The organism is Kitasatospora sp. NPDC048545 (assembly GCF_040651155.1).
Lineage (GTDB): Bacteria > Actinomycetota > Actinomycetes > Streptomycetales > Streptomycetaceae > Kitasatospora.
This window is the reverse complement of sequence record NZ_JBEZIQ010000013.1, coordinates 1-57,320: the sequence shown is the minus strand read 5'-3', so window position 1 is coordinate 57,320 and position 57,320 is coordinate 1. Positions and strand designations below refer to the sequence as shown.

At 74.0% G+C, this 57,320-nt stretch carries 47 protein-coding genes and 1 riboswitch (1 of these 48 running past the window's edge); of the genes, 24 read left to right on the top strand and 23 right to left on the bottom strand.

The features are described 5' to 3' along the window. A protein-coding gene (locus AB0D10_RS15040; protein WP_360255780.1) for a TauD/TfdA family dioxygenase crosses the window boundary here: on the bottom strand, positions 1-1,032 show its 5' portion. 564 nt of this gene lie to the left of the window's left edge; the window shows 1,032 of its 1,596 coding nt (coding positions 1-1,032); its start codon is at positions 1,030-1,032; its stop codon lies beyond the left edge, outside the window. A gap of 335 nt (positions 1,033-1,367) precedes the next feature. On the opposite strand from AB0D10_RS15040, the gene AB0D10_RS15035 reads away from it, so the two are divergent. After that, positions 1,368-3,011 (top strand): APC family permease, encoded by a 1,644-nt coding sequence (locus tag AB0D10_RS15035; protein ID WP_360255778.1) that lies wholly within the window; start codon positions 1,368-1,370, stop codon positions 3,009-3,011. A gap of 59 nt (positions 3,012-3,070) precedes the next feature. Here the strand turns inward: AB0D10_RS15035 and AB0D10_RS15030 are convergent, their stop codons facing one another. Then, positions 3,071-4,156 (bottom strand): aminotransferase class V-fold PLP-dependent enzyme, encoded by a 1,086-nt coding sequence (locus AB0D10_RS15030; protein ID WP_360255776.1) that lies wholly within the window; start codon positions 4,154-4,156, stop codon positions 3,071-3,073. A 112-nt stretch (positions 4,157-4,268) separates the two neighbouring features. Between AB0D10_RS15030 and AB0D10_RS15025 the strand changes: the two genes are divergently transcribed. The 7 genes from AB0D10_RS15025 (at position 4,269) to AB0D10_RS14995 (ending at position 10,742) form a co-directional block, all read left to right on the top strand. Then, positions 4,269-5,360 (top strand): amidohydrolase family protein, encoded by a 1,092-nt coding sequence (locus AB0D10_RS15025; RefSeq protein ID WP_360255774.1) that lies wholly within the window; start codon positions 4,269-4,271, stop codon positions 5,358-5,360. A gap of 103 nt (positions 5,361-5,463) precedes the next feature. Continuing rightward, positions 5,464-6,141 carry a uracil-DNA glycosylase gene (locus AB0D10_RS15020; RefSeq protein WP_360255771.1) on the top strand — a complete coding sequence of 226 codons (678 nt, stop codon included), beginning with the start codon at positions 5,464-5,466 and terminating at the stop codon, positions 6,139-6,141. Between the two features lie 159 nt (positions 6,142-6,300). After that, positions 6,301-7,290, top strand: a complete 990-nt coding sequence (locus tag AB0D10_RS15015) for an SCO1860 family LAETG-anchored protein (protein WP_360255769.1) — start codon at positions 6,301-6,303, stop codon at positions 7,288-7,290. A gap of 226 nt (positions 7,291-7,516) precedes the next feature. Next, a complete protein-coding gene (gene glnII / locus AB0D10_RS15010; protein WP_360255767.1) occupies positions 7,517-8,539 on the top strand; it encodes a glutamine synthetase GlnII in 1,023 nt (340 codons plus the stop codon). A gap of 255 nt (positions 8,540-8,794) precedes the next feature. Beyond that, entirely contained in the window at positions 8,795-9,373 is a 579-nt protein-coding gene (locus tag AB0D10_RS15005; protein ID WP_360255765.1) for a hypothetical protein, read from the top strand. Then, positions 9,370-9,906 (top strand): hypothetical protein, encoded by a 537-nt coding sequence (locus AB0D10_RS15000; protein ID WP_360256010.1) that lies wholly within the window; start codon positions 9,370-9,372, stop codon positions 9,904-9,906. The genes AB0D10_RS15005 and AB0D10_RS15000 overlap by 4 nt, the downstream gene beginning before the upstream one ends. Next, positions 9,903-10,742, top strand: a complete 840-nt coding sequence (locus tag AB0D10_RS14995; RefSeq protein WP_360255763.1) for an MOSC N-terminal beta barrel domain-containing protein — start codon at positions 9,903-9,905, stop codon at positions 10,740-10,742. Before AB0D10_RS15000 ends, AB0D10_RS14995 begins: the two co-directional genes overlap by 4 nt. Here the strand turns inward: AB0D10_RS14995 and cobC are convergent. Further along, entirely contained in the window at positions 10,729-11,775 is a 1,047-nt protein-coding gene (gene cobC, locus AB0D10_RS14990; protein WP_360255761.1) for an Rv2231c family pyridoxal phosphate-dependent protein CobC, read from the bottom strand. The two genes, AB0D10_RS14995 and cobC, sit on opposite strands and share 14 nt — an antisense overlap. Continuing rightward, positions 11,772-13,118, bottom strand: a complete 1,347-nt coding sequence (locus AB0D10_RS14985; protein ID WP_360255759.1) for a cobalamin biosynthesis protein — start codon at positions 13,116-13,118, stop codon at positions 11,772-11,774. The genes cobC and AB0D10_RS14985 overlap by 4 nt, the downstream gene beginning before the upstream one ends. 319 nt (positions 13,119-13,437) lie before the next feature. Here AB0D10_RS14985 and AB0D10_RS14980 point away from each other — a divergent pair, with 319 nt between their 5' ends. Genes AB0D10_RS14980 through AB0D10_RS14965 form a run of 4 tightly spaced genes read left to right on the top strand, consistent with a single transcriptional unit; the run spans position 13,438 to position 17,827 of the window. Further along, a complete protein-coding gene (locus AB0D10_RS14980; protein WP_360255756.1) occupies positions 13,438-14,412 on the top strand; it encodes an alkaline phosphatase family protein in 975 nt (324 codons plus the stop codon). A 5-nt stretch (positions 14,413-14,417) separates the two neighbouring features. After that, positions 14,418-15,785: an MFS transporter gene (locus tag AB0D10_RS14975; protein ID WP_360255753.1), complete on the top strand. Its 1,368-nt coding sequence runs from the start codon at positions 14,418-14,420 to the stop codon at positions 15,783-15,785. 2 nt (positions 15,786-15,787) lie between these two features. After that, positions 15,788-16,813, top strand: coding sequence for a TolB-like translocation protein (locus AB0D10_RS14970; protein ID WP_360256008.1), 1,026 nt, complete (start codon positions 15,788-15,790; stop codon positions 16,811-16,813). Positions 16,814-16,864: 51 nt separating this feature from the next. Then, positions 16,865-17,827: a hypothetical protein gene (locus AB0D10_RS14965; protein ID WP_360255751.1), complete on the top strand. Its 963-nt coding sequence runs from the start codon at positions 16,865-16,867 to the stop codon at positions 17,825-17,827. Positions 17,828-17,851: 24 nt separating this feature from the next. On the opposite strand, the gene AB0D10_RS14960 is transcribed toward AB0D10_RS14965, so the two are convergent. The 3 genes from AB0D10_RS14960 to AB0D10_RS14950 form a co-directional block, all read right to left on the bottom strand. Next, entirely contained in the window at positions 17,852-18,811 is a 960-nt protein-coding gene (locus AB0D10_RS14960) for a hypothetical protein (RefSeq protein WP_360255749.1), read from the bottom strand. A gap of 23 nt (positions 18,812-18,834) precedes the next feature. Continuing rightward, entirely contained in the window at positions 18,835-19,647 is an 813-nt protein-coding gene (locus AB0D10_RS14955; RefSeq protein WP_360255747.1) for a serine hydrolase, read from the bottom strand. Positions 19,648-19,778: 131 nt separating this feature from the next. Beyond that, positions 19,779-20,711, bottom strand: a complete 933-nt coding sequence (locus AB0D10_RS14950; RefSeq protein ID WP_360255745.1) for an EamA family transporter — start codon at positions 20,709-20,711, stop codon at positions 19,779-19,781. A gap of 136 nt (positions 20,712-20,847) precedes the next feature. Here AB0D10_RS14950 and AB0D10_RS14945 point away from each other — a divergent pair, with 136 nt between their 5' ends. After that, the gene (locus AB0D10_RS14945) at positions 20,848-21,360 is read left to right on the top strand and encodes a MarR family transcriptional regulator (protein WP_360255743.1); all 513 of its coding nucleotides are present in this window, start codon (positions 20,848-20,850) and stop codon (positions 21,358-21,360) included. Between the two features lie 146 nt (positions 21,361-21,506). After that, positions 21,507-22,019 (top strand): hypothetical protein, encoded by a 513-nt coding sequence (locus AB0D10_RS14940; protein WP_360255741.1) that lies wholly within the window; start codon positions 21,507-21,509, stop codon positions 22,017-22,019. Between the two features lie 217 nt (positions 22,020-22,236). On the opposite strand, the gene cpt is transcribed toward AB0D10_RS14940, so the two are convergent. From cpt to AB0D10_RS14910, 6 genes are read right to left on the bottom strand one after another with little or no spacing between them, the layout of a single operon-like run. Continuing rightward, complete coding sequence (gene cpt / locus AB0D10_RS14935) at positions 22,237-22,779, bottom strand: chloramphenicol phosphotransferase CPT (RefSeq protein ID WP_360255738.1); 543 nt, start codon at positions 22,777-22,779, stop codon at positions 22,237-22,239. A gap of 9 nt (positions 22,780-22,788) precedes the next feature. Then, on the bottom strand, positions 22,789-24,159 hold the full coding sequence (locus tag AB0D10_RS14930; protein WP_360255736.1) for a cobyrinate a,c-diamide synthase: 1,371 nt from the start codon (positions 24,157-24,159) through the stop codon (positions 22,789-22,791). Between the two features lie 4 nt (positions 24,160-24,163). Beyond that, positions 24,164-24,769 (bottom strand): cob(I)yrinic acid a,c-diamide adenosyltransferase, encoded by a 606-nt coding sequence (gene cobO, locus AB0D10_RS14925; protein ID WP_360255733.1) that lies wholly within the window; start codon positions 24,767-24,769, stop codon positions 24,164-24,166. Positions 24,770-24,772: 3 nt separating this feature from the next. Continuing rightward, on the bottom strand, positions 24,773-26,893 hold the full coding sequence (locus AB0D10_RS14920; RefSeq protein ID WP_360255731.1) for a putative cobaltochelatase: 2,121 nt from the start codon (positions 26,891-26,893) through the stop codon (positions 24,773-24,775). 46 nt (positions 26,894-26,939) lie between these two features. Beyond that, positions 26,940-28,454: a cobyric acid synthase gene (locus tag AB0D10_RS14915; protein WP_360255729.1), complete on the bottom strand. Its 1,515-nt coding sequence runs from the start codon at positions 28,452-28,454 to the stop codon at positions 26,940-26,942. Continuing rightward, on the bottom strand, positions 28,451-29,464 hold the full coding sequence (locus tag AB0D10_RS14910; RefSeq protein WP_360255727.1) for a cobalamin biosynthesis protein: 1,014 nt from the start codon (positions 29,462-29,464) through the stop codon (positions 28,451-28,453). Before AB0D10_RS14910 ends, AB0D10_RS14915 begins: the two co-directional genes overlap by 4 nt. 212 nt (positions 29,465-29,676) lie before the next feature. Beyond that, positions 29,677-29,811: riboswitch (cobalamin riboswitch) on the bottom strand. 195 nt (positions 29,812-30,006) lie between these two features. On the opposite strand from AB0D10_RS14910, the gene AB0D10_RS14905 reads away from it, so the two are divergent. The 3 genes from AB0D10_RS14905 (at position 30,007) to AB0D10_RS14895 (ending at position 33,910) form a co-directional block, all read left to right on the top strand. Beyond that, positions 30,007-30,690, top strand: a complete 684-nt coding sequence (locus tag AB0D10_RS14905) for an XRE family transcriptional regulator (RefSeq protein ID WP_360255724.1) — start codon at positions 30,007-30,009, stop codon at positions 30,688-30,690. Positions 30,691-30,882: 192 nt separating this feature from the next. After that, positions 30,883-31,995: a prolyl oligopeptidase family serine peptidase gene (locus AB0D10_RS14900; RefSeq protein ID WP_360255723.1), complete on the top strand. Its 1,113-nt coding sequence runs from the start codon at positions 30,883-30,885 to the stop codon at positions 31,993-31,995. Between the two features lie 589 nt (positions 31,996-32,584). Next, complete coding sequence (locus AB0D10_RS14895) at positions 32,585-33,910, top strand: hypothetical protein (RefSeq protein WP_360255721.1); 1,326 nt, start codon at positions 32,585-32,587, stop codon at positions 33,908-33,910. Positions 33,911-34,028: 118 nt separating this feature from the next. Here AB0D10_RS14895 and AB0D10_RS14890 read toward each other — a convergent pair whose 3' ends face one another. From AB0D10_RS14890 to AB0D10_RS14850, 9 genes are all read right to left on the bottom strand, one after another. Then, the gene (locus AB0D10_RS14890; RefSeq protein WP_360256005.1) at positions 34,029-34,853 is read right to left on the bottom strand and encodes a CDP-alcohol phosphatidyltransferase family protein; all 825 of its coding nucleotides are present in this window, start codon (positions 34,851-34,853) and stop codon (positions 34,029-34,031) included. A 40-nt stretch (positions 34,854-34,893) separates the two neighbouring features. Beyond that, complete coding sequence (locus AB0D10_RS14885; RefSeq protein ID WP_360255719.1) at positions 34,894-35,586, bottom strand: phosphatidylserine decarboxylase; 693 nt, start codon at positions 35,584-35,586, stop codon at positions 34,894-34,896. Between the two features lie 489 nt (positions 35,587-36,075). Further along, positions 36,076-37,278, bottom strand: a complete 1,203-nt coding sequence (locus AB0D10_RS14880) for an acyl-CoA dehydrogenase family protein (RefSeq protein ID WP_360255716.1) — start codon at positions 37,276-37,278, stop codon at positions 36,076-36,078. A 146-nt stretch (positions 37,279-37,424) separates the two neighbouring features. Continuing rightward, entirely contained in the window at positions 37,425-37,928 is a 504-nt protein-coding gene (locus AB0D10_RS14875) for a MaoC family dehydratase (RefSeq protein ID WP_360255714.1), read from the bottom strand. Positions 37,929-37,939: 11 nt separating this feature from the next. Next, positions 37,940-38,902: a CoA ester lyase gene (locus AB0D10_RS14870; RefSeq protein ID WP_360255712.1), complete on the bottom strand. Its 963-nt coding sequence runs from the start codon at positions 38,900-38,902 to the stop codon at positions 37,940-37,942. Between the two features lie 43 nt (positions 38,903-38,945). After that, positions 38,946-40,976 carry a protein meaA gene (locus AB0D10_RS14865; protein WP_360255710.1) on the bottom strand — a complete coding sequence of 677 codons (2,031 nt, stop codon included), beginning with the start codon at positions 40,974-40,976 and terminating at the stop codon, positions 38,946-38,948. 10 nt (positions 40,977-40,986) lie between these two features. Next, positions 40,987-42,324 (bottom strand): crotonyl-CoA carboxylase/reductase, encoded by a 1,338-nt coding sequence (gene ccrA, locus AB0D10_RS14860; protein WP_360255708.1) that lies wholly within the window; start codon positions 42,322-42,324, stop codon positions 40,987-40,989. 379 nt (positions 42,325-42,703) lie between these two features. Beyond that, the gene (locus AB0D10_RS14855; RefSeq protein ID WP_360255706.1) at positions 42,704-43,624 is read right to left on the bottom strand and encodes a TetR family transcriptional regulator; all 921 of its coding nucleotides are present in this window, start codon (positions 43,622-43,624) and stop codon (positions 42,704-42,706) included. A gap of 242 nt (positions 43,625-43,866) precedes the next feature. Continuing rightward, entirely contained in the window at positions 43,867-45,642 is a 1,776-nt protein-coding gene (locus AB0D10_RS14850; protein ID WP_360255704.1) for a 3-hydroxybutyryl-CoA dehydrogenase, read from the bottom strand. Between the two features lie 545 nt (positions 45,643-46,187). Here AB0D10_RS14850 and AB0D10_RS14845 point away from each other — a divergent pair. The 5 genes from AB0D10_RS14845 to AB0D10_RS14825 all read left to right on the top strand — a co-directional run bounded on the left by AB0D10_RS14845 (position 46,188) and on the right by AB0D10_RS14825 (position 53,847). Then, positions 46,188-48,899: an MXAN_6230/SCO0854 family RING domain-containing protein gene (locus tag AB0D10_RS14845; protein WP_360255702.1), complete on the top strand. Its 2,712-nt coding sequence runs from the start codon at positions 46,188-46,190 to the stop codon at positions 48,897-48,899. A 76-nt stretch (positions 48,900-48,975) separates the two neighbouring features. Further along, positions 48,976-50,430: a glutamine synthetase family protein gene (locus AB0D10_RS14840; RefSeq protein WP_360255700.1), complete on the top strand. Its 1,455-nt coding sequence runs from the start codon at positions 48,976-48,978 to the stop codon at positions 50,428-50,430. 3 nt (positions 50,431-50,433) lie between these two features. After that, positions 50,434-51,552 carry an amidohydrolase family protein gene (locus AB0D10_RS14835; RefSeq protein ID WP_360255698.1) on the top strand — a complete coding sequence of 373 codons (1,119 nt, stop codon included), beginning with the start codon at positions 50,434-50,436 and terminating at the stop codon, positions 51,550-51,552. Positions 51,553-51,833: 281 nt separating this feature from the next. Beyond that, positions 51,834-53,324 (top strand): S8 family serine peptidase, encoded by a 1,491-nt coding sequence (locus AB0D10_RS14830; RefSeq protein WP_360255696.1) that lies wholly within the window; start codon positions 51,834-51,836, stop codon positions 53,322-53,324. 157 nt (positions 53,325-53,481) lie between these two features. Next, on the top strand, positions 53,482-53,847 hold the full coding sequence (locus tag AB0D10_RS14825; protein WP_360255693.1) for a hypothetical protein: 366 nt from the start codon (positions 53,482-53,484) through the stop codon (positions 53,845-53,847). 74 nt (positions 53,848-53,921) lie between these two features. On the opposite strand, the gene AB0D10_RS14820 is transcribed toward AB0D10_RS14825, so the two are convergent. Further along, on the bottom strand, positions 53,922-54,821 hold the full coding sequence (locus AB0D10_RS14820) for a HipA family kinase (RefSeq protein ID WP_360255690.1): 900 nt from the start codon (positions 54,819-54,821) through the stop codon (positions 53,922-53,924). A gap of 91 nt (positions 54,822-54,912) precedes the next feature. On the opposite strand from AB0D10_RS14820, the gene AB0D10_RS14815 reads away from it, so the two are divergent. Both AB0D10_RS14815 and AB0D10_RS14810 read left to right on the top strand, forming a co-directional pair. Then, complete coding sequence (locus AB0D10_RS14815; RefSeq protein ID WP_360255688.1) at positions 54,913-55,353, top strand: SRPBCC family protein; 441 nt, start codon at positions 54,913-54,915, stop codon at positions 55,351-55,353. A 250-nt stretch (positions 55,354-55,603) separates the two neighbouring features. Continuing rightward, positions 55,604-56,758, top strand: a complete 1,155-nt coding sequence (locus tag AB0D10_RS14810) for a glycosyltransferase (protein WP_360255686.1) — start codon at positions 55,604-55,606, stop codon at positions 56,756-56,758. The last annotated feature ends 562 nt before the right edge of the window (positions 56,759-57,320 follow it).

Genomic DNA, 57,320 nt, shown 5'->3' with positions numbered 1-57,320 from the left:
GTGCAGCACGGCGAGGGTGCTCGCCAGCGAGTCCAGGTCGGCGTAGCAGCCCTGGAGGTGCCGGTGGCCGTCCTGCCGGAAGGCCGTACGGGCGTGCAGGAGGCGGGTGTTGTCGAAGACCAGGCAGTCACCGGGGCCCAGGCGGAAGGTGAGCTGCAGCTCGGGACGCAGGGTGATCGCGGCGAACCGGCGGTAGGCGGCGTAGAAGGCGCCCACCTGCGCGTCGCTCCCGCGCAGGGTGCCGATCGAGCGGTTGTTGAACCGCACCTCCCGGATCCGGCCGAGCGGGTCGACGTCGATCAGCGGACGGTCGGCGCGCAGCTCGGTGCGGCGGTCGCGGAAGACGAAGGGCACGGGCGTGCGGGTCAGCGTCTCGAAGTCCCCCGGCGACTCCTCGCGCAGGAGCGCCGCGGCCCCGAAGCCGTCCACCAGCCCGGAGTCCCCGCCGGTCGCCGAGTTCTCCAGGCAGTGCAGCAGCTGCAGCGTCGGCACCGGGTCGCGGTACGGGTTGTCGGTGTGCGGCGAGATCGCGGCGCTGGTGAAGGCGAGGTTGTTCGGGTCCGGCTCGACCCGGACGTCGAACAGCTCTCCGTAGTTGGTGACCCGCACGTACCCGAAGCTCTCGGCCACCCGCAGCACCTGCCGCTCCAGGGTCGGCACCCCGCGCAGCACCGCGAACCCGCTGCGGTGGACGGCGGCGAGGACCGCGGCCTGCTCGGCGGGGTCCTTCAGGTACTCCTCCCACTCCGCCTCCGGGATCCCCCGGGCGAAGTCCGCGGCCGCCCAGAGCCGCTTGCCCTGCTCGGTGCGGCCGTCGCCCTGGTCGGCCTCGTCGAGCCACGCCAGCGGGTAGCGGGAGCGGTGCCCGTCCGACCAGAGCACCTCCAGGCGCCCGTCCGACTCGGTGCTCGCCGCGATCGCCAGGTCCTCCGGCAGGTCGTTGATCCGGAACAGCTTCTGCCCGTTGCGCGGATCCCGGCACTCGGCGCACGGGCAGTTGTCGCGCAGCCAGTGCGGCGGTAGCTCGGTCATGGGGTCTCCTCCTGGGCAGGATTTTGGGGCAAGTTGTATAGCCAACTTTGTCCGACTGCTGGAGCCTGCCTGCCGGTGGTGAGTTCCCGGTGCCCGGCAGGTGAACGCTGCGGGAACGATCCCGGGAGACGTCGGCCGGAAGCGGCCCGGGTGCCGGGTGGACCGACCGGCCGCGTGCCGGTGGACGGTCGACTCCCGGGAGCCGCCGCGCCGACGGCGGCCGCTTCCGCCGTCTGGCTGACAGGGGCGGGTCGGAGCGCGTTTTGGTGCGGGGGAGTTCGGGGTGCTGCGGCACTGTCGGGGTTGATTTCCCCTGATGTGAGAGGCGGCCGGGCATGGCTCATTCCGATACGAACACGGGGCCGGTTGCCTCGGGGCACACCGGGCTCAAGCGCGAGGTCGGGGTCGCCGGGCTGCTGTGGGCCTCGGTCGGCGCGATCATCGGCTCCGGGTGGCTGTTCGGTGCGCAGAAGGCGGCGGTGGCGGCGGGGCCCGCGGCGTTGGTGTCGTGGGGGGTCGGTGCGGTGGCGATCATCCTGCTGGCGCTGGTGCACGCCGAGCTGGGCGGGCTGTTCCCGGTGGCGGGCGGGACGGCGCGGTACCCGCACTACGCCTTCGGCGGGTTCGCGGGGATGTCCTTCGGCTGGTTCACCTGGCTGCAGGCGGCGACCATCGCGCCGATCGAGGTGCAGGCGATGATCAACTACGCCCAGCACTGGTCCTGGGCGGACGGCCTGCTGAACAAGAACCTGACGCTCACCGCCGCCGGCTTCGTGGTCGCGGCCGCGCTGATGGGCGTCTTCGTCGCGATCAACTTCCTCGGCGTCCGGCTCCTCGCGCACACCAACAGCGTGGCCACCGTCTGGAAGGTCGCCGTCCCGATCCTGACCATCTTCGCCCTCGGGTTCACCGACTTCCACAGCTCCAACTTCACCGAACACGGCTTCGCGCCGGACGGCGCCAAGGGCGTGCTCGCCGCGATCAGCACCAGCGGCGTGATCTTCGCGCTGCTCGGCTTCGAGCAGGCCATCCAGTGGGCCGGCGAGAGCCGCAACCCGCGCCGGGACATCCCCCGGGCCGTCCTGGGGTCGGTGGTGATCGGCACGGTCATCTACGTCATGCTCCAGGTGGTGTTCATCGGAGCCCTGCCGCCGGAGACCTTCGCCGGCGGCTGGAGCACGCTCACCTACCCGGGCATCAGCGGGCCGTTCGCCGGCCTCGCCACCCTGATCGGCCTGGGCTGGCTGGCCACCATCCTCTTCATCGACGCGATCATCTCGCCGGCCGGCACCGGGCTGGTCTACATGACCTCCAGCTCGCGGGTGACGTACGGCCTGAGCCGCAACGGCTACGCGCCGCAGGCCCTGCAGTTCACCGACAAGCGCTCGGTGCCCTGGCTCGGACTGATCATCGCGTGGGTCGCCGGCGTGATCTGCTTCCTGCCCTTCCCGAGCTGGCAGCGGCTGGTCGGCTTCATCACCTCGGCCGTGGTGCTGATGTACGCGGGCGCCCCGCTGGCCTTCGGCGTCCTGCGCAAGCGGCTGCCGGGGATGGAGCGCTCGTACCACCTGCCCGCTGGCACGGTCATCTCCCCGATCGCCTTCGTGGTGGCGAGCCTGGTCATCTACTGGTCCGGCTGGGACACCCTCTGGCGGCTGGGCCTGGCGATCTTGATCGGGTACGTGCTGCTCGGCGGCTACTCCGCCTACGCCGTCTCGAAGGGGGTGCCGAACGCGCCTCGGATGGACTTCAAGGCCGGGCAGTGGCTGCCGGTCTACCTGGTCGGCATGGGCCTCACCTCCTGGCAGGGCACCTTCGGCGAGGGCGCGAAGGGGAACCTGCCGCTGTGGTGGGACATCGCCGTCGTGGTGGTGTTCTCCCTGGTGATCTACTACTGGGCGCTGGCGGTCGCGCTGCCGGCGGAGGAGATCGAGCGGAACATCCGCGGCGTCGAGGTGATCGACGCCGGCGGGCACTGAGCGGGACGTACAGGAGCGGCCCCCGGGGAGTGTCCCCCGGGGGCCGCTTCGTTGCGTGCTCAGGCCCGGACGGCCGTGTCCCAGGCGGCCTCGGCGGCGGCCAGGGCCGGCCCGGCGTCGGCGCCCGTGGCCGCCGCGAGGCCGGTGAGGCAGGCGCGGACGGTGTCCGGCGCGGCCGCGGGGCCGTAGTGGTTGACCCGGAGCATGGTGGCGGCCAGGGCGCCGCCGCCCGGCTGGACGGGCAGGGCCGGGTCGAGGCGGGCGGCGAGGGCGGTGGCGTCGACGCCGTCCGGGGTGCGCAGGGTGGTGGCGACCGGCGCCGCGTGGGCGTCCTCGGTGACGAAGGGGGTCAGGGTGCCGAGCGCGCGGACGCCGGCCCGGGTGGCGGCCGCGGCGGCGCGGTGGCGGGCGATGACGGCGGGCAGGCCGTCGGCGGCGATCCGGTCCAGGCAGGCGCCGAGCGCGAGCATCTCCAACTGGGCCGGGGCGTGCGGGAGCACGGCGCGGCCGGCGTCGGTCCAGCGCTCCTTCCAGTCGAGCAGCGACAGGTAGGAGCGGCGCGGGGCGGCCGGGTTGGCGGCGATCCGCTCCCAGGCGCGCTCGGAGACCGAGACGGCGGAGACGCCGGCCGGGCCGCCCATCGCCTTCTGGCCGCCGATGACGCACAGGTCGATGCCCCACTCGTCGGTGAGCAGCGGTTCGGCGGCGACGGAGGCGACCGCGTCGAGCATCAGCAGGGCGCCGTGCTCGCGGACCACGGCGCCGATCCCGGCGACCGGGTTGGTGTTGCCGGTGGCGGCCTCGGCGTGGACGAGCGAGACGAAGTCGACCGCGGGGGCGGCGTCGAGGGCGTCGGCCACCTGCTGCGCGCTCACCGCGCCGTCGAAGGGGACGGCGAGGTCGATGACGGTCGCGCCGCAGGAGCGCAGCCAGTTGCCGAAGGTCTGCCCGTAGGGGCCGGTGACGATGTTGAGCGCGGTCGAACCCGGGTGTGCGGCGCCGCGGATCGCGGCCTCCAGGGGGAGCAGCGCCTCGCCCTGGGTGACGATCACGTCGGCCTCGGTGTGCAGCAGCGCGGCCACCCGGTCCTCGATCGCCGCGAACTCGGCGGCGCTGAGCGGGGGGAGGTCGAGGAAGGGGCTCACGGTTCTGGGGCCTTTCGCACGCGGGACGGCGGGGGCGGGGTGGTGGGTGCCGGAACGAGTCTGCCGCATCCTCGTCCCTCCCACGGAACACGCCCGTCGGTAGAGTGCGGCCATGAGCGATGGCGCGGTGCTGCACGTGCGGGGTCGGGTGCTGGTCGGTCCGGAGGACGTCCGGGACGAACTCTGGGTGGTGGACGGCCGGGTGAGCTTCACCCGCCCGCCGTCGGCCGGGGACGTCCGCACGGTGACCGGCTGGGTGCTGCCCGGCCTGGTGGACGCGCACTGCCACGTCGGCCTGGACGCGCACGGCGCGGTGGACGCGCAGACCAGCGAGAAGCAGGCGGTCACCGACCGCGACGCCGGCACGCTGCTGATCCGCGACGCCGGTTCGGCCGCCGACACCCGCTGGATCGACGAGCGCGAGGACCTGCCCCGGATCATCCGCGCCGGCCGGCACATCGCCCGTACCCGCCGCTACATCCGCAACTACGCGCACGAGATCGAGCCGGGCGACCTGGCCGCGTACGTCCGGGCCGAGGCGCGGCGCGGCGACGGCTGGGTGAAGCTGGTCGGCGACTGGATCGACCGTGACCGCGGCGACCTCGCCGCCTGCTGGCCGGGCGAGGCGCTGGCCGAGGCGATCGCGGCGGCGCACGAGGAGGGCGCCCGGGTCACCGCGCACTGCTTCGCCGCCGAGTCGCTGCCCGACCTGCTGGCGGCCGGGATCGACTGCGTCGAGCACGCCACCGGGCTGACCGAGGAGCTGATCCCGGCCTTCGCCGAGCGCGGGGTGGCCATCGTGCCGACCCTCGTCAACATCGCCACCTTCCCGGACCTCGCGGCCGGCGGCGAGGGCAGGTTCCCGGCCTGGGCGGCGCACATGCGGCGGCTGCACGAGCGCCGCTACGACACCGTGGGCGCCGCGCACGACGCGGGCATCCCGGTGTTCGTCGGCACGGACGCGGGCGGCTCGCTCGCGCACGGGCTGGTCGCGGACGAGGTGGCGGAGCTGGTGCGGGCGGGGCTGAGTCCGGCCGAGGCGTTGTCGGCGGCGAGCTGGGGCGCGCGGCGGTGGCTGGGGCGGCCGGGCCTGGAGGAGGGCGCCCCGGCGGACTTCGTGGTCTACGCGCAGGACCCGCGCGCGGACGTCCGGGTGCTCGCGGACCCGCGGCTGGTGGTGCTGCGGGGGCGGCCGGTCGGCTGATCGGACGACCGATCCGGGGGTGATCGGGCGGCCCTGGCCGGGCCCCCGATCGCATGATCATCCGCTGAACGGCCTGTCGGCGTAGGCCGATAGGGTGGCGACCATGGCACCGCGTCCACTGAACGAGATCGTCGAGCCCGGCTGGGCCGCCGCCCTGGAACCCGTCACCGGACGGGTCGCCGCGATGGGCGACTTCCTGCGCACCGAACTGGCCGCAGGCCGTACCTACCTGCCCTCCGGCCCGAACGTGCTGCGGGCCTTCCAGCAGCCCCTCGCCGACGTGCGGGTGCTGATCGTCGGGCAGGACCCGTACCCGACCCCCGGCCATGCCGTCGGGCTCAGCTTCTCGGTGGCGCCGGAGGTCCGGCCGATCCCGGGGAGCCTGATCAACATCTACCGGGAGTACGGCAACGACCTCGGCCTGCCGCAGCCCTCCAACGGGGACCTCACCCCGTGGACGCGGCAGGGCGTGCTGTTGCTCAACCGTGCGCTGACCACCGCGCCGGGCAAGCCCGCCGCGCACCGGGGCAAGGGCTGGGAGGAGGTCACCGAGCAGGCGATCCGGGCGCTGGTGGCGCGCGGCGGGCCGCTGGTGGCGATCCTCTGGGGCCGCGACGCCCGTAACCTGCGGCCGCTGCTCGGGGACGTCCCGGCGATCGAGTCGGCGCACCCGAGCCCGATGTCGGCCGACCGCGGCTTCTTCGGCTCGCGGCCGTTCAGCCGGGCGAACGAGTTGCTGGTGCGGCAGGGGGCGCAGCCGGTGGACTGGCGGCTCCCGTAGGCCCTGTCCACCCCGGGGCCGTGGCCGCCTTAGCAGGTTCAGGTCAGCGCGGAACGTCAATCTCACTCCAACGAGTGAAATGACGTTCCGTGGTGCTCATGTGACGGATTGTTCGAGAAGACTGGCGGCTCATCGTTTCATCTGTGTGGGGGTATCGCCATGTCTTCTCGCCGAATCGTTTCCGCAGCCGCCGTCGTGCTGGTGAGCACCGCGCTCACCGCCGGGCCCGTTCAGGCGGCCCCGACGGCCCCGGCGGCCCCGACGACCCCGCCCTCGCCGGGCAAGGCGCGTGCCGTCACCGCCGAACTCGCCCTGGACGTCAAGCTGCTGAACAACGCCGTGGACGTCCCGGTGAACATCGCGCTGAACAAGGTGGAGTCGCCCGCGCAGCGGGAAGGCTCGGTGCTGACCGCCACCGTGGACGGCGTCGACCAGCAGGGCCCGGTCACCCTGGTCAAGGCGGACGTCGGCAAGTCCGTGACCCGCGTCGACGCCAAGGGCGCCACCGCCTCCGTCAAGCTGGTCAACGCCGACGTGCACGCCCCCGGCCTGCCCGCCACCGCGCTGCTCGGCCTGGAGGCGATGAGCGCCGAGGTGACCTGCCCGGTGGACGGGCCGCCCACCGCGAACGTGGTCGCACCCGCCAAGCTGACCGTGCTCGGCAAGCCGGTCACCGTCGACCTGTACGGGCCGACCGCGGTGGACGTGCCGCTGATCGGCCGCGTGTCCGTGGAGTTCTCCAAGAAGACCACCACCACGACCACCGCCGCCGCCTCGGCCCTGGAGGTGCAGGTGGAGGTGAACCCGCTGAACCTGAACGTCGCCAAGGTCACCGGCAAGGTCACCGTCGCCTCGGTGGGCTGCGAGAAGCCCTCCGCGCCCTCGGCCACCCCGGCCGCGACGGACACCCCGGGCGCCGCTCCCACCAGTGCGCCCGCCGCCCAGCCGGTGGCCGACACCACCACCTCGCGCGCCGCCGCCCCGCAGACCGCGGCGGACAAGCCCGGGCAGCCGGAGAAGCTCGCCAGCACCGGCGGCAGCAGTGCCACCGGGCCGCTGGCCGCCGGCGCCGCCGCCCTCGTCGCGGGCGGGGCGGCCGCGCTGTGGGCCACCCGGCGCCGCCGGGCCGCGCACGCCCGTCGGTCCTGAGGGGCCACCCGGCCGCCGGTGCCGGCGGGCCGCGCCCGCCGGCGTCGACCTGCGCGCACCGGTGGCACCGCGTGACGCGGGAGTGCCGACCCCGGCACTCCCGCACCGTGACCGTGCCAATGCGGACGGTTGGTTCACATGCGCGTTACATGAGAGGAACAACCGGGAAACGGCGGCTTGCGACGCTACGCGGGCACCCACCACCCAGCAACGCGAGGGACAAGCCGTGGCAATCAAGGCCGAGTACATCTGGATCGACGGCACCAAGCCGACCGCGAAGCTCCGTTCCAAGACTCGCGTCCTGCCCAACGCCGACAAGATCCCCACCTGGGGCTTCGACGGTTCCTCGACCAACCAGGCCGAGGGCCACGCCTCGGACCGCGTGCTGGAGCCGGTGAAGGTCACGCCGGACCCGATCCGCGGCGGTGACAACATCCTGGTCCTCTGCGAGGTCCTGGAGACGAACGGCACCCCCCACGAGTCCAACACCCGCTCCCTGCTGCGTGAGGTCGCCGAGAAGTACGCCGCCCAGGAGTCGATCTTCGGCATCGAGCAGGAGTACACCTTCTTCAAGGGCTCCCGCCCGCTCGGCTTCCCCGAGGGCGGCTTCCCGGCCCCGCAGGGCGGCTACTACTGCGGTGTCGGTGCCGAGGAGGTCTTCGGCCGCGAGATCGTCGAGCTGCACCTGGACCGCTGCATCGACGCCGGCCTGGCGATCTGCGGCATCAACGCCGAGGTCATGCCCGGCCAGTGGGAGTTCCAGATCGGCCCGGTCGACGCGCTGACCGTCTCGGACGACATGTGGATCGCCCGCTACCTGCTCTACCGCACCGCCGAGGAGTTCGGCATCGACGCCACCCTGGACGCCAAGCCGGCCCGGGGCGACTGGAACGGCGCGGGTGCCCACACCAACTTCTCCACCAAGGCGATGCGCGAGGGCTACGACGCCATCATCACCGCCTGCGAGTCGCTCGGCGCCTCCCAGGAGAAGGTGCTGGAGCACGTCAGCCAGTACGGCGACGACATCCAGTCCCGCCTGACCGGCAAGCACGAGACCGCCCCGTGGAACGTCTACAGCTACGGCGTCTCCAACCGCGGTGCCTCCGTCCGCATCCCGTGGCAGGTCGAGGTGGAGCAGAAGGGCTACATCGAGGACCGTCGCCCGAACGCCAACATCGACCCCTACGTCGTCACCCGCCTGCTGATCAACACCTGCTGCGAGGCCCTGGAGAAGGCCGGCCAGGTCTGATCCGATGCCCCGCGTGGTGTGTGCGCAACGCCCGCAGGCCCCTTCCCGTACCGGGGAGGGGCCTGCGGGCGTTCGGGTACCCGCCGGATCGCCCGGCCGCTGACAGCTGACCTGGGCCGGGGTCCGCGCGAATCCCCGGTCGCAGAACACGCTGTGGCCGGTGCGCCGGTCCACGACGTAGGCGTCGGTTGCGGGGGCCGATCGTGGCCCGCAATTCGCTGGTCAACCGCCCCCGCCGGAACGAGAATTCACGGCATGACCCAGCAGCCCCTGCTCCTCCTCGACGTGGACGGACCGCTCAACCCCTACGCAGCGCCGAAGCGGCGGCCGGACGGCTACGGCACCTACCGGCTGCTGCCCACCTGGTGGGTCGCGAAGCAGGAACGGCTGGCGGCGGCCCAGGCGAGGCTGGCGACGCGCGCCAAGCACGCGAAGCGCCCGGCGGGCCGGGTCAAACCGCTGCGGGTGTGGCTGAACCCGGCGCACGGGCCGGAGTTGCTGGCCCTGCCGTACGAGCTGGTGTGGGCCACCGGGTGGATGAGCGAGGCGAACACCCACATCGGTCCGAACATCGGGCTGCCCGAACTCCCGTACATCCGTTGGACGGAGATGTTCGGCACCGACCCCGAGGGGCTGCACTGGAAGACCCGCGACGTGGTCGCCTGGGCGGCCGGGCGCCCGTTCGTCTGGGTGGACGACGAGCTCGGCCCGCAGGACGCCGAGTGGATCGAGGCGAACCACCCCGGACTGGCGCTCACCCTGCACGTCAATCCCCGAACAGGCCTGCTGGCGGACGACTTCGCGACCCTGCGGGAATGGGCGGCCGCCGCGTGACCGGTCGGCCGCTGCTCCTCCTCGACGTGGACGGACCGCTCAATCCCTACGCCGCGCCCGGGGCGCGTTGCCCGGAGGGCTACCGGACCCACCGGCTGCTCCCCGAGTCGTGGGTGGCCCGCCAGGCGCCGCAGCCGCGCGAGCAGGTTGAGCCGCTGCGGGTGTGGCTGAACCCGGCGCACGGGCCGGGGTTGCTGGCGTTGCCGTACGAGCTGGTGTGGGCGACCACCTGGATGGACGAGGCGAACGCCTTGATAGGTCCGAACATCGGGCTGCCCGAACTCCCGTACATCCGTTGGACGGAGGTGTTCGGCACCGACCCCGAGGGGCTGCACTGGAAGACTCGGGACCTGGTCGCCTGGGCGGCCGGTCGGCCCTTCGTCTGGGTGGACGACGAGCTCGGCCCGCAGGACATCGAGTGGATCGAGGCGAACCACCCGGGCCCGGCCGTGGCGCTCTGGGTCGATCCCCGGTTCGGCCTGCGGGAACTGCACTTCGAGGCGCTCCGGGACTGGGCGGAGGAGGAGCGGTGAGCGCCCCCGGAGCCGGTGGCGGCGGATCCCCCGACGGCGGGGCCGGCGCGGGTACGGTCGAGCGGCTGCGGCGCTACCCGGTGAAGTCCCTGCTGGGGGAGGAGCTGGCCGAGGTCATGGTCACCGGTCGGGGACTGGCCGGTGACCGGTCGCGGGCACTGCTCGACCTGTCGACCGGGCGGGTGGCCAGCGCCAAGCACCCCCGGCTCTGGGCGGGCCTGCTCGGGTACGCGGCGGCGGCCACGGCGGACGGCGGCGTGGAGATCACCGGCCCGGACGGGCGGGACGCGGGCGAGGCGGAGCTGTCCGAGGCGCTCGGCCGCAAGCTCGTACTGGTCGCCGAGCGCCCGCCCGGTGCGACGGTTGAGCGGGCCGTGCCGGAGGAGGTGCTGGCGCACGGCATCGCGGCCGAAGTCGGCTTCACCGTCAGCGAATTGGGCCGGGCCGCGCCCGACGGCGGCTTCTTCGACTACGCCCCGCTGCACCTGATCACCACCGCGACGCTGCGCGCCACCGGCTCCGAGGCCGAGCGCTACCGGCCGAACCTGGTGATCCGCACCGAGGGCGAGGGCTTCGTCGAGAACGCCTGGGTGGGCCGTGAGTTGGCCATCGGCCCCACGCTGCGCCTGCGGGTCCTGGCGCCCACCCCGCGCTGCGCCGTCCCCACCCTGCGGCACGGCCCGTTGCCCCGCCGCCCGGACGCCCTGCGCATCCCGGCCGAGCGGAACCGGGTGGTCCCGCTGGAGGGCATGCCGGCGCTGCCCTGTGCGGGCGTGTACGCGCAGGTGCTGGCGGCCGGGAGGATCCGGACGGGCGACGAGCTCAGGGTGCGGTGAGCACGGCCTCCAGGGCCTTGAGGAAGCGGTCGGTGGTCTCCTCGTCCCGCACGGCGATCCGCAGCCACTCCGCACCCAGCCCCGGGAAGGTGTCCCCGCGCCGGACGGCGAAGCCGTGCTCGCGCAGCCGCTCCCGGACGACCGCCGCTCCGGGCAGCCGCACCAGGACGAAGGACGCGGCCGGTTCGCCGTACAGCCGCACCGACGGGAAGGACGCCAGGCCCGCGACCAGGTGCGCGCGCCGGGCGGCGATCTCGGCGGCCGCCCGGTCCGCCTCGGCGAGTGCCGCCGGCCCGCTGCAGGCCTCGGCGGCGGCCAGCGCCGGGGTGGAGACCGGCCAGAGCGGCTGGGCGGCGCAGAGTTCGGCGATCAGTGGTGCGGGGCCGAGCACATAACCGATGCGCAGCCCGGCCAGCCCCCAGGTCTTGGTGAGGCTGCGTAGGACGACGACCCGGCCGGGCAGGTCCCGGGCGGAGGCGAGTGACTCCCGCTCGCCCGGCACGGTGTCCATGAAGGCCTCGTCCACCACCAGGGTGCGACCCGGCCGGGCGAGCGCGGCCACGGCCTCGGCGGGGTGCAGCACGGACGTGGGGTTGGTCGGGTTGCCGAGGACGACCAGGTCCGCCTCCTCGGGGACGGCGCCCAGCCGGAACCCGTCCTCGGGGGCGAGCAGCACCCGGTGCACCCGGTGCCCGGCGTCCCGAAGGGCCGCCTCCGGCTCGGTGAACTGCGGGTGCACCACGACGATGTGACGTGGCGTCAGCGTGCGGGCGAGCAGGACGAAGGCCTCTGCCGCACCCGAGGTGAGCAGGACCTCCTCGACCGGCCGGGCGTGCCGGGCGGCCACCGCGGCGCGGGCGGCACCCTGATCGGGGTAGGCGGCGAGGTCGCCCAGGGTGGCCGCGAGGCGCTCCCGCAGCCAGGCCGGCGGAGTGCCGGTGCGGACGTTGACGGCGAGGTCGACCAGGCCGAGCCCGTCGGCGCGGACCTCGGCGTCGCCGTGGTGGCGCAGGTCGGGTTCGGGGGTGGTCACGCGGGGTCTCCCTGGTGATGGGCGGCGGGCGGTGCGGGCACGTGGTGGACCTCGTACGGGCCGGGCGGCACGGCGAGTGCGGCGCCGTCGCCGAGGGCGACCAGGGCGACGGCGTGTCCGTGGGTGGCGAGGTGCGCGGCGGCTCCGACCGGGTCCAGCGGTACTCCGGCGCCGTCCGCCGTCGTCCCGGCGGCGACGTCGACCGCGATCCGCCGCGTGGTCGGCCGGAGCGGCCCGGCCGCCGCCTCGACCGCGGCGAGCGCCTCGACCGTGGCGAGCACGTCGAGCGCGTCGAGGGCCTCGGGCGTGCCCACCACGGCGGAGGCATCCCGCAGTTCGGCCGGCAGGCGCGGCGCCGGCCGGCCGGTCCCATCGTTCCCGGCGGTCTCGGCAGCCCTGGAGGTCCCGGCGGTCCCATCGTTCCCGGCGGCCCCGATGGTCCCGGCGGTGCCGAGGCCGATCAGCGTGATCCGTCCACGCAGCGCCGCCCGGGCGACCGCCACCGTCACCGTCGCCGACTTGCGCTTGGCGACCACGAGCCGGCCGCCCGGCGCGCTCGTCAGCGCCGCGGCCTCGGCGACGCTCGCCGTGCCGACGGCCGCCCCGACCAGCGCGGACGGGTTCGGTACCGGTACGCCCGCCAGGGCCTGCGCCGGGTGCTCGTCCACCGGCACCCCGCCGAGGCAGAACGCCGCCCAGCGCACCGCGGGGTGGTCCGCCTTGCCGGCCACGGTGGCCAGCCGGGCCACCGCGGAGCGGGGCAGCCCGGCCTCCTCAAGCGTCTCCTCCATCAGCCGCACCGCCTCGGCCGGTCCGGCACCGCCGGCGGCGCCGATCCCGACGACGAGGGTGCGCGGGAGCACCACCACGTCGCCGTGGCCCGGGTCCTCCCGGTCGGTGATCCGCAGCACCGGGGCGTCCTCGGGCGTGCCGGACTCCGCCGCCCGCCGCGGGTGTCCGGGAACCCGCGGGTTCCCGGACACCCGCGCGTGGCCGGTGGGGACCGGGGTGACGCCGAGCGCGGCCGCGACCTCGACCGACAGTGCCTCCGCGGCGTCCCCGCCGGCCATCGGGATCACCCAGCGCCGCTGCGGGTCCAGGCAGAGCAGGGCCGTGCCGCGCGGCAGCGTGACGAGGCCGCCGGTCAGCAGGGAGACGACGGCCGGAAGCGGGGCGACGGCGACCACGGACCGGTACCGGTGGAGGGCGAAGTGCAGGACGTCGGGCGGCTGCGAGCAGTTGCCGCGCGAGGCCCGGTGGACGTGGCTGCTCTCCGGCCAGTGCGCGTGCAGTTCCTCGGCGAGCGGACGGCCCGGCCCGTCGACGGCCACCAGTCCGATCACGTACCGCGCTCCTCGCCGTTCCCGGCCCTGCTGCAGCGGGCCTCCGCGATCCCACCACGGGCGGCCGGAGGGGGTCAATCGCGGTGGGTGTGACGTCCGACGCCGGGCCCGGGCCCGGGCCCCGGCCGTGCGGGCGGGGCGTCGGGTCGGCGGAACCGGGGCGTCCGGGGAACGGGACGCCGCACGTCCACGAACCGGATGGCCCGCTCGCGGCAGCTGTTCGTCTGTTCTTCACTTGTCTTGTGCCGTACACGACACCGCCGCGCTCCTACTGTTTTCGGCGCTCCCGCCCCGGCAGCCCCGACCTCCGGAGGACCCCATGGCCTTCATGCGACCGCGCACCCCCGGCGCATCCGCCCCCGCCCCCGCCCTCGCCTCCACGCCCGCCCCGGCCACCCGCACCCCCGCTCCCGCCCGCCGCCGCAGGCTCCGCCCGCTGACCGCCCTCGCCACCGGCCTCGGCCTGGTCGCCGGCTCGCTCGGCCTCTGGGCCGCCGGCGGCAACGCGGCCGCCGACACCGCCGGCGGCCTGCCCGCGCCGGACCACGTGGTCGTCGTCGTGCTGGAGAACCACGCCTACTCCCAGGTCATCGGCAACTCCAGCGCCCCGTACATCAACGGCACCCTGGCCGCCGGCGGCGCGCACCTGACCCAGTCCTACGCCCTCACCCACCCCAGCCAGCCCAACTACTACGCGCTGTTCTCCGGCAGCACCCAGGGCATCGTCGACGACAGCTGCGTGGACGTGGGCGCGCTGCAGGCGCCCAACCTGGCCTCCGAACTGCTCGCCGCCGGCCAGAGCTGGGCCAGCTACAACGAGGGCCTGCCCGCCCAGGGCGCCACCGACTGCCGCGTCGACAACTACGCGCAGAAGCACAACCCGTGGTTCGGCTTCGGCAACGTGCCCACCGACAGCGCCTACGGCATGGACGCGTTCCCGACCGACTACAGCACCCTGCCCAAGGTCTCCTTCGTCACCCCGGACCTCTGCGACGACATGCACGACTGCTCCGTCGGCACCGGCGACTCCTGGCTGCAGAGCAACCTCGACGGCTACGCGCAGTGGGCCAAGAGCCACAACAGCCTCCTCGTCGTCACCTTCGACGAGGACAACAGCATGTCCGGCAACCGGATCCCGACCCTGGTCTACGGCGCCCACGTCGCCCCGGGCAGCAGCACCGCCACCCGCTACAACCACTACGACGTGCTGCACACCCTGGAGGACCTGTCCGGCCTGACCGCCCACGCGGGCAACTCGGCCGGCGCCGCCGACATCACCGGCATCTGGAACTGACGCCCGTGTACGTCGCGGACTCCCGCACATCGAACGCACCCGCCGCACCGGTCACCGGACCGGTGCGGCGGGTCGCCGTGCCCGGGACGGTGCTCGCCCTCGGCGCCGTCAGCCTGGTCACCGACGTCTCCTCCGAGATGGTCACCGCAGTCCTCCCCCTCTACCTGCTCACCGGGCTCGGCCTCTCCCCGCTCGGCTTCGGCCTGCTCGACGGCATCCAGAACGGCTTCAGCGCCCTCGTGCGCCTGGCCGGAGGCCACCTCGCCGACCGCCGCGGCCGCGACGGCGCCGCCCGGCACAAAGCCGTCGCGGCCGTCGGGTACGGGCTCTCCGCGCTCTGCCGGCCGCTGCTGCTGCTCGTCCACACCGTGCCGCTGATCGGCGCGGTGATCGCCGTCGACCGCACCGGCAAGGGCCTGCGCACCGCCCCCCGGGACGCGATGATCTCGCTCGCCACCGAACCCGCCCACCGCGGACGGGCGTTCGGCGTGCACCGGGCGATGGACACGGCCGGCGCCCTGCTCGGCCCGCTCACCGCCTTCCTGGTGCTGCGCCTGGCGGGCGGTCCGATGCTCGCCGACGGTGGCGAACACCACGGCTACGACGCGGTGTTCACGGTCAGCGCGTGCGTCGCGGCCTTGGGCGTACTGATCCTGCTGCTGTTCGTGCCGAACCGGCAGCGGCCCGACGACCCGTCCGCTCCCGCCCCCACGCTGCGCGACAGCCTCACCCTGCTGCGCCTGCCCGGACTCCGGCGGCTCACCCTCTGCGCCGTCCTGCTCGGGCTGACCACCGTCAGCGACTCCTTCCTGTACCTGCTCGTCCAGCGCCGGCTGGGCCTGTCCGTGAACCTCTTCCCGCTGCTGCCCCTCGGCACGGCCGCCGCCTTCCTGCTGCTCGCCGTCCCGCTCGGCGCGCTCGCCGACCGGATCGGCCGCCACCGGCTGTTCCTCGCCGGGCACGGCGTGCTGCTGCTCGGGTACGGGGTGCTGCTCTCGCCGCTGCGCGGGCTGCCGACGGTGGTCTGCGTGCTGGTGCTGCACGGCGCGTTCTACGCGGCCACCGACGGCGTGCTCGCCGCCGCGGCCGCCGACGCCGTACCGGCCGAGCAGCGCGGCGCCGGGCTCGCCCTGGTCGGGACCGGGCAGGCGTCGGCCCGGTTCGCCTGCTCGCTGCTGTTCGGCGCACTGTGGGGCGCGGTCGGCGGCCCGTCGGCGCTGGGCTGGTCGGCCGGGGCGCTGGCGCTGTGCGTGCTCGGCGCGGCGGCGGTGCTGCGCCCGTCCGCACCCCTGGCCGTGCCCGGCGCCGAACCCCTGGCCGTGCCCGACCCCGAGGGCGTTGCCGCACCCGCGGCCGCCGAGGAGAGCCCGTGAACCTGCAGAACCGGACCAGGGTGATCATCCTGCTGGTCGCCGTCGTGCTGCTCGGCACGGTCGGCACCGGCGCCGTCCTGTACGCCGCCGACCGCACCGCCCGCCGGGACCAGGTCCAGCCCGGCGGGCCCCCCGTCGCATCCGGCACCGTCACCCTCCGGACGCCGGACAGCGGACGGCAGCTGCTGTTCCGCAACATGGCCTGGGGCCCGCACCGGGACGAGATCACCGCCGTCCCCGCCGACCGGCCCGACGGCCCCCGCACCGCCTCCGGCGTCCAGTGCCTGCGCTTCCACGCCGCCGCCGGCACCGGCATCTGCCTCCAGGCCCAGCACGGAGCGCTGGATGACACCTACCGGGCTGTCATCCTCGACGATCACCTGCGCGAACGGCGCTCCTTCCCGGCCGCCGGCATCCCCACCCGCTCCCGGGTCTCGCCGTCCGGGCACCTCGCCGCCTGGACGGTCTTCGTCAGCGGCGACTCGTACGCGGGCAGCGACTTCTCCACCCGCACCTCGATCGTGGACGTCCGGGACTGGAACCTCCGGGAGAACCTGGAGGACTTCGCGGTGATCCTGGACGGCCACCCGTACCAGGCCCACGACATCAACATCTGGGGCGTCACCTTCGCCGACGACAACACCTTCTACGCCACCGTCGCCAGCGCCGGACAGACCCACCTCGTCCGCGGCGACCTCACCGCCCGCACCCTCACCGCCCTGCACGACAACGTCGAGTGCCCCTCGCTCTCCCCGGACGGCACCCGGATCGCCTACAAGAAGCGCGTCCCCGGCCTCCCCGCCGACGCACCGTGGCGGCTGTACGTGCTCGACCTCGCCACCATGACCGAGACCGCCACCGCCGAGCAGCGCGAGATCGACGACCAGGCGCTCTGGTCCGGCGACGGCACCCTGGTCTACGTCCTGCCCGGCGACTACGGCGCCGACCTGTGGACCGTCCCGGCGGACGGCTCGGGCAGCCCCCGGACGGTCACCAAGGCCGCAGTGGCCCCCGCCTACCTGGGCTGAGGAACTCTCGGATACGGTCCCACGTCGAGCACAGTGTGACGTCCTGATCGAATGTCCGGATCGAACGTCCTGATCGAGGGGGAGCGAGCAACCGTGGACGGCATCCCGCCCGAGCGCATGGTGACGGACTCCTGGCCCGCCCTGCACGGCCGTCCGGTCCTGCGGCGCACCGTCGCCGTCGGGCTGGTCCTGTGCGTGTCCGTCGCCGCCGCCCTCGTGGTGCGCGGCGTCAACGCGCTCACCGTCGGCCGCACCGGCCACGAGACCGACCGCGACCGCGCCGAACGCCTGGCCGGCCTCCACGCCGACCAGCACCCCGGCGTCGGCCGGTACTACGTCCCGGTCGGCGCCGTCTACACCCACACCTCCGACGGCGCCCCCGTCGCCTACCTGCACTACCGCCTCGGTGGCGGCAAGGCCCCCGGCATCGGGGACTTCCTCAGCGCCTACGACCTCCCGACGCCCGGCCCCGCCGCCCCCCTCCCGCCCGACCTCGTCGCCGCCCTCGGCGGCGACGAGCCGGCCGAGGCCCCGGAACTCCCCGAGGGCCCACCGGCCCCGGCCGCGCCGAGCGGCTCCCCGTCCGCCGAGCCCGCCCCTCCCGCCGCGTCCGCCGATCCCGCCACCGTCCCGTCCGCGTCCCCGCACTGCTCCTCGGAGCCGGCGCCGGCGGCCCCGGCTCCTCCCGGGGGTGACGCGACCGCGCTCTCCCCGACCCCCGAGGCCGCCCCCGACCCGGAGGCCGACCCCGACCCCGACCCCGACCCCGACCCCGCCCCCGACCCCGACACCGACACCGATGCCGAGGCGACGGCCGGGGCCGAACCGCAGTCCGCCCCCGCACCCGGGGAGCCGCCCGTCGGCGCGCCCGAGGTCCTCGCCCCCACGGCGACGCCCGCGCCCACCCCGACCCCGACGCCCACCCACGCCCCGAGCGCCCGCCGCATCTACGTGGCCGCCATCCCCGGCGGCCTCTCCGGCGCCGCCGACATCTACATCCGCGCCACCGGCTGACACCCGGGGACCCGGGGTGGCGGCTCAGGTCACGTCCCGGTTGATGGTGAACGCCATGACGCTCCCGGGCTGGAGGGGGAACGGGAGCTGGATGAGCCCGGCCGTGGTGTTGAACGGCTCGGGGAAGGTGGTTCGGACGCTGGCGCCATGAGCGGCCCCGAGCGCGCTGATCTCCGAGGCATTGACGCTCAGGCGGGTGGGCTTCAGAGCCGGGTCGACCGTGAGCCGGTACTCGGCGTCGGTGACGTGGCGGAAGACCTGGGCCTGCACTCGGATCCGCCGGTCGTTGCCCACGAACTTGCGTGCTGTGACGCTCAGCTCGACCAAGTGGCCCATGGTCACCTGGGCGTCGTGCGGGACGGAGAAGTGTTCGACCCTGGCCCGCCCGCCGACGACGGTTTCGTGCGTGGCGGGTCGGCGGTCCAGGTCACGGTTGTCCACGCGTACCGCGCCGACGGTGAAGACCGTGGGGTCGTCCGGGTCCAGATTGTCGTCGACCATCCATCGGAGCAGGTACTCGGGTCCGGTGAAGCCGTCCAGGCTGGCGTCATCATTGGAGGCGAGGCAGACGATCGCCACTGTTCCGGGCAGCGCATCGATCCGGTACGAGATCCGGAAGCTCTGGTAGACGTAGTCGGGATGGGTGTCACCTGGCGGTGCGGGTGAGATCAGGCAGTCGTAGCGGTAGGCGGACAACGCTCCGGCGAACAGCGGGTCGCGCACCGGGCTGAGGACATCCTGCATGCCGCGGAGCACGGCGCTGTCCACCTGCTGTGTGGTCTCCCGAACGGTGAGGGAGCCGATGGCCAGGGTGACTGCAGCCGCCGACACGAAGGCGCCACCGATGAGGCTGAGGACGGTGGCCAGCACTTGCTGGTGAGTCAGGAGCGCCGCCGTCACGACGCACACCAGGCCGACGGTCAGCGCGAGGGAGTTGACCAGCGCCAGCACCTTGCGCAGTTGTCGTTCGTGGGACGCAACCACGTGTCAGCCCCCTGCCGGCAGCGTCAGAGCGCTGCCCCTGCCGTGATGATCCGGACGATCCGCTCGGAGACCTCTCCGATCTCCTGCGCCGTACGGACGTTATCCGACTGACCATCCGTCAGGAAGACCATGGCGATCCGACTGGCGGGATGAAGGACGATGCCGGCGTCGTTCACGATGCCGCGCAGGCTGCCGGTCTTGTGCCGGACGGGAACGTCGTCGTCCAGTCGAGACGGAATCCTGTCGTTGCGGAGGTAGTTGACCAGGTACCGGCGGACCGGTTCCAGGTGCGGTGCCCGGTCGACGTACTCGATTAGCCGCAGCATGTCCTCGGCGGTCGTGGTGTTGGCTCGCCCGAGGGGCCCGAGTTCGCGTTCCGAGAAGCCTGCGGGGAAGGCGGTGGAATGCAGCCCGAGGGTCTTGATGGTGGTGTCGATCCGTTCCTGGCCCAGGATCGTGCGGACATGCTCGGCTGCGGGGTTGTCGCTGGTCACCAGGGCGAAGCCGCACAACTCGCGGACGCTGACGGTCGAGTCGGGGTCGAAGGCCTGGAGCACGCTCGGATACATGGTGCCGGGAAGTGAGTCGATCCGGACGCGGGCTCCGGGATCGATCTCGCCACGCTCGGCCGACTCGAAGAGCGCGACCCCGAGGATCATCTTCGCCAGGCTCGCGGCCGGCAGCACGAGGTCCGCCCGGTGGGTCGCGGTGAGCCGGGGGCCGTCCAGTGTTTTGACGAGCACGCTGCGCACGCCCTCGCCCGTGGCTGAGGCGAATCCCTCGATCTGCGCGGTGACGGCAGAGTGCATCCCGTCGGAGTCGACCGTTGAGGTCATCCCGTTCCTCCTGTGCCGGTTGAGTCGGACTGACGGTTGTCTTCCCGCCGGGGGGACCCGTACCCGGAATTCGGCAGGAGACAGCTGAGCGCCTGCGGGTTTCGAACCCGCAGGCGCTCGGATCGGTCCGGTCAGCGGGTGCCGGCCGGGGCCGGTGCGGGGGTCGGTGCCGCAGCTGTCGGGGCAGGGACCGGGGCTGCCGGGGTGGGGCGGGCGGGGGCCTGGCCGGCGACCAGGGCGCCGAGGGCGACGAGGAGGCCGAGGACCTGCCAGGGGGTGAGGGTCTGGCCGAGGACGACGAGGCCGCCGATCGTGGCGACGACCGGGTTGATCAGGCCGAGGAACGAGGCCGGGCCGGCGCCGAGGTGGGCGATGCCCCGGAACCAGAGGACGTAGCCGAGGGCGGTGCCGAACAGGCCGAGGTAGGCGAAGCCGGCCAGGTTGGTGGCGGTGAGGGCCGGCGGGGCGCCCTCGACCAGGGCCGCGAGCGGGACCAGGAAGACCGAGCCGGCGAGCAGCTGCCAGGCGGTGAGGTCGAGCAGGGTGGCGCCCTCGGGGCGGCCCCAGCGGCGGGTGAGGACGGTGCCCATGGCCATCAGCGAGATCCCACCGACCATCGCGGCGATCCCGACGCCGTCCAGACTCGCCCCGCTCTTGAGCACCAGGAGTGCCACGCCGCCGACCCCGGCCAGTCCGGCGAGCAGCGCTCGCCGTCCGGGCCGGACGCCGAGCACGCCGATGGAGAATCCGGCGACGAGCAGCGGCTGGATGGCCCCGATGGTGGCGGCGACGCCGCCGGGCAGCCGGTACGCGCCGACGAACATGAGCGGGAAGAACAGCCCGATGTTGAGCATCCCGAGCACCGCTGCACGTCCCCACCAGCGGCCCCTGGGCAGCTTGCGGCCGATCAGCAGCAGCAACACCCCGGCCGGCAGTGCCCGCAGTGCGGCGAGCAGCAGCGGGCGGCCTTCGGGCAGCAACTGGGTGGTGACCAGGTAGGTCGTGCCCCAGGCGGCCGGGGCGAGTGCGGCGGTGGCGGCGATCCCTGCGCGCTTGCGGTCCATGGCGACCATCCCCTCAACGTTGATTATCTGAACGTTGAGATAAGTTCTACGCGCCGAAGTAGGTGAACGTCAAGTATCTGAAGGTTAAGATATTTCCCGAGGGTCCCGGCAGGCGGAACCAGGAAGGCGGCAGACCATGCAGCAGCGCGACACCGTCGACGACATCGTCGAGCAGTGGGCCAGGGCCCGTCCCGACCTGAACCCGGAGCCCATGGCCCTGATCGGCCGGCTGCGGCGGCTCAACGTCCGGGTCGACACCGCCCTGCGCGAGTACTTCACCGCCTGCGGCCTCGATTCCTCCGAGTTCGACGTCCTGGCCACCCTGCGCCGCTCCGGGGAGCCCTACGAGCTCAACGCCCGCGCCCTCCTCAAGTCCGCGATGGTCACCTCCGGCGCCATCACCAACCGGGTCGACCGGCTGGTGGCCAAGGGCCTGGTCGAGCGCAACCCCTGCCCGGACGACCGCCGCGCCGTCCTCGTCCGCCTCACCCCGGCCGGCAAGGACCTGATCGACGGCGCCCTGGAAGGCCACGTCCGCAACGAGGAACGCATCCTCGCCGCGCTCGACGACGACGAGCGCGCCCGGCTCGACGGCCTGCTGCGCAAGCTCCTCATCGCGCACGGCGACACCGAGACGCTCCTCGGCTGAGCGTCCCGCCGGCCGGGCCGGGCCGGGGCCCGGCCGGCCGCCCTGCCCCGGCCGCGGGCAGGGCGTGTCCAGTGGCCGCCGGCCCGCGTTGACCCCGGCGGAACCGCACCAGCGGACCCGTGGAGCCGCACCGGAGGAGAGGCCCGATGAAGGACAGGACGCCCAGGGACATCGCCGTCGACGACCAGCTGCGGGCGGCCGGCGCGGAGGGCGCCCAGTGGCTCGCCGCCGCCGGGTGGGGCCCGCCGGTGACCGTCCCGTTGCAGCAGGCGGCCCGCTGGCAGCGCGAGACCCGGGCCCGGATGCTGGCGTCGCAGCAGGACGAGTCCTGCACCTGGTGCGACCACCTGCTGCACGGCGGCCCCCAGCCCGTCGTCGTCCACGCCGAGGACCCCACCCACCTGATCTGCCGGGACTGCTCCACCGCCGCCCGCCCGCACCGCCCCTGCCTGGACTGCGGCGCGCCCGCCGCCTCCGGCTCCCCGGCCGACGGCCGGGAGGACGTCTTCATGGGCCCGGTGACGATCTACACCCGCCTGCGCTGCGTCCCCTGCCACCGCGCCGACGCCCGGCGCGGCGCCGTCGGAGGCACCCGTGACGGTGGCACCTGCGACGGGGGCGGGACGTTCGGCGGCGGGACCTTCGGGGACGGAAGCTGACGTGCCGCTCGGCCGTGCCCACCGCTCAGTGGTGCGCGACCGGCACGTCGTGCCCGTCGCGCACCGGGCCGCCGCACGGGGCGCCGCACGGGCCGGCGTCCCCGCCGAGCGGTTCGACCCGCGCCCCGGACGGCAAGGGTCCTGTGGCCGAGGCGAGTTCCGCCGCGCCACGCCGTGCCGCGCCGCAGTGCCGCGATGCCGCGCCGACGAGGAGCGCTCAGCCGAGCGCCCGGACCCGCTCGACGATCAGCGCGGCGCAGTCCGCCGCCGAGGCCCGTGTGCTGTCCACGACCAGGTCGTAGACGACTCCCTCGTGCACTGCCTCGGCCTGTGCGGCGGCCATCCCGGCCACCCGGTCGCCGCGCGCGGCCTCCCGGGCCGCGGCCACCGCCGGGTCGCAGCGCACGCCGACCCAGAGCACGTCCAGGCCGTCCAGTGCGGCCCGCCAGCGGGCCTGGGAGGCCGTGGTGCCGAGGAACACCTCGTCCACCACGATCCGGGCGCCGGCCCGGGCCATCGCGGCGACGCCGACCGTCCAGGCGGCGTCCAGTTCGGCGAAGACCGGTCCGACGTCGACCGTGCCGTTCCCGTCGTCCAGGCCGCCGATGCCCTCGCCGCCGCCGCGCAGCGATGGCGGCAGCGCGTCGACCATGGTGTCCGCACCGAGGTGCAGCCACGGCTGCGGCAGCAGCTCCTGGAGGTGGCGGGCGATGCCCGACTTGCCGGAGCTGGAGCCGCCGTTGAGGACGATCACATGCATGCGCGCATCTTACGGAGTGCCCTGGTGGGCCGCCGCCGCGGCGGCGAAGGACTCCGCCAGTGCCGGTGCCCCCGCCCAGTGCAGGTGCAGGTAGGAGGCGTGCACGTTGCCGCCGGCGAAGCCCTCCGTCCGCGGCCCGGTGGGCAGGCGCCAGCCCCACGCGGGGTGTTCGCCCGCGCCCGGTTCGCAGACCGTCCGGTGGAACTCGTGTCCGCGCACCCGGGTGCCGGCCACCGCGAGCGGTGAGTCGTGCAGGGCGACGGCCTCCCGGTAGCCGAGGGTGAGGCGTTCGGTCATCCGGGCGTCGGTGTCGAGGACTCCGCACATCGGCAGGCCGTCCAACTCCCGTCCGAGGTAGAGCAGTCCGGCGCATTCGGCGGTGATCGGCCCGCCCGAGGCGGCGAACGAGGCGATCGCCGAGCGCAGTTCGGTGTTGCCGCTCAACTCCCGTACGTACAGCTCCGGGAAGCCGCCGCCGATGACCAGTCCGGAGGTCCGCTCCGGCAGCGCGGTGGAGTGCAGCGGGTCGAACGGGACGACCTCCGCCCCTGCCGCGCCGAGCAGTTCGGCGTTCTCGGCGTACGAGAAGGAGAATGCCGCGCCGCCCGCCACCGCGATCCGCGGGCGCCCGGCGACCGGGCCGACCTCGGCCGTCGGGTCCCACGGTTCCGCCTCCAACGGGGGTGCCGTGCGGGCGAGTTCGAGCAGCGCGTCCAGATCGACGGAGGAGCCGACCAGCTGGCCCATGTCGGCGACCGCCTTCAGCGCCGCCGCCGAGCGCTCCACCGCCGGGATCAGTCCGAGGTGGCGGGACGGCGTCGCGACCGCCGCCGAGCGGCGCAGCGCGCCCAGCACCGGCACTCCGGAGCCCTCCTCCAGGGCCTCGCGCAGCAGGTGCTCGTGGCGGTCGGAGGCGACCCGGTTGAGGATCACCCCGGCCAGCCGCACCTGTGGGTCCCAGGAGGCGAAGCCGTGCACCAGCGCGGCCACCGAGCGGGACTGCGAGGAGCCGTCGACGACCAGCACCACGGGCGCCCGCAGCAGCTTGGCGACGTGCGCGGTGGACGCCAGCTCCCCGCGCCCGGAGGCCCCGTCGAACAGGCCCATGACGCCCTCGACCACCGCGACGTCGGCCCCGGCGGCGCCGTGCAGAAACAGCGGCGCGATCCGTTCGGGGCCGCACATGAAGGCGTCCAGGTTGCGGCCGGGGCGCCCGGCGGCGAGCGCGTGGTAGCCCGGGTCGATGTAGTCCGGGCCGACCTTGTGCGGGGACACCTCCAGTCCGCGTGCGGTGAGCGCCGCGATCAGGCCGGTGGCGACGGTGGTCTTGCCGGCGCCGGAGGAGGGCGCGGCGACGACGAGGCGGGGGACGGTGCTCAACGGTCTACCACTCGATGCCGCGCTGGCCCTTGCGGCCGGCGTCCATGGGGTGCTTCACCTTGGTCATCTCGGTGACCAGGTCGGCGAAGCCGGTCAGTGCCTCGGGCGCGTACCGGCCGGTGATGACGACGTGCTGGCTGCCCGGGCGGTCCGCGAGCACGGCCACCACCTCGTCCGGGTCGACCCACCCCCAGTGCATCGGGTAGGTGAACTCGTCGAGCACGTAGAAGCGGTAGGTCTCGGCGGCGAGGTCGCGCTTGACCTGCTCCCAGCCCTCCTTGGCGGCTTCCTCGCTGGACATCTCCTGCTCGGCGGAGCGCTGGATCCAGGACCAGCCGGATCCCATCTTGTGCCAGTCGACGGTGCCGCCCTCGCCGGAGGCGCCGAGCACGCGCAGCGCGTTCTCCTCGCCGACCTTCCACTTGGCGGACTTCACGAACTGGAACACCCCGACCGGCCAGCCCTGGTTCCAGGCCCGCAGGGCCATGCCGAACGCGGCGGTGGACTTGCCCTTGCCGGGGCCGGTGTGCACGGCGGTGATCGGCAGCGTGCGGCGCTGGCGGGTGGTCAGGCCGTCGTCGGGAACGCTCTCGGGGACGCCCTTGGGCATGGGTCAGGCCGCCTTTCGCAGGGTGGTCGCGCGGGTGGCGCGGACGGTCGCGGGGCGGTTGTCCCCGCGGTTCTCGCGGACGAGCGAGGCCACGCCCTCGGCGCGCAGTTCGTCCAGGCTGACGGCGGTGCCGCCGAGCTGCCCGGCCAGGGTGCGGGCCAGGCCGAGCCGGACCGGGCCGGACTCGCAGTCCAGCACCACGCTCGCCGTGCCCTGCGCCGCGAACAGGGCGGCCGCGCGGTGCGAGCGGGCGAGCGCGTCGCGCCCGCCGGTGGCCCGGCCGTCGGTCACCACGACCAGCAGCGGGCGGCGGTTCGGGTCGCGCAGCCGTTCGACCCGCAGTACCTCGTGGGCGCGCAGCAGCCCTTCGGCCAATGGGGTCCGGCCGCCGGTGGGCAGGGACTCCAGCCGGGCCGCGCCGACCTCCACGGAGGAGGTGGGGGGCAGTGCCAGCTCGGCGCCGGCGCCGCGGAAGGTGATCATGCCGATCTTGTCGCGGCGCTGGTAGGCGTCCATCAGCAGCGACAGCACGGCGCCCTTGACGGCGGTCATCCGCTGCCGTGCGGCCATCGACCCCGAGGCGTCGACCACGAACAGCACCAGGTTGGACTCCCGTCCCTGGCGGACCTGTTCGCGGAAGTCGTCCTTCTTCAGTACCAGTGCCCGGCCGCTGCGCCCGCGCGCCACCTGGTGCGGTGCGGCGGCCTGCAGGGTCGCGGTCAGGTGCAGCCGGCCGAGCGCGCCCTGCGGGCGGCGGGCCCGGACGGTGTGCCCGCCGGTGGTCTCGGCGGGGGATCGGCGGCCCTGGGCGCCGTGGCCGGTGCCGCGGACGGTGAACAGCTTGGTCCGGTACGGGTCGCCGGCCGCGACGGGCGTCGACTCCCGCGCGGGGGAGGGGTGTTGGGCCGGTACGGGCTGCTGTGGCCGGTCGTTCCCGTCCGTCGAGGACGCTTCCGGCGCGTCCGACGCCTCGGGGGCGCTGCCGTCGGACGGCTCGGGAGCCCCGCCGCCGTCCGGTCCGCCGCCGTCCGGGCCGCCCTCGGGGCCCGGGCCGTCGTCCGGTCCGCCATCCGGGCCCGGGCCGTCGTCCTCGGGCTCCGGGTCGTCCGCCTGGGAGTGTTCCTCCAGGGTCCGGTCCAACTGTTCCTCGTCCAGTCCCGGCGCGTCGAAGGGGTTGCGACGGCGCCGGTGCGGCAGCGCGAGCCGGGCGGCCTGGCGGACGTCCTCCTCCAGGACCTCGGTGCGACCGTCCCAGGCGGCGAGCGCGACGGCCGTGCGGGCCATCACGATGTCCGCGCGCAGGCCGTCCACCTCGAACGCGGCGCACACGGCGGTGATCTGACGCAGCGCCACATCGGTCAGCGCGACCTCGGGCAGCAGCTCCCGTGCGGCGGTGATGCGTTCGGCGAGCGCCGTCTCCTCCTCGGCGAACCGCGCGGCGAACCCGGCCGGGTCCGCGTCGTAGGCGAGGCGGCGCCGGACCACGTCGGCGCGCTCGGCCGGGTCGCGGGTGGCGGCGATCTCGACGGTCAGGCCGAACCGGTCGAGCAGCTGCGGCCGCAGCTCGCCCTCCTCCGGGTTCATCGTGCCGACCAGCAGGAACCGGGCCGCGTGCCGCACCGACACGCCCTCGCGCTCGACGTACGAACGGCCCATCGCGGCGGCGTCCAGCAGCAGGTCCACCACGTGGTCCTGGAGGAGGTTCACCTCGTCGATGTAGAGCACGCCGCGGTGCGCCTTGGCGAGCAGCCCGGGCTCGTACGCCTTGACGCCCTCGGCCAGCGCGCGCTCCAGGTCGAGCGAGCCGACGATCCGGTCCTCGGCCACCCCGACCGGCAACTCGACCAGCTGGGCGAGCCGTTCGTGACTGCCGGCGTCCGCGTGCGGCCCGTCCGGGCACTGCGGGTCGGGCGCGGACGGGTCGCAGGCGAAGCGGCAGCCGGTCACGGCGGCGATGGACGGCAGCAGGCCGGCCAGCGCGCGCACCATGGTCGACTTCGCGGTGCCCTTCTCACCGCGCACCAGCACGCCGCCCACGGCGGGGGAGACCGCGTTCAGCAGCAGCCCGAGCCGCAGGTCGGCCATGCCGACGATCGCGGTGAACGGATAGCGGACGTCACTCATGCCGTACCCCACTCCTGTCGTGCCCGGTTCTGCGGTCGTACCCGGCTCATGCGTCACTCCCAGGTGCCCCGGGCGCCAGGAACGGCAGCGATCCGGCCGCCGGTACCCCGCCCTCGATCAGCTTCCACAGCGCGTCGGTGTCCGCGTGTTCCTCGATCAGGTCGCCCAGCCGGTCCAGCCGGGCCTCGCGCGCCGCGGCGAAGGAGGTGTCCGGTGCCGGAACGAACGCCCGACCCGCCAACGCGGCGACCTCGCGCAGGAGTTCGCGGCGGAAGCCGTCGTTCTCCAGCGCGCCGTGCCAGGTCGTGCCCCAGACCGAGCCCACCCGGCAGCCGTCCAGGAAGGCGACGCCCCCCTCGACCGCGACCACGCCGTGGTGGATCTCGTAGCCTTCGACCCGGTGCCCGTACGCCTCGCCGACCGGCCGCGCCAGCACCTTCTCGACGCCGAACCGCACGTGCGTCGGCAGCAGGCCGAGCCCGTCGACGGCACCCGCCTTGGACTCCACCTCGTCGACGATCCCGCGCGCCAGCATCTGGTAGCCGCCGCACACCCCGAGGACGGGCAGTCCGGCCGCCGCCCGCGCCTTCAGCGCCGGCTCCAGGCCGCGCTCGCGCAGCCAGGCGAGGTCCGCCACGGTGGCCCGGGTGCCGGGCAGCACCACCAGATCGGCGTCGGCCAGTTCCTCCGGCCTGGTCGCCCAGCGGACCAGCACGCCCGGCTCCTGCGCCAGCGCGTCCAGGTCGGTGAAGTTGGACAGCCGGGGGAAGCGCACCACGGCGACCCGCAGCACGTCCGCGCCGAGCGGGCCGCGCCCGTCCACCCGGTCCACCACCGTCGACAGGTCCAGCGAGTCCTCGGCGTCCAGCCACAGGCCGGGCAGCATCGGCAGGGTGCCCAGCACCGGACGGCCGGTCAGCTCGTGCAGCATCTCCAGCCCGGGTGCCAGCAGCCGCGCGTCGCCGCGGAACTTGTTGACGAACCAGCCGGCCACGTGCCGCTGGTCCTCCGCCGACAGCAGCGCCAGTGTCCCGTACATCGCCGCGAACACGCCGCCCCGGTCGATGTCCCCGACCACCACCACGGGCAGCCCGGCGGCCGTCGCCAGGCCCATGTTGGCGATGTCGCGGTCGCGCAGGTTGATCTCGGCAGGCGAACCGGCGCCTTCGCAGACCACCACCTCGTAGCGGCGGCGCAGATCGGCGAGGCACTCCAGGGCGCGTTCCAGCAGGACGGGCTTGCGCTCGCGGTAGTCCAGCGCGCCGACCTCGGCGACCGGCCGGCCCAGCAGCACCACCTGGCTGCGGCCGTCCGCGCCGGGCTTCAGCAGCACCGGGTTCATCGCCGCCTCCGGCTCCACCCGGGCGGCCTGCGCCTGCATCGCCTGGGCGCGGCCGATCTCGGCACCGTCGGCGGTGACGAAGGAGTTCAGCGACATGTTCTGCGCCTTGAACGGCGCGACCCGCACGCCCTGGCGGGCCAGCCAGCGGCAGATGCCGGCCGTCACCACGCTCTTGCCCGCGTCCGAGGTCGTCCCCGCGACCAGCAGCGCGTTCGTCATGCCCTTCCCCTCTTCCCCAGGAGCGCGCGCAGCAGGATGTGCCCCGCGACCGTCGTACCCAGCGCCAGCGCGCCCACCCGCCGCGAGAGCGCGCAGGCCCGCTCGATGTCGTCCACCGTCACCGGGCGCAGCTCCGCGCCCAGCACCGGCCGGTGCTCCACCCTCCCCCGGCCTTCGGCCGGGGAGACCCCCATGCGGTACTGCAGCGTGCCGCCCAGCCGGACGCCCACCGCGCCGGCGAACGCCGACTCGGCCTGGCCCGCGTTCGGGCTCGGGTGCGCGGAGCCGTCGCGGCGCCAGACCTGCCAGGCCGTCCGGGGCTGCGGGGCGGCGGCCACCGTCAGCAGCGCGGTCAGCCGGGCGCCCGGCCAGCCGGCCACGTCGTCCAGCCGGGCCGAGGCCCAGCCGAACCGGGCGTGCCGCGGCGAGCGGTGGCCCACCATGGCGTCCAGGGTGTTCACCGCCCGGAAGGCCAGCAGCCCGGGCGTGCCTGCGAGGGCGCCCCAGGTCAGCGCGTTCACCACCGCGTCGGCGGTGTTCTCGGCCACCGACTCGACCACCGCGCGGGCGATCTGCTGCTCGTCGAGCGCGCTCGGGTCCCGTCCGCACAGGTGCGGCAGCCGTTCCCGTGCGGCCCGCAGGTCGCCGGCCTTCAGCGAGCGGCCGATGGCGCGGGCCTCCCGGGTCAGCGAGGTGCCGCCGAGCACCGTCCAGGTGGCGGCCGCCGCGAGGGCCGCCCGGCCCGTCGGGCGCCGGCCCACCGTACGGTCCAGGGCGAGCGCGCCCGCCGCGACCGCGCCCACGCACAGCGCCGTGTATCCAACCCCGGCGGCCCGGTCGTCGCGCCACAGGCGCCGCTCCAGCCGGGTCGCGGCACTGCCGAACACGGCCACCGGGTGGCCCCGGCGCGGGTCGCCGTAGCGGGCGTCGGCGGCGTAGCCCGCGACGGCGCCCAGGGCGAACAGGGCGGCGCGGGCGAGCGGACGGCCGGTCAGGGGGCGGCGGGTCATCGGCTGCACGTCGGAAGGCCGGGTATCGGAAGAGCGCGCGCGGCGAGGCCGGTCGCGTGAACGCCCTGCGCCGGAAGGCCGGTCGCGTGAAGGCCGTGCGCCGGAAGGCCGTGCCCGGGACGGCAGCTCGGAGTGCGGCGGGGCGGGGCAGCCTGCATCGCGTGCGTGTCCTCACTCAGGGTCCGCGCCCTGGATCGACGTAGCGGGGGCGAGAGTCTCCTGGCTTCCGGGTCGGACGCACCCCCGGGGCCTTCCAGCGGCTTCTGACGGCCCGCCGTGGCGATGATTCCGAGCGTGCTCCCCGGTGACAGTGGCGGGACCGCGCCGGACTCGCACCGGCTTCCTCTCCATGCCTCCGATTGGCCCCAGGATCCCATCACGCGGCCGAACCGGGAGTCAACCGAGGTCACGGAGGGGTTGGTCACACGGGACACCGGCTGACAGCCTGTGGGATCGCCCAGCGCGTCGGGCCCCCGGGACCGGTCGCTTCGTGCGTTCGGGTGCTGGGGCCGCGCCCTGGTCCGCCCCTACCGTTCGGTGGCATGCGTCGCAGAAAGCCCCCCGCGGCCCCGCCCCCGGTGCCGTTCTCGCCCTCGGCCGCCCGCGCCCACCGGGCCGGCCTCGGCCTGACCCCCGAGCAGGTCGCCGAGGGCATGGCCGCGCACGGCGTCCGGCTGCTGCCCGCCCACGTCCTCGCCTGGGAGAGCGGCGAGCTGCGTCCCGGTGAGGGCGAGTTCATCGCCCTCGCCCGCGCCCTGTGGTGCCGGGCCGCCCAGCTGATGGACGGCCGCCCGGTCCGGCTGCGGGACCACCGGCTGGCCCGCGAACTCGGCCAGGCCGTCGTCGCGGACCGCACCGGCACCACCCTCGACGCCTACCGGGAGGCCGAACTGACCGGTCACTGGGACGGCGACGAGGAGCAGACCCGGTCCCTCGCCGAGGTCCTCGGCCTGGGCCTGCCCGACCTCGTCCGGGCCACCGGCCGCGAGGAGGCCCTCGACCACCTGCTCCGCCAGTGCGTCACCGGCCGCTGGCAGCCCCACCTGCGCGCCCTCGCCCGCATCGTCCCGGCTCCCGCCGAGACCCTGGCCGACGCCGTCGAGGCCCTCCACCAGGAGCACCACGTCCCCTCCCACTGGGGCGCCGGCACCCGCCCCGCGCCGCCCCCCGCCATCGACACCCTCACGTCCCGCTTCTGGCGCCTCCTCGACGTCGACGCGCTCTGACTTCCGGCCTCTCTGGGAGCCCCGGCCCCTCTGGAACCCCCTGACCCGCTGACTCCCCGCCCCGCTCCGGCCCGTGCCCGAGTGACCCGGACGGCCCAGCCCGGTGGCCGGGCGGGCGGGGCCCCGGTGGACTGGTGTACGAGCACCGTCCGGCCCGAGAGCAACAGCGAGAGCAACAGAGCGGGGAACGATATGCGCTGGGGAACCGCCGCCGTCGTGGCGGCCGCCGCCGTCGGAGCCGGCGCTGCCGTGCTGGTGGTCGGCCGCCGGGCCTCCGAGCGGATGGTCCGCCCGGTGACCACCGTTCAGGAGTCCGGGCCGGTCCTCGTCCGGAGCCTCGGCACCGGGCGGATCACCTTCACCGGCAGCCCCGAGAGCCGGCAGCCCGGCCGGTGGGCCGTGGAGTGGGGCGACGACGGGCACGCGGTGGTCGAGGAGGTCCTGCACAGCGACGGGGCGGGCGTCACCCGGCGGCTGGTCCGCGCGGACCGGGGCACCCTCGTCCCCGGCACCGAGGTCCGCTTCACGCCCCGCGTCCACCTCGGCGACCCGATGCGGGCCCTCGGCCTCGCCTACACGGAGACCACCGCGGACGGCGAGCTCGGCCCGCTCCCCGCCTGGCACCTCGACGGCAAGCGCGGCACCTGGGTGATCCTGGTGCACGGCCCGGAGGTAGACCGCCAGCAGACCCTGCCGGTGCTGCCCGTCCTGGACCGCCTCGGGCTGCCCGCCCTCGCCGTCACCTGCCGCGGCGACGTCGGCGCGCCCGCCTCGCCGGACGGGTACAGCCACTTCGGCGAGACCGAGTGGCGCGACGTCGAGGCGGCGGTACGGCTGGCGCTCGACAGCGGCGCGGGCCGGGTGATCCTCTTCGGCTGGTCCGTCGGCGCGACGATGGTCCTGCAGACCGCGGCCCGTTCGGCCTGGGCGCACGCCATCAGCGGCCTGATCCTCGACTCGCCGGTGCTCGACCTGTCGGCGACCGCCCGCCGGGACGCCGAGCGCCTGGGCTTCCGGGGCGCCGCCGCCGGGCTCGGGGCCCTCGCCGCCGAGGGCCGCACCGGCGTCGACCTCGCCGACTTCTCCCGCATCGCGGATGGCGCCGACCTGCGCGTCCCCACGCTCGTCCTGCACAGCCCCGCCGACCGGGTGTCCCCGTTCCGCAGCGCCGAACGCCTCGCCGCCGCCCGCCCGGACGTGGTCGGCCTCCAGCCCTTCCCCGGCGCCGACCACGGCACCCTCTGGAACTCCGACCCCGACCGGTACACGGAACTCCTCCGCCGCTGGCTGACCCCTCTCCTCTGACGGCCCGCCGCGGGCCCGGGCCCGGGCCCGGCCGGGAGCGGGAAGTCGGACCGGTCGACTTCCTGCTCGCCGGGATCGGCCCGGCCCGCCCGTCATCCGTCCGGATCCGGGCTGGACAGTCCCGCCGGACGCCGACGGCGCCGGTGGTGCCGTCGGCGGCGGACGTCCAGCCAGGGGCACACATTTTCCCCGACCGGTCGGTCGGTCCCTCACGTTCCGTAGTCACTCGAACGGGAGCAGCGACCGGCGCGGCTCACCTGGCATGGGCAGGCCACACGTTTCCGGCCAGGCGGTTTGCCTCTGTTGCCCGATCTTGCGGAGGTGCCGCCGCCGCTCCTCCGGTCGTACGGACAACCGGATGTGACAGAAGGCCGGTACAAGGGGAAGACTGCTCGACGTGACGTCTCGGAATCCGCGCGACCGTGATGCCCCGCTCCCGCCTCCGATCGGTACCGGTGCGACGGTGACCCGTCTCCCCGGTACGGCCCACCGGCCAGCCGGTGGCAGGCCGAGCGGGGCGGCCGTACCCCGCAACGGCGTACCCCGGCGACGAGGGCCCGCTCCGGCGCCCGGGCGCGGCCGGGTTCCCGTGCCGGAGGGCTTCCCCGCGCCGGCCGAGCTGGCGCCGCTGGCCCGCCGGATGCTGGTGGACGCCGTCCGGATCGCCCGCTGGGCCGGCGAGCTGGAGGAGGTCGACAAGCGTGGCGAGCTGCTGCCGGACGACGCCCGCGCGGCCGGCCGGGCGCTGGCCATGACGGTCGGCGCCGCCTCCAAGGCCTGGGGCCAGGCGCTCCTGGTGGGCCTGGTGGAGGCCCGGGAGACCGGGGCCGCCCCGGGCTGGCGCCTGCACGCCTGGGAGCACGACGACGAGGCCGTGGTGCGCGGCTGGTCGGCGCTGTTCGACGCCTGGACGCTGCTCGCCCCGGTGCCGCCCGCCGCGCTGCGCGGGGTGTTCGCCGTGCTGGCCGGGCAGGCCGTGGACCAGGCCCCGCAGCTGCTCTCCTTCCTGCACCTGGTGGACGGCCCGGTGGCCGAGAGCGAGCTGCTGGAGCTGCTGCGCCGCGGCCTGGACGAGCGCCGGGTCGGTGGCGGCCCGGGCGGCCCCGGCCTGTCGCCGGTGCCGCACGCCGCCTCGGCGGTGTCGGCGGTCCGCGGCACCTGCCGGGAGCCGCAGATCGACACCCCGGCCTCGCCGTCGGACGTGGCCGCCGTCCTGGACTGGATGCTGGACGGCCTGGCGGCCGTGGGCGCCCTGACGCGCAGCAACGACGCCGCCGAGCTGTCGCCGCTCGGCCACTGGGCGGTGCGGGCGAAGCTGGAGGAGATCTGCACGGTCGCCCAGACCGCGGCCGGGCACATCGAGCAGAGCGCCTTCGAGCTGCTGAACGCCTGCGCCGACTACTCGCCGGGCCCGGCCCGCGCCGAGTACCGCGCCTGGGTCGCGGCCCGTCCGGCGGACCGGGCGGTGGCCGAGTTGCTGGACGCGGCGCAGGGCGACGACGCGCTGGTGCGCGGGCTGGCCTTCGAGGCGCTGCGGGTGGCCGGCGGACCGGCCGAGCAGGCGGTCCGGGCCGCGGTGGACGAGCCGGTGCTGCGCCCGTACGCGCTGCTGTGGCTGGCCGAGCGCGCGGACGAGGGGGTCTCCCCGGCGGACGTGCTGGGCGCGGACGACGCGGCCTGGCTCTGGGTGGACACGGCGGCGGCGGTGCTGGACCACGGCGAGACGGAGCTGCTGGTGGGCCACGTGGAGGGCGCCTCGGCGGGCGACCCGGTGCGGCTGTTCGCCCGGGCCCGGCAGTCCGGGCACCCGCGTGCGGCCTCGGTGCTGACGGCGGTGTCGAGCGTGCACCCGGACCCGGCCGTGGCCCGGGCGGCCCGGCGCTCGGCCTTCAGCGTCCACACCGGCGGCGCGTAGCCGCCCCCCGGCCGCCGGAACAACGCGCGGCCACCCGGGGACCTCAGGAACGGCACATGACGAAGGGCCCGGAACCGATCGGTTCCGGGCCCTTCGTCACGGAGACGGACGAGCGGTCTCAGCCGAGCCGCGACTCCGCCCGCCGGGCGCGGACGTCGCCGACCTTCTGGCCCACCTTGCGGCGGATGACCAGCAGCGGCGCCATGGCCGCGAGGGTGATCTGGGCGAAGGCGCCGACGTGCATGAGCGCGTCGCCGCCGGGCAGGCCGGTGGCCCAGGCCGCCAGGCAGCCGATGGAGACCACGATCCAGCAGAGCGTGGCGGTGGCCAGCAGCCCCTGCGGCTTCGGGTACTCGATCCGGCTGACCATCAGGTACGCGGCGCCCATGATGGCGAGCAGGCCGGGCAGGAACGGCGGGTCGAGCAGCACGATGGCGATGACCGTCATCGCGCCCATCGGGCAGGGCATGCCCTGGAACACCCCGGGTCGCATCTTCACGGCCGAGAAGCGGGCCAGCCGCAGGACGACCGCGAGCAGCACGGTGATCGCGATGAGCGCCGAGAGCTTGCTGTTGGAGCCCTGGGAGACCATGCCCCAGACCGCGACGAAGTAGGCCGGCGCGATGCCGAAGCTGATCAGGTCGGCCAGGTTGTCCAGTTCCGCTCCGAGGGCGGAGGAGCGCAGCTTGCGCGCCACCAGGCCGTCGAAGAGGTCGCACATCGAGCCGATCAGCAGCAGCGTCACCGCGGTGGCGGCGCTGTGCCGGTCCGGAGCGGCGTCCGGGTTGGTGATGTGCGGGACGAGGACCCCGGTGGTGATCGAGTAGATCGCCAGGAAGCCGCAGACGGCATTCCCCAGGGTCAGGAAGTCGGCGGTGGACAGGTGCTGGGGAGAGCGCGGGGCGCGCAACTCGCGGTCGCGCGCCCAGCGGCGGCGGCGCAGGGCCGTCTCCTCGTCGTCCAGGCCGACGATTGTCTCAGGATCAGTCACGGTCAAGGCGCGTCACCCCGGCTGTGGTCTTCTGGCCGACCTCGACGCCGACCTCGACGCCGGCCGGCAGGTAGGTGTCGACCCGGGACCCGAACCGGATCAGACCGATCCGGTCGCCCTGCTCGACCTTGGTTCCGGCGGCCACGTACGGCACGATGCGGCGGGCCACGGCCCCCGCGATCTGGACCATCTCGATGTCGCCGAGCTCGGTGTCGAAGTGCCAGACGACCCGCTCGTTCTGGTCGCTGTCCTTGTTGAACGCGGGGACGAAGCCGCCCGCGACGTGCTCGACCGACGTCACCGTGCCCGGCAGGGGCGCGCGGTTGACGTGGACGTTGAGCGGGCTCATGAAGATCGCGACCCGGGTGCGGCCGTCCGGCCAGGCGTCGATGCTCTGCACCACGCCGTCGGCGGGGGAGATCACTCTGCCGGTGCCGACCTCACGCTCGGGGTCGCGGAAGAACCACAGCATGCCCGCGCTGAGCGCACAGGCGGGTACCGCCGCCAGGGCCCACTTGCCGCTGCGCCGGGTGAGGGCGGTGGTCACGGCGGCCGTGGCGAGAGTGGGGACGAACCAGGGGGTGGCTCCGCGCGCGATGGTCACGCGGGGTCGCCGACCGGCCGTCGTGGGTGCGAGGGCATCGCGGTCCGTGACGGAGTTGTGAGGGGACGGGCTGATGGGCATCGAAGACCTTTGTCGCGGGGGAACATGGCCGCTGGACGGGGGCCACCGCGGGATCGGTAATAGAGGGACGGCTTGCTGTCCCGGTGGATGCTATCGGGAGCACACGGTGGGTGGGCAACCCGCCTGCTCGTTCATGTGTCCGGTGGGAGCGCGTGTGCGCGTCCCACCTCTACGACCGTAGCTCGCCCCGGTCCGGTTCCCAAGGGACCTGACAGGGCTGGTGAGACTTGTCTCAACGGGTTCGCCGACGGAACCCCGCGGGGGAAACGGCCGTGGCGGCCGGAAGCGGGTGCGCGGAAGCGACCGCAGGGCGTGTCGTCGCAGCTGTACGCCCTGCGGCCGCTTCCGGAGGGCCGTGCCGGACCCAGGCGGACCAGGCCGGGCCCGTGACGGGGCACGGCGCTCCGCCGGGACGGGCCCGCACGCCCGTCGACCGGCGGTTCGAGGGGGCCTCCGGGCGGCGCGGTCCGCCGGCCGGAGGCCCGGGGATCACTCGGCGATCCGGTACTCCTCCAGGAGCCGGCGTCCGACGATCATCTTCTGGATCTCCGCAGTACCTTCACCGATGAGCAGCATCGGGGCCTCGCGGTAGAGGCGCTCGATCTCGTACTCCTTGGAGAAGCCGTAGCCGCCGTGGATGCGGAAGGCGTCCTCGACGACCTCCTTGCAGTACTCGGAGGCGAGGTACTTGGCCATGCCGGCCTCAAGGTCGTTGCGCTCGCCGCCGTCCTTCTTGCGGGCGGCCATGACCATCATCTGGTGGGCGGCCTCGACCTTGGTGGCCATCTCGGCGAGCTTGAACTGGATGGCCTGGTGCTCGGCGATCTTCTTGCCGAAGGTGGAGCGCTGCTGGGCGTAGGAGATGCCCAGCTCGAAGGCGCGGCGGGCGACGCCGCAGCCGCGGGCGGCCACGTTGACCCGGCCGACCTCGACGCCGTCCATCATCTGGTAGAAGCCGCGGCCCGGGACGCCGCCGAGGATCCGGTCGGCCGGGATCCGGACGTCCTGCAGCACCAGCTCGGTGGTGTCGACGCCCTTGTAGCCCATCTTCTCGATCTTGCCGGGCACGGTCAGGCCGGGAACCTTGGGGTTCGGGCCGAAACCGGCCTCCTTCTCGATCAGGAAGGTGGTCATGTTCTTGTACGGGGAGCTGCCGCCCTCGTCGGTCTTGCAGAGGACCGCGACGAGGGTGGAGGTGCCGCCGTTGGTGAGCCACATCTTCTGGCCGTTGAGGACGTAGAAATCGCCGTCCTTGACGCCCTTGGTGGAGATGGCCGAAACGTCGGAGCCGAGGCCGGGCTCGGACATCGAGAAGGCGCCGCGGATCTCGCCGGCGGCCATCTTCGGCAGGAAGTAGTCCTTCTGCTCCTGGGTGCCGTGGGCGTTGATCATGTGCGCCACGATGAAGTGGGTGTTGACGATGCCGGAGACCGACATCCAGCCGCGGGCGATCTCCTCGACCACCAGGGCGTAGGTGAGCAGCGACTCGCCGAGCCCGCCGAACTCCTCGGGGATGGTGAGCCCGAAGAGGCCGAGCTGCTTCATGCCCTCGACGATGGCGGTCGGGTACTCGTCCTTGTGCTCCAGCTCGGTCGCGACCGGAATGATCTCCTTGTCGACGAAATCCCGCACGGTGGCGAGGATGTCCCGCTGGATCTCGGTGAGGCCGTCGGTCTGTGCGAGGCGTCCCATCGTGCGGCTCCGGAAAGGTCTAAGAGGGCGGGGGGGGGGGGGATTGCGGGGGCCCTGCCGGCGTGGCAGCAGGGCCCCCGTTACCGGGTGGGGGTCGGCCGATGACGGCGGCCTGCCCCTCCGGGGTCTCCGGGTGGAGGGGTGGGTTACGCGAGCGGGGTCGGGCGGCCGGGCTGCTCGCCGCCGCGCGCCTCGGTGTACGTCTCGGTCGGCACCATCACCTTGCGGCGGAAGATGCAGACGACCGTGCCGTCCTGCTTGTACCCCTTGGTCTCGACGTAGACGATGCCGCGGTCGTCCTTGGACTTGGACGGCCACTTGTCGAGGACCGTGGTCTCGCCGTAGACGGTGTCGCCGTGGAAGGTCGGCGCGACGTGGCGCAGCGACTCGATCTCCAGGTTGGCGATCGCCTTGCCGGAGACGTCCGGGACGGACATGCCGAGCAGCAGCGAGTAGACGTAGTTGCCCACCACGACGTTCCTGCCGAAGTCCGTCGTCTTCTCCGCATAGTTGGTGTCCATGTGGAGCGGGTGGTGGTTCATGGTGAGCAGGCAGAAGAGGTGGTCGTCGTACTCGGTGACCGTCTTGCCGGGCCAGTGCTTGTAGACCGCCCCGACCTCGAACTCCTCGTAGGTGCGTCCGAACTGCATGGCTCAGGCCCTCAGCTTTCCGGGATCTCGAACTTGGTGGTGCGCTCCATGCCCGCGGCCCGGCCCTTGCCGGCGATGACCAGGGCCATCTTGCGGCTGGCCTCGTCGATCATCTCGTCGCCGAGCATCGCGGAGCCCTTGGCGCCGCCCGCCTCGGAGGTGCAGTAGTCGTACGCGTCGAGGATCAGCTCGGCGTGGTCGTAGTCCTCCTGCGCGGGCGAGTAGATCTCGTTCGCGGCGGCGACCTGGTCGGGGTGGAGCACCCACTTGCCGTCGAAGCCGAGGGCGGCGGAGCGGCCGGCGACCTCGCGGTAGCCCTCCTGGTTGCGGATCTGCAGGTACGGGCCGTCGATCGCCTGCAGGTCGTTGGCGCGGGCGGCCATCAGGATGCGCATCAGGATGTAGTGGTAGGCGTCGGCCGGGTAGCCGGCCGGCTGCTCGCCGACGACCAGCGACTTCATGTTGATGGAGGCCATGAAGTCGGCGGGGCCGAAGATGATGGTCTCCAGCCGGGGCGAGGCCTCGGCGATGGCGTCGACGTTGATCAGGCCCTTGGCGTTCTCGATCTGCGCCTCGATGCCGATCTTGCCGACCTCGAAGCCCATGGTCTTCTCGATCTGGGTGAGCAGCAGGTCGAGGGCCTTGACCTGCTCCGCGTCCTGGACCTTCGGCAGCATGATGCAGTCGAGGTTGGGGCCGGCGCCCTCGACCACGGTGATCACGTCGCGGTAGGTCCAGTGGGTGGTCCAGTCGTTGACCCGGACGACCTTGGTCTTGTTGCCCCAGTCGCCGTTGTTGAGGGCGTCGACGATGGTGTGGCGGGCGCTCTCCTTGACCAGCGGGGCGCAGGCGTCCTCCAGGTCGAGGAAGACCTGGTCGGCCGGCAGGCCCTGGGCCTTCTCCAGGAAGCGCGGGTTGCTGCCCGGTACGGCGAGGCAGGAGCGGCGCGGGCGCAGGCGGTTCGGGGTAGTCATGAGGGTGGTTCGGTTCCTTCCCAGTGGTCAGCTGGTCAGCTGGTCAGTTCGTGGCCGCGGTCGGTGCGGGCGACCACGGCTGGAGCTTGTTGGCCAGCCGGATCTCGTCCACGATCCGGCCGATGATGGTCGTGATGCCGAAGTCCTTCGGGGTGAACACGGCGGCGACGCCGGCGGCCTTGAGGGCCTCGCCGTCCGCTGCCGGGATGATGCCACCCACGATCACCGGGACATCCTGCACCCCGGCGCGGTCCAGGCGCTTGAGGACGTCCGGAACCAGCTCGCAGTGCGCGCCGGAGAGGATCGACAGGCCCACGCAGTGGACGTCCTCGGCGACGGCCGCCGAGACGATCTGCTCCGGGGTCAGCCGGATGCCCTGGTAGACCACCTCGAACCCGGCGTCGCGGGCCCGGACGGCGATCTGCTCGGCGCCGTTGGAGTGCCCGTCCAGGCCGGGCTTGCCGACCAGCAGGCGCAGCTTGCCGGCGCCCAGTTCCTCGGCGGTCGCGGCGACCGCGGCGCGGACCTGCTCCAGCTCCCCGCCCGGCTCGGCGACGACCGCGACGGGTGCGCCGCCGACGCCGGTGGGGGCGCGGTACTCGCCGAAGACCTCGCGCAGGGCGAAGGACCACTCGCCGGTGGTGACACCGGCCCGGGCGCAGGCGAGCGTGGCCGGCATCAGGTTGGCCCCGGTGGCGGCGACGGTCTTGAGCTCGGCCAGCGCCTCCTGGGCGGCGGCCTCGTCGCGCTGTCCGCGCCAGTCCTCCAGGGCGGCGAGGACGGACCGCTCGGAGGCCGGGTCGACCACCATGATCGCGGTGTCGAGGTCGGCGGTGAGCGGGCTCGGCTCGGTGGTGTCGAAGCAGTTCACCCCGACGATCTTGTCCTCGCCGGACTCGATCCGGGCCCGGCGGGCGGCGTGCGAGGAGACCAGGTTGGACTTCAGGTAGCCGGACTCGACGGCCGGGATGACCCCGCCCATCTCAAGCACCTTGGCGATCTCGGCCTCCGCGCCGGCAAGCAGCGCGGCGGTCTTGGTCTCGATCACCTCGGAGCCGTTGAAGATGTCGCCGTACTCCAGCAGGTCCGACTCGTACGCCAGCACCTGCTGGATCCGCAGCGACCACTGCTGGTCCCACGGGCGGGGCAGGCCGAGCGCCTCGTTCCAGGCGGGCAGCTGGACGGCCCGCGCACGGGCGTCCTTGGAGAGGGTGACGGCCAGCATCTCCAGGACGATCCGCTGGACGTTGTTCTCCGGCTGGGCCTCGGTCAGACCGAGGGAGTTGACCTGGACGCCGTAGCGGAAGCGGCGCTGCTTGGGGTCCGTCACGCCGTAGCGCTCCAGGGTGACCTTCTCCCAGAGCCGGGCGAAGGCGCGCATCTTGCACATCTCCTCGACGAAGCGCACGCCGGCGTTCACGAAGAAGGAGATCCGGGCGACCACGTCGCCCATCCGCTCGGCGGGCACCTGTCCGGAGTCGCGGACCGCGTCGAGCACCGAGATGGCGGTGCACATCGCGTACGCGATCTCCTGGACGGGCGTGGCCCCGGCCTCCTGCAGGTGGTAGCTGCAGATGTTGATCGGGTTCCACTTGGGGATGTTGCCGACCGTGTAGGCGATCATGTCGGTGATCAGGCGTACCGACGGGCCGGGCGGGAAGACGTGCGTCCCGCGCGACAGGTACTCCTTGACGATGTCGTTCTGGGTGGTGCCGGTGAGCTTGGCGATGTCGGCGCCCTGCTCCTCGGCGACCACCTGGTAGAGCGCCAGCAGCCACATCGCGGTGGCGTTGATCGTCATGGAGGTGTTGGTCTGTTCGAGCGGGATGCCCTCGAACAGGGTGCGCATGTCGCCGACGTGTCCGACCGGGACGCCGACCCGGCCCACCTCGCCGCGGGCGAGGATGTGGTCGGAGTCGTAGCCGGTCTGGGTCGGCAGGTCGAAGGCGACCGACAGGCCGGTCTGGCCCTTCGCCAGGTTCCGCCGGTAGAGCGCGTTGGAGTCGCTCGCGGTGGAGTGGCCGGCGTAGGTGCGCATCAGCCAGGGCCGGTCGCGCTTCTGGGGCTCGGTCATCGGATCCGTCTCACACGTTCCGGAAGCGGTTGATGGCGGGCAGGTGCTTCTCGCGCAGCTCCCGGTCGCGCACGCCGAGGCCCTCCTCGGGGGCCAGGCAGAGCACGCCGACCTTGCCCTGGTGCTTGTTGTGGTGCACGTCGAGGGCGGCCTGGCCGGTCTCCTCCAGGGAGTAGACCTTGGACAGGGTCGGGTGGATCTTGCCCTTGGCGATCAGGCGGTTGGCCTCGAAGGCCTCGCGGTAGTTGGCGAAGTGCGAGCCGACGATGCGCTTGAGCGACATCCACAGGTAGCGGTTGTCGTACTGGTGCATGTAGCCGGAGGTGGAGGCGCAGGTGACGATGGTGCCGCCCTTGCGGGTGACGTACACCGAGGCGCCGAAGGTCTCGCGGCCCGGGTGCTCGAAGACGATGTCCACGTCCTCGCCGCCGGTGAACTCGCGGATCTTGGCGCCGAGGCGCTTCCACTCGCGCGGGTCCTGGTTGTTCTCGTCCTTCCAGAACCGGTAGCCCTCGGCGGAGCGGTCGATGATCGCCTCGGCGCCCATGGCGCGGCAGATGTCGGCCTTCTGGTCGTTGGAGACCACGCAGATCGGGGTGGCGCCGCCGGCCAGGGCGTACTGGGTGGCGTACGAGCCGAGGCCGCCGCTGGCGCCCCAGATCAGCACGTTGTCGCCCTGCTTCATGCCGGCGCCGTTGCGCGAGACGAGCTGGCGGTAGGCGGTGGAGTTGACCAGACCGGGGGAGGCGGCCTCCTCCCAGGTGAGGTGCTTCGGCTTGGGCAGCAGCTGGTTGGTCTTCACCAGTGCGATCTGGGCCAGGCCGCCGAAGTTGGTCTCGAAGCCCCAGATGCGCTGCTCCGGGTCCATCATCGTGTCGTTGTGGCCGTCCGGGGACTCCAGCTCGACCGAGAGGCAGTGCGCGACGACCTCGTCGCCGGGCTTCCAGGAGTTGACGCCGACGCCGGTGCGCAGCACCACGCCCGCGAGGTCCGAGCCCAGGACGTGGTACGGCAGGTCGTGGCGCTTGGTGAGCGGCGACAGCCGGCCGTAGCGCTCCAGGAAGCCGAAGGTGGAGACCGGCTCGAAGATCGAGCTCCACACGGTGTTGTAGTTCACCGAGCTGGCCATGACGGCCACCAGGGCCTCGCCGGGGCCCAGTTCGGGCAGGGCGACCTCGTCGAGGTGAAGGGACTTGCGGGGGTCCTTGTCGCGGCTGTCGAGGCCCGCGAACATCTGCTCCTCGTCCTTGTGGAGCGTCACCGCTCGGTAGGACTCGGGGAGCTTGATCGCCGCGAAGTCGGCCGACGTGCTGTCGGTGCTGAGGATCGCGTCGAGGATTTCCTGCATGGCTGCCTCCGAAGGCGTACCTGTGTGAGGGTCACAGGGCGTCTGGGGGAGCCGGGAGCGGACACCGGCTTCGCTGAGATGGGTGGTGGGTGGGTCAGGCTGGGCGCCCGGGGTGGACCGGGCCGTGCTGGCACTGCTCCCGGGGTGTGGGAACACCGGACGGCGGCGCGCCGAGGTGGGGAGCCGCGGCGCCGCGACTGGTGAGTAACAAGGTAGTGGCACCCTGTGCCACTCGTAAAGACACCGGGTGTCAGGAATTCCGACGGTCCGAAACGGGCCGAAACGGCGCGTGACGCGCGTTGCGCAGGCAAGCAAAAGGCCCGCGCCGACGAATCGGCGCGGGCCTTTGATGCCGCTCTGACCTGCGTAAATGCTGGGCCTATGGCTTGCCCGCACTGCTCAGGGCGGCCCGGATGCTGTCCACGACGACATCCAGCGGGGCGTCCGTCCGGGCGACTGTGATGAGTACCTCACCTCCGGGGCTGGCACTCAGTGCGCTCTCGGCCAGGAGGTCGTCAGGCGTCCCACTGGCACCGGGTGCCACCACAGATCCCCGGCGTCTGGCACCCGGGGCGCTGGCGGCCCAGAAGGTCCGCCGGATCACCTCGAAGGAGTGGTCCAGCTGCGCCTCCACGTCCCCCCGGCCGCCGGCCCGCAGCCAGCGCCGCAGCACGTGGTTGTGCGCCGCGACGACCGCCGCCGCCGACACCTCGGCCAGCATCGAGTCGTCCTCGCCGCCGCGCTGCCACCCGGACGGGATGGACTCGCCGGTGTCGAACCGGCCCAGCAGGTACCGGGTGAACAGCCGCTCGTAGCGGGCCACCACCGCGATCTCCCGCTCCCGCAACGCGGGGACCTGACGGATCAGCTGGTACCGCGCGACCGACACCCCCGGGGTGGAGGCGTACATCCGCAGCACCTCCTTGATGCCGCGGCAGACCACGTCCAGCGGGTGCTCCTCCGGCTCGGCGCTGGCCAGCAGGTCGGCCACCCGGACGAGGGTGTCGTCGTGGTCCGGGAAGATCGCCTCCTCCTTCGACCGGAAGTACCGGAAGAAGGTGCGCCGGGCCACCCCGGCGGCGGCCGCGATCTGGTCGACCGTGGTCTCCTCGTAGCCCTGCGAGGCGAACAGCTCCATCGCGGCCGTGGCCAGGTCCTGGCGCATCTGCTGGCGCTGCGCGGCCGCCCGGCGGTTGCCCGGACCACTCTCCGGTCCGGTGCCCCCGGTCGAGGGGGCCGTCCGGTCGGTGCCGTGCGAACCGGCGGGGTGCTGCGGGGAGGCTGACTGAACCCGATCCATGTCCGGAACGCTACACGCCCCCGGGGGCGCGGCCGCGGGCCTTCCCCGGCGCACCGGCGCGACCGGGCCGGTCACGGCCGGCCGGGGCCAGCGCGAGGACACCGTCCCCGGGCTCCAGCCGGGCCTGGTCCCGGGCGGGGCCCCGTGCTGCGCCGCGCCGTTGCCGAGGGCCGCACCGCCGTACGGAGGGGGCCCGGCGGGCGGGCCGGCCGGATGCGGGCCGCCGCCGGGCTGCGGGGTGGTCACCGGCGCGCGTGGTCGCGGAAGCCGCGGCCGGTCTTGCGGCCCAGGCAGCCCGCCGCGACCAGGTGCTCCAGCAGCGGCGCGGCGGCCAGGCCGGGCTCGCGGAACTCCTGGTGCAGTACCTGCTCGATGGTCAGCGAGACGTCCAGGCCGACCACGTCCAGCAGCTCGAACGGGCCCATCGGGTAGCCGCAGCCGAGCTTCATCGCGGTGTCGATGTCGTCCACCGTCGCGTAGTGCTCCTGCAGCATCCGCACCGCGTCGTTCAGGTAGGGGAAGAGCAGTGCGTTGACGATGAAGCCGGCCCGGTCGCCGCACTCCACCGGGTGCTTGCGGACCTTGGCGGTCAGCTCCAGCACGGTCGCGGTGACGTCCGGGGCGGTCAGCACGGTGGAGACCACCTCGACCAGCTTCATGGCCGGCGCCGGGTTGAAGAAGTGCATGCCGATCACGTCCTGCGGCCGCGTGGTGGCGGTCGCGCAGCTGATCACCGGCAGCGAGGAGGTGGTGGTGGCGAGCACCGCGCCCGGCTTGACGATCTTGTCCAGGGTGGCGAACAGCTCCCGCTTGACCGTCAGGTCCTCGGCCACCGCTTCGACCACCAGGTCGACCTCGGCCAGCTCGGCGTACTGGCCGACCGGGGTGACCAGCGCCAGCGCGGCGTCCCGCTGCTCGGCGGACATCCGGCCCTTGGCGACCGAGCGCTCCAGGGACTTGGCCAGCTGCGCCTTGGCCCGGTCCGCCTTCTCCGCGCTGCGGGCGACCAGCAGCACCGGGTGCCCGGCCTTGGCGAAGACCTCGGCGATGCCGGTGGCCATGGTGCCCGAGCCGCAGACGCCGACGGTGCGGACCTCGCGGCCCGGCACCTTCGGCAGGGCCGGCCCGGTGGCCGCGTCGATGGCGCGGGACGAGCCCGGTGCCTCGTAGGTGTAGAAGCCGCGGCCGGTCTTGCGGCCCAGCAGCCCGGCCGAGACCAGCTGGCCGAGGATCGGGGCGGGGGCGTGCAGGCGGTCCCGGGACTGCTCGTACATCGCCTCCAGGACGGTGCGCGCGGTGTCGACGCCGATCAGGTCGAGCAGCGCCAGCGGGCCCATCGGCAGGCCGCAGCCGAGCCGCATCGCGGCGTCGATGTCCTCCCGCGAGGCGTACTTGGACTCGTACATCGCGGCGGCCTGGTTCAGGTACGCGAACAGCAGGCCGTTCACCACGAAGCCGGCCCGGTCGCCGGCCGCCACCGGCTCCTTGCCGAGGTCCCGGGCGAAGGCGGCGGCGTCCTCGGCGGTCCGCGGGGAGGTCAGCACGGTGCGGACGACCTCGACCAGCTTCATGGTGTGCACCGGGTTGAAGAAGTGCAGGCCCAGCACCCGTTCGGGGCGGGCGGTGGCGGCGGCGATCCGGGTCACCGAGAGCGCGGTGGTGCCGGTGGCCAGCACGGTCGTCTCCGGGCAGATCCGGTCCAGTTCGGCGAAGACCTCCCGCTTCAGCTCCAGCTGCTCGGGCACCTCCTCGATCACCAGGTCCGCGCCGGCGGCGGCCGCCAGCTCGTGCCCGACGGAGATCCGGGCGAGCAGCCCGGTGCGCTCGTCGGCGGTGAGCCGCTCCCGGTCGACCGCGTGCGCGGTCGCCTCCTCGATCCGGGCCAGCGCCCGGGCGGCGGAATCCTCGGTGGCCTCGATGCCGATCACCCGGCGGCCGCTCTTGGCGACCGCCACCGCGACGCCGGCACCCATCGTGCCGAGGCCGACGACCGCGACGGTGGGGAAGGGACGCTCCATCTGTCCTGACTCCTAGTCATGAAGGGCCCGCGCGTGCTCCGGCGGGCACGCCGCCGCGCCCGTACGCCGGGGGCGGCCGCCGCCGGAGGAGGGTCCACGCGCGGGGGCTTGGGGAGATGACGGGGTGCGGCCCACCCGGACGGCGGCCGGTCCGCTCCGGCCGAACTGCGCAGGTGTGCCGTGGTACTCAGGCGCTCGAAGGTGAAGGAAGCGGCTCTGATACGAGGAGAAACCCGGCCGCCGCGGTGCGCGGCACCGGCCGGTGAAAGCGCACCGCGCGGGTGCCGCAGACGCGGCGACCCGCAGCCTCCCGCCGGTGCGGCTCCCGAAGCCCGGCGGTGGTGCGTCCGGCCACTGTAGCGAAGCTACTCGCCGGTAGGAAGGGGGCGTGGGCGGAAAACCGTTGGGGCGCGCGGCCGGCCTTCGCTAGGGTGATCGACGCGGGGGCGGCTCCGCGGCGTGCTTCCTTCTCACTCATCTCCAAAATGACCCGAGTGCGCCCACTCTCCGCCCCCGCTTTGTCGTACCTACCCGGGGGAAGAGCAGTGAAGAAGCAGCGCGCCGACGCGCCCGAGACCGGACTGGACACCTACCTGCTGCGCCGTCACGGCACGGTCTTGGTCGCGGCCGGGGCACCGCCCGAGGAACCGCAGCCGCTGACGGCCCGCGGCCTGGTCGTCCTGGAGGCCGACCTCGCCGAGCGCGGCCACGTCCTGACCCGCGACCTGCGCGTCGCCCTCGGTCGGCTGCGCCCGGCCGACCTCGCCGCCGCCGGCACCCGGCTGCTGCGCGAGATCGACGCGACGCTCGGTGCCGACCGCCGCCACACCCCGCTGTTCCGCCGCTTCCCCGAGGGCGTGCCCGCACACGCGCACGCCTCCTACTCCTCGATCATCCGCGGCCACCTGCTCTGCCAGAGCAGCCAGGTCTGCCTGGTCTGCGAGCGCGACAGCCTGACCGCCGGCATCGGCGCCCTCGCCCCGTGCGCCCACCTGCTGTGCGGCGACTGCTACGAGGACCTGATCGAGTCCTCCGGCGGACGCCACTGCCCGGTCTGCGCCGCCCCGCTCGAACGCGAGCGCCGCCTGCGCACCGACACCAAGGGCGCCCGCGTCGTCGCCGCGAACCTGCGCCCCGGCCCCGCGCTCAAGCCCCTGCGCCTGGCCCGCTCCGCCGCGGCGCCCGGGCTCGCCGGAACCGCACTGGCCGCCCTGCTCGGCCGCCGGACCCCGCTGAGCCCGCAGGACCGCGAGGACCTCGCGCTGCTCCTCGACCACGCCCCGGCCGACCCGGCCGCCTGGCTGCCCGCCGAGATCCCGGTCCGGGAGAGCCGTGCCACCGTGCTGGCCGCACTGCTGCACCGGGACCCGGAGCGCGCCCGCCCGCTGCTCGCCGGCCACCTCACCACCGCCACCGACGTGCTGCGGCTGATCTGGGCGTGGTCCGGCGCCGAGCCCGACCTGCTGCCGGCCACCGCCCGCACCCTGCGCCTGCGCAACCTGCCCCGCCCGCTGCGCCGCGAACTGCTCGCCGTCCTGGACGCGTTCCCGGCCGGCACCCTCGCCGAGGACCTGCGCCGCCACCGGCAGCCCTGGCTGCGGGCCGGCGAACTGCTGCACCCGTACGAGCACCGCGCCCGCTTCCCGTACGCGGCCGCCGCCTTCGCTGTGATCCGGCAGAGCGACCTCGACCTGCACGGCCTCGGCCCGGAGCTGCGCGAGGCGCCCGCGCCGCTGCGGGTGCGCGAGACGCCGGGCGGCCACACCCGGCTGACCGTCGAGACCTTCGCCGCCGCGGTCGAACACGCCCTCCAGCAGGGCGACCTGCCCGCCGCCGTCCGGCTGCTGGCCCGCCGCCCGGGCGAGTTGGTGCGCCGGCTGCACCACCTGCTGCGGGTGCACGAGACCTGGTCCCCCGGCGAGCCGATGCCCGCCGACCTCGCCGAGGCGCTGCCGGCGGCACTGCGCGCCGTCGCCCCCGGACCGCTGCTCGGCGCGTACGGGCGGCTGCGCGCGCCGCGCGAACACGGCGAGCGGCGGCTGTACTTCCCGCGCGGCCGGGTCGCCTCGGCGCACGCCCGCCACGACTGGGGCACGCCCGTTCCGGCCGGCCTCGCCGCCCCGGTCTGTGCCCTGATCGAGGCCGAACTGCTGCGCCGGGCCGAGCGGTCGGCGCGGGAAGAGGGCCGTTACGAGGTGGCCGTCCTGGACGCCGCGCTGGCCGACCTGGTCGTGCCCTTCGCCGAGCGCGCCAGTGCCAGGACCCTGGTGGCCGTGCCGCGCGGCAGCGTGCAGCGGATCCCGGACGGGCAGCTGCTGCGGCTGTTCGTGCACTGGATGCAGCGCCCGCACCAGCGGGTCGACCTCGACCTGTCGATCGCCTTCTACGACGAGGAGTGGCAGTTCACCGGCCTGTGCGACTACACCCGGCTGGTCCTCGGCCCGCGTGCCGCCGTCCACTCCGGGGACTTCACCACCGCTCCGCCGCCGCACGGCGCCACCGAGTTCGTCGACCTCGACCTGCGGGCGCTGGGGGAGGTGGGTGCCCGGTACGCCGTGGTGGTGGTGTTCAGCTACAACGACGTCCCGTTCGAGGACCTCACCGACGCCTTCGCCGGCTTCATGGCCCTGACCCCGTCCGAGGCGGCCCGGCAGCGCACCGGCAGCTTCCACCCCAAGAGCGTCCGGCAGCGGCTGGACCTCGCCGGGGACGCCAGGATCTGCGTGCCGATGATCGTCGACCTCCGGACCCGCACCTACACCTGGACCGACCTCAACGCCGGCTCCGACGCCGGGTTCCACAACCTCGACCGGCACCACGCCGGGATCGGCTCGCTGGCCCGGGACGTCCTGACGCACTTCGCCCCCGGCGCCAGGGCCACCCTCTGGGACCTCGCCTGTGCCGCCGCCGCGGCCGGCAGCGACGAGGTGCTCGTCCGCGACCGGACGGGCCTCGGACTGGGTGTCTACCGCCGGGGCGCGGACGAGCCGGTGGCCGACTTCGCGGCGCGCCTGCGCGGGCGCCACGAGAGCGACCGGCGTACCGAGCAGCCGCCGGACGACACCGCCCGGCTGATCGCCGAACGCCTCACCGGCGCACGGGCGTTCGCGGCCCTGGTGCACGCCGACGTGCCGGTCCCGGCCGGGGCGCACGGGACGCTCTACCGGCTCTACCCGGGCCCGATGGACGCGGCCCCGGACGTCCTGGAACGGATCACCGCGGGGGACCTGACGGCCCGGTTCTCCCCGAACGGGTGAACGGGTGGACGGGCCTCCGTTTGGACCACCCGATAGGGGAGTTACGCGGGCCCGACCGGCGGGGCAGCATGGTGACATGACCATCGGAACCGCCGCCGGCTCCACCGCGCCCGGCCCCGTCCACCCGGCCGGTACGGCCGGGTCGTTCGGCCCCGCTGCGGCCGTCGCGCTGCCCCCGCGCGCCGAGCGGGCCGAGCTGGCCCAGGAGGCCGCCGACCGGCTGCGCACCGCCGCCGTCGACGCGGTGGCCGTCACCTGGGTGGACAACGCGGGCATCACCCGGGTCAAGGCGGTGCCGCTCGGCGGCCTGTCGCACGCCGCGCAGTGGGGCATCGGCGCCGCACCCTGCTTCGACGTCTTCCTCGCCGACGACGCGGTCACCACCAGCCCGGTCATCGGCGGCCCCACCGGGGACCTCAGGCTCTACCCCGACCTGGAACGGGCCGTCCCGCTGGCCGCCCAGCCCGGGTGGGCCTGGGCCCCGGCGGACAGGTACACCCAGAGCGGCGCCCCGCACCCCGGCTGCCAGCGGCTGTTCGCCCGCCGGGCGGAGGCCGCGGCGGCCGCGCGCGGGCTGAGCCTCAAGGCCGGCATCGAGGTCGAGTGGGTGGTGGCCCTCGCCGGCTCCCCGCAGGAGGAGCCGCGGTACCCGACGCACGGCCCCGCCTACGGGATGCACCGGCTCACCGACCTCTCCGACTACCTGCGGGACGTGCTGCGCGCCCTCGGCGAGCAGGGACTGGACGTCCTGCAGATCCACCCCGAGTACTCCCCGGGCCAGTTCGAGGTGTCGGTCGCCCCCGAGGGCCCGGTCGGCGCCGCGGACACCTCCGTCCTGGTCCGGCACACCGTGCGGGCCGTCTCCGCCCGGCACGGCCTGCGGGTCTCCTTCGCTCCGGTGGTCGAGGCGGGCGCGGTCGGCAACGGCGGCCACCTGCACCTCAGCCTCTGGCGGGACGGGCGCAACCTCGGCCACGGCGGCTCCGGGCCGCACGGCCTGACGGCCGAGGCCGAGGGCTTCCTCGCCGGGGTGCTCGACGCCCTGCCCGAACTGCTGGTGCTGGGCTGCTCCAGCCCGGCCGGGTACCTGCGGCTGGTGCCCTCGAACTGGGCCGGCGCCTACCAGTGCTGGGGCCTGGAGAACCGCGAGGCCGCGCTGCGCCTGGTGACCGGCTCCACCGGGGAGCGGGCCGCAGCGGCCAACGCCGAGGTCAAGTGCTTCGACGCGAGCGCCAACCCGTACCTGGCCGTCGGCGCGGTGATCGCGGCCGGTCTCGCCGGGCTGGACCAGCGCCGGGCGCTGCCACCGGAGTTCACGGGGGACCCGGCGGCCGCCGAGCCCGGCACGGTCCCCCGGCTGCCGGACGGCCCGGCCGGGGCGCTGGCCGCCTACGAGCGCTCGGCGGTGCTGCGCGAGGCGCTCGGCGAGCCGCTGTACCAGGCGGTGCTGGCGGTGCGCCGGGCCGAGGCGGAGCAGTACGCGTCCGTGACGCCCGAGGAACTGGCCGCGGCCACCCGCTGGCGGTACTGACCGGTGCCCCGGCCGGAGGCGCCCGCGCTGGTCGACCACCACTGCCACAGCGTGGTGGCGGCCGACCTCGCCGACGACGCCCTGGCCGCGCTGCTCACCGAGTCGGACCGGCCACCCGCGCCGGGCTGCTCGCCCTTCGACAGCGCGCTCGGCCTCGCCGTACGGCGCTGGTGCCCGCCGGTGCTCGGCCTGCCCGCGCACGCCCCGGCCGTCGACTACCTGGCCCGGCGGCGCGAGTTGGGCGCCGCCGAAGCGACCGCCCGGCTGCTCGCCGCAGCCGGGCTGGACACCCTGCTGGTGGACACCGGACTGACCGCCGCCGCGGGCCTGCCGCTGTTGCCCCCGGCCGAACTCGCCGAGCTGGCCGGGGCGTCGGTGCGCGAGGTGGTCCGGCTGGAGACGGTCGCCGGGTCGGTGACGGCCGGTGCCGAGGACTGGCCCGGGGCCGTCGCCGAGGCGCTGGCGGCCGCCGCCCGGGGTGCCGTCGCGGTCAAGTCGGTGCTCGCCTACCGGCACGGCCTGGCCGCCCCGGCGCACCGGCCCGCCCGGTCGGCCGTGGTGGCCGCGGCCGGCGCCCGGCTGCGCGGCGGGCACGGTCGGCTGACCGACCCGGTCCTGCTGCACCACCTGCTCTGGACGGCCGTGGACGTCTGCGCCGAGCTCGGCCTGCCCCTCCAGCTCCACACCGGCTTCGGCGATCCGGACCTCACCCTGCACCGGGCCGACCCGTCCCTGCTGACGGACTTCGTGCGCGCCGCCGAGCCCAGCGGCGTTCCGCTGGTGCTGCTGCACTGCTACCCGTACCACCGCCAGGCCGCCTGGCTGGCCCAGGCCTTCCCGACGGTCTTCACCGACCTCGGGCTGACCGCCTCGTACACCGGGCCCCGGGTGGCGGAGGTCCTGGGCGAGATGCTGGAACTGGCGCCGTTCGGAAAATTGTTGTTCTCCACCGACGCCTACGGGCTGCCCGAACTTTTCTTGGTGGGCACCTGTCAGTTCCGGCACGGACTGGCTGAGTTGCTGGATCGGTGGCAGTCCGACGGTGCGTGTGCGGCGGCCGACGCGCAGCGGCTGACGCGCTCGGTCGCCGCCGACAACGCCCGTCGGCTGTACGGGTTGTAGCAGCCTGGAAGGCCGTCGCAGCTGCACCTCAGGGTGTGGTCGGGGCCGGTGAAGGCGCTTCCGAAGTGGGTGGCCGCACGTCGGCGAACCATCACTTTTTAACAATCTTGGCCCTGTTGTCCTTGTTGATCTGCGAACTCTCAACCTCTGTTGTTGCTCTAGATGTGACGATTAGATGACTACCTCTTGCGCATCTCATCGAATATTCATTAAGTTCCGGTCATTCCCAGTGCACCTGCCAACCGCAGCTGCCGGATGACGACTCGGGAGGGCCAACCCCAATGAGAGTTCCTCGGATCAGCCGGACCCGGTACGCGGCAGTGGGCCTCGTGCTCGCCACCGCCGGCGCCCTCGCGCTCCCGGCCGGCACCGCCGTCGCGGCTCCCACGGCCGACCCGACGCCCGGCCCGCTGCTCAGCTACGTCGTCAACACCAAGGCCAACCACGGCCAGGTGCAGAAGGTCGAGCAGGCCGTCAAGAGCCTCGGTGGCTCGGTGGTCTACTCGTACGAGCAGATCGGCGTCGTCATCGCCCGCTCGACGGACACCAAGTTCGCCGAGAAGCTGCGTCTGGCCAAGGGCGTCGACTCGGTCGGCGCCAGCCGCACCAAGGGCATCACCGCCGCCGACCAGGGCAAGGCCGAGGTCGCCCCGGCGCCCACCACCGCGCCCGCTGCCGGCCAGGAGCCGCTGGAAGCCAACCAGTGGGACATGCGCCAGATCGGCGTCGACAAGGCGCACAAGATCTCGCTCGGCAGCCGCAACGTCACCGTCGGCGTGCTGGACTCCGGCATCGACGCCACGCACGAGGACCTGGCCGCCAACGTGGACGCCTCGCAGTCGGTCTCCTGCATCGACGGCGGCAAGCCGAACACCGACTGGAAGGCCTGGCAGCCGGGCCCCGACGGCGACCACGGCACCCACGTGGCCGGCACCATCGCCGCCGCCAAGAACGGCAAGGGCATCGTCGGCATCGCCCCGAACGTGAAGCTGGCCGCGGTCAAGGTCGTCGACGACGGCGGGTTCATCTACCCGGAGTACGCGATCTGCGGCTTCGTCTGGGCCGGTGAGCACCAGTTCAAGGTGACCAACAACAGCTACTACGTCGACCCGTGGATGTTCAACTGCCCGAACGACAAGGACCAGGCGGCCATCACCGCCGCCGTCAAGAAGGCCGTCGCGTTCTCGCAGCGCAAGGGCGTCCTCAACGTCGCCGCGGCGGGCAACGAGAACATCGACCTGGCGCACAAGACCACTGACGTCTCCAGCCCGGACGACACCACCCCGGGCACCCGCCCGGTCACCAACGACTGCCTGTCGCTGCCGACCGAGCTGCCGGGCGTCATCGCCGTCTCCTCGGTGGGCGTCAACGGCGAGAAGTCGTACTACTCCAGCTACGGCAAGGGCGTCGTGACCGTCGCCGCGCCGGGTGGCGACAAGCGCTACCAGATCCCGAACACCCCGGACAAGGACGGCCGCATCCTGTCCACCATCCCCGGTGGCAAGTACGGCTACATGCAGGGCACCTCGATGGCCTCCCCGCACACCACCGGCGTCCTCGCCCTGCTCGCCAGCACCTTCCCGTGGGCCAGCCCGGACGAGCTGACCGAGATGCTGACCAGCCAGGCCGAGTCGCACCCGTGCCCGACCGGTGACTTCAACCCCGGCGGCGCCGGCCAGTGGAAGGCCACCTGTGAGGGCGGCGCGGACGACAACGGCTTCTACGGTGCGGGCATCATCAACGCCGAGAAGGCGGTCCAGTGGTGGCGCTGACGGGCTGACCACGACGACACCTGATCGCTGAGCCGGGGAGCGGGACCACTGGGTCCCGCTCCCCGGTCGCGTTTGAGTACCCGTACTCAGGCCGCCGCCACGCCCGCCGCACAGGATGGAGTCGTACCCACCGGAGTCACCACAGGAGTTGAGCGACATGGCGCAGAGCGTCCCCGGCCGGCCGACCGTCCTCGGCGCACCGGGCCTCCCCGGCCGGCGGAACCGGGTCGCGCTGGCCCTGGGCGTGGGCCAACTGCTGCTCGCCGCACCCATGCTGGCCACCCTCGGCGCGGGCGGCCTGGTGGTCGCGGTGATGGGCCTGGCCGCCGGCAGCTCGCCGGCCGCGGTGCTGCTGCTCGCCCTGCTGCTCGCTGCCGGGCCGCTGCTCGGGCTGGGCCTGGCGTTCCTGGTCGTCCGGCTGCGGCGGCTGCCCGGGGACGTCGCGTTCCCGACGGCCGGCTTCGGCCTGCTGGTCGGCACCGCGATCGAGTACTTCGGCTGGATCCGGTCCGCACTGGGCTGAGTCCGGGCCGGCCCGCGGCCGCCGTTCGGCTGCCGCTCGGCCGTCCCGGCCGCGGCGCCGGCCGCCACCCGCGGTCAGCCCTCGTCGACGTGCTGTCCCCAGACCGTCTCCACCGACGGCTTGCCGTGCAGGTCCGGCACCTCCTGCAGCCAGGCCGGCCGCCCGGCCCGGGTCCGGGCCGCCTGCCGCCGCTCGGCCTCGCGCAGCTGCTCGGGGGTGGCGAACCCCTCCGGCAGCCACTGCTCGGAGAGCACCACCCGGGCGGCCAGGTGGGTGACGTAGGCGTGCCGGACGGCGTCCGCCGAGTCGAAGCCGGGCTCGCCGGCCAGCCACGCGTCCGGGACCAGCGCCAGCACTTCCTCCAGCAGCGGCACGGTGACCAGCGGGCCGAGCTCCTCGTCCGCGAGCCCGACGTCCGGGGCGGAGCCGCCGAGGGCGTGCGCACTGAGGTCGTACCGCCTGCCGACCGCCGCCCCGGCCCCCGCCCAGCGGTGGTGGAAGATCAGCGCGGCGCCGTTGTCGATCAGCCAGAGCCGTCCGTGCCAGACCACCAGGTTGGGGTTGTGCACGGTGCGGTCGACGTTGCCGGTGAGCGCGTCCAGCCAGACCACCCGGCCGGCCTCGACGGCGTCCACCGCGATCATCCCCGGCCGGAAGTCCCGCGCCCCGGGCAGCAGGTCCATCCCGAGGTTGAGGCCGGTGCTGGCCCTGAGCATGTCCTGGATCTCGGTGTCCGGTTCGTCCGCGGCGACGGCCGGGTCGAAGTCCACCAGCCGCAGCTCGGGCACCCGCAGGCCCAGCCGCCGGGCCAGCTCGCCGACGATCACCTCGGCGATCAGCGCCTTGCGGCCCTGCGCGGCCCCGGTGAACTTGACCACGTACGTTCCCAGGTCGTCGGTCTCCACCACGCCGGGCACGGAGCCGCCGGCCCGCAGCGGGTCGACGTAGCGCACTGCAGTCACCAGATCGAGCACACCGGCCACCCTATCCCGCCGCGTCACGGGCGTGACCCTGTGATTGGCTTGCCGGTGAGAGCGCGACCCACCACACGAGGAGAGCAAGGTCATGGGACAGGTGCAGGCCACCACCGAGCGGGTCTACGACGCGGCCCCGGAGCAGGTGTACGAGGCGCTGGCCGACTACCAGGTGACCCGCCCGAAGCTGCTGCCCGCGCAGTACAGCGAGTACGAGGTCCGGGTCGGCGGCACCGGCGCCGGCACCCAGGTGCACTGGAAGCTGCAGGCCACCGAGAAGCGGGTGCGGGACTGCCTGTTCACCGTGTCGGCGCCGCAGCCCGACCAGCTGGTGGAGAAGGACGCCAACTCCAGCATGGTGATCACCTGGACGGTCGCGGCCGCCGGTGAGGGCCGCACCAAGGTCACCGTGACCGCCACCTGGCAGGGCGCGACCGGCATCGGCGGCTTCTTCGAGCGCACCTTCGCCCCCAAGGGCCTGAACCGGATCCACGACCAGGTGCTGGCCAACCTGGCCGCCGAGGTCCGCTGACGCGCATCGAGGTCCGCTGAGGCGGATCGAGGGTCCGTCGGGACGTCCGCGGCCCGCCGCGGCCGCCGGGTGACGCGGCCGGCAGCGCGATTCGGTCGCCTGAATCCATCAACGTGCTTGAATCGCGCGGGAATTCGAAGCGGTCGGCCACCCGTACGAGCGGAACACCGTACGGGTGGTCGAACCGCCACCTCCGGGTGACGGGGGCCGCCCGGCGCGGGGGAGCCACCCTAGGCTCGCCGCCGTGCATATGACGATCCTTCACATTTCGCAACCGGTGGACGGCGGGGTCGCCCGCGTCGTCGCCGACTTGGTCCGGGGACAACGCGAGGCCGGCCACCGGGTGCTGGTCGCCTGTCCGCGCGGCGGGCGGTTGGCCGAGGAGGCCGCAGCGGTGGGCGCGCTGGTCCAGGACTGGCCCGCCGGGCGTTCACCGGGCGCGGGCACCGCCGCCGAGGCCTGGCGGCTGCGCCGGATCGTCCGCGCGGCCGCGCCCGACGTGGTCCACCTGCACAGCGCCAAGGCCGGGCTGGCCGGCCGGCTGGCGGTGCGCGGCGCCGTGCCGACGGTGTTCCAGCCGCACGCCTGGTCCTTCGCGGCCGTGGACGGCGCGCTGGCCGCCGCCACCCTGCGCTGGGAGCGCTTCGCCACCCGCTGGGCGCACCGGCTGCTCTGCGTCAGCGTCCAGGAGCGGGCCGACGGCGTGACCGCCGGGGTGCACGCCGACTGGGCGGTGGTGCCCAACGGCGTGGACGTCCGGCACTACGCGCCCGCCGACCGTCGGGCCGCCCGGATCGCGCTGGGCCTGGACCTGGATGCCCCGCTCGCGGTCTGCGTCGGGCGGTTGTGCCGGCAGAAGGGCCAGGACGTGCTGCTCGCCGCCTGGCCCGAGGTGCTGCGCCGGGTGCCGCAGGCGAGGCTGGCGCTGGTCGGCGGCGGGCCGGACGAGCAGCGGGTGGCGGAGCTGGTCCGGGAGAGCGCCGAGCCGGCCCGGGTCCGGCTGGTCGGGGACGTGGCGGACCCGCGTCCGTGGCTGGCGGCGGCCGACCTGGTGGTGTTGCCCTCGCGTTGGGAGGGGATGGCGCTGGCCCCGCTGGAGGCGATGGCGGCCGCCCGTCCGGTGCTGCTGACCGACGTGCCGGGGGCGCGGGAGTGCCTGCCGCCGGCGGAGCGGGAGCAGGCGGTGGTCCCGCCGGAGGACGCGGCGGCGCTCGCCACCCGAATGGGGGAAGCGCTGTCCGATCCGATCGAATGCGAGCGACGCGGCGCGCGCCTGCGCGATCACGCGGTCGCCCGGCACGACGTGCGCACCGTGGTCGAACAGGTGGACGCCCTCTACCGGCATCTGCTGGGCGCCGGGCCGGCTGCGGGGCGGCGCAGGACCCGTGTCCCAGAGCGGATCTGATCGTTTCACATGCCGTGAACGCCCGTCGATTCCGGCGCGGCGAATTCGCACCCTCAACCGGACAAGGGATGGGGCTTCAAATCCGAAATACCTATTAATGGGCGGCTGGAATGAAACGGCAAGTCAACTTCCGTCCCGTAGCGCCTGGTTCGGCATGGTCGGATTTTGCCTACTTCGTTCAGATTTCATATCGGGAATTCACGGCTGGGCCCCTCGCGACCGAGTCCCCTGCGACCGATCCCTTCACGATCGGCCCCGCCACGGGAGTTCCGAGAGCCGCCGGCGGCAGCAGGTGCTGTCAGGACCGCGCCCACCGGGCCGGGACGGCCACCCCGCGCCAACCGGTGCCGGGACACCGTAACCCCGGGCACACAGCAGGGGAGATCGTGCGCTGATGACCATTGACCACGACAGCGTGCCGCGATCGGGCGGGCCCCTGTCCGGCCCCCGCCGGCCGGGCACCGGGTTGCTCGACCGCCCGGCCGGGCCCCGACGCCGAACTGACCGTCATCCCCGGAGCGGGCCACCTGAGCGCCCTGGAGGCACCCGAGGCCTTCGACGC

What these genes read in the sequence shown, in the direction of transcription:
- AB0D10_RS15035 (WP_360255778.1), top strand. Translation starts at nt 1,368, where the DNA reads ATGGCTCATTCCGATACGAACACGGGGCCGGTTGCCTCGGGGCACACC.
- AB0D10_RS15025 (WP_360255774.1), top strand. Translation starts at nt 4,269, where the DNA reads ATGAGCGATGGCGCGGTGCTGCACGTGCGGGGTCGGGTGCTGGTCGGT.
- AB0D10_RS15020 (WP_360255771.1), top strand. Translation starts at nt 5,464, where the DNA reads ATGGCACCGCGTCCACTGAACGAGATCGTCGAGCCCGGCTGGGCCGCC.
- AB0D10_RS15015 (WP_360255769.1), top strand. Translation starts at nt 6,301, where the DNA reads ATGTCTTCTCGCCGAATCGTTTCCGCAGCCGCCGTCGTGCTGGTGAGC.
- AB0D10_RS15005 (WP_360255765.1), top strand. Translation starts at nt 8,795, where the DNA reads ATGACCCAGCAGCCCCTGCTCCTCCTCGACGTGGACGGACCGCTCAAC.
- AB0D10_RS14980 (WP_360255756.1), top strand. Translation starts at nt 13,438, where the DNA reads ATGGCCTTCATGCGACCGCGCACCCCCGGCGCATCCGCCCCCGCCCCC.
- AB0D10_RS14965 (WP_360255751.1), top strand. Translation starts at nt 16,865, where the DNA reads ATGTCCGGATCGAACGTCCTGATCGAGGGGGAGCGAGCAACCGTGGAC.
- AB0D10_RS14955 (WP_360255747.1), bottom strand. Translation starts at nt 19,647, where the DNA reads ATGACCTCAACGGTCGACTCCGACGGGATGCACTCTGCCGTCACCGCG.
- AB0D10_RS14950 (WP_360255745.1), bottom strand. Translation starts at nt 20,711, where the DNA reads ATGGACCGCAAGCGCGCAGGGATCGCCGCCACCGCCGCACTCGCCCCG.
- AB0D10_RS14945 (WP_360255743.1), top strand. Translation starts at nt 20,848, where the DNA reads ATGCAGCAGCGCGACACCGTCGACGACATCGTCGAGCAGTGGGCCAGG.
- AB0D10_RS14940 (WP_360255741.1), top strand. Translation starts at nt 21,507, where the DNA reads ATGAAGGACAGGACGCCCAGGGACATCGCCGTCGACGACCAGCTGCGG.
- cpt (WP_360255738.1), bottom strand. Translation starts at nt 22,779, where the DNA reads ATGCATGTGATCGTCCTCAACGGCGGCTCCAGCTCCGGCAAGTCGGGC.
- cobO (WP_360255733.1), bottom strand. Translation starts at nt 24,769, where the DNA reads ATGCCCAAGGGCGTCCCCGAGAGCGTTCCCGACGACGGCCTGACCACC.
- AB0D10_RS14920 (WP_360255731.1), bottom strand. Translation starts at nt 26,893, where the DNA reads ATGAGTGACGTCCGCTATCCGTTCACCGCGATCGTCGGCATGGCCGAC.
- AB0D10_RS14915 (WP_360255729.1), bottom strand. Translation starts at nt 28,454, where the DNA reads ATGACGAACGCGCTGCTGGTCGCGGGGACGACCTCGGACGCGGGCAAG.
- AB0D10_RS14910 (WP_360255727.1), bottom strand. Translation starts at nt 29,464, where the DNA reads ATGACCCGCCGCCCCCTGACCGGCCGTCCGCTCGCCCGCGCCGCCCTG.
- AB0D10_RS14905 (WP_360255724.1), top strand. Translation starts at nt 30,007, where the DNA reads ATGCGTCGCAGAAAGCCCCCCGCGGCCCCGCCCCCGGTGCCGTTCTCG.
- AB0D10_RS14900 (WP_360255723.1), top strand. Translation starts at nt 30,883, where the DNA reads ATGCGCTGGGGAACCGCCGCCGTCGTGGCGGCCGCCGCCGTCGGAGCC.
- AB0D10_RS14885 (WP_360255719.1), bottom strand. Translation starts at nt 35,586, where the DNA reads ATGCCCATCAGCCCGTCCCCTCACAACTCCGTCACGGACCGCGATGCC.
- AB0D10_RS14880 (WP_360255716.1), bottom strand. Translation starts at nt 37,278, where the DNA reads ATGGGACGCCTCGCACAGACCGACGGCCTCACCGAGATCCAGCGGGAC.
- AB0D10_RS14875 (WP_360255714.1), bottom strand. Translation starts at nt 37,928, where the DNA reads ATGCAGTTCGGACGCACCTACGAGGAGTTCGAGGTCGGGGCGGTCTAC.
- AB0D10_RS14870 (WP_360255712.1), bottom strand. Translation starts at nt 38,902, where the DNA reads ATGACTACCCCGAACCGCCTGCGCCCGCGCCGCTCCTGCCTCGCCGTA.
- AB0D10_RS14865 (WP_360255710.1), bottom strand. Translation starts at nt 40,976, where the DNA reads ATGACCGAGCCCCAGAAGCGCGACCGGCCCTGGCTGATGCGCACCTAC.
- ccrA (WP_360255708.1), bottom strand. Translation starts at nt 42,324, where the DNA reads ATGCAGGAAATCCTCGACGCGATCCTCAGCACCGACAGCACGTCGGCC.
- AB0D10_RS14855 (WP_360255706.1), bottom strand. Translation starts at nt 43,624, where the DNA reads ATGGATCGGGTTCAGTCAGCCTCCCCGCAGCACCCCGCCGGTTCGCAC.
- AB0D10_RS14850 (WP_360255704.1), bottom strand. Translation starts at nt 45,642, where the DNA reads ATGGAGCGTCCCTTCCCCACCGTCGCGGTCGTCGGCCTCGGCACGATG.
- AB0D10_RS14840 (WP_360255700.1), top strand. Translation starts at nt 48,976, where the DNA reads ATGACCATCGGAACCGCCGCCGGCTCCACCGCGCCCGGCCCCGTCCAC.
- AB0D10_RS14830 (WP_360255696.1), top strand. Translation starts at nt 51,834, where the DNA reads ATGAGAGTTCCTCGGATCAGCCGGACCCGGTACGCGGCAGTGGGCCTC.
- AB0D10_RS14825 (WP_360255693.1), top strand. Translation starts at nt 53,482, where the DNA reads ATGGCGCAGAGCGTCCCCGGCCGGCCGACCGTCCTCGGCGCACCGGGC.
- AB0D10_RS14815 (WP_360255688.1), top strand. Translation starts at nt 54,913, where the DNA reads ATGGGACAGGTGCAGGCCACCACCGAGCGGGTCTACGACGCGGCCCCG.
- AB0D10_RS14810 (WP_360255686.1), top strand. Translation starts at nt 55,604, where the DNA reads ATGACGATCCTTCACATTTCGCAACCGGTGGACGGCGGGGTCGCCCGC.